This window comes from Photorhabdus sp. RM71S, from assembly GCF_042879355.1.
GTDB classification, from domain to species: Bacteria; Pseudomonadota; Gammaproteobacteria; order Enterobacterales; family Enterobacteriaceae; genus Photorhabdus; species Photorhabdus kayaii.
The window spans coordinates 1-57,671 of the sequence record NZ_JBHFKV010000005.1; the positions used below are offsets into that span (position 1 = coordinate 1).

The window sequence follows — 57,671 nt, forward strand, 5'->3', positions numbered from 1 at the left end:
ACACAGATTGTCTGATTAATTGTTAAAGAGCAGGCTGAATTAAAAAATGATATTCTCGTTCAGCCGGGCTGCGTATACTACGCTTTTCGCCCGCAGAGTCAAGCGCTTATTGCCGCTTTCTCTGCCCGACCTCACAATGTTTATCAGCGTTGTGTCGGTCAGTGGTGGCGCATTATAGGGCGTTCTTTGGCGCTGGCAAGCGTTTATTTGAAAAAAACTTTTATTCGCGGATTTTTTCAACAAAACACTGATAAAAAGAACAAATCAGTCATTTTTCACTCACTATTTTAAGGAAATCATTGGTAAAATGATCAACTTGCTGCCAGTCGGTATATTCAACTTCTTTAGTTGTATCAGTTTCCCCACCGGTCATTTTCATAATTATTTTAACCATTATCCGATCCAACCAATGATAACGAGGATAAAGTAATGCACCAGCAAAAACACCACACAAATCTGGCTTCCACGGGGTATTAAATAGAAACTTACGAACATACACATTCGTTTCTGGTGTACGTTTCTCTGGCTTCCTTGCTGTCAAATTTACGCCAAAAAATGCGGTTGGCATTTTATTAAGTTGTTGTTGATGACAGATTGCAAACTTTTTCAGTGCCGAATTGAAATGACCATACCTGATCGAAGCTCCAATCATAATCTTGTCATAAGATTCCAAATTGATCGTTTTCACTGTTGCTAAATCTCTGAGCTCGCATACCTTCCCTGATCTGCGTAGATTTTCAGCAATGCGGGTAATGATTTTCTTAGTCTGTCCATCCCGACTGGAATAAAGTAATAAACAATTCATAGCCATATCCCTCTCCCAATAGACTATTCACGCCAGAAGGTTGGTGTAAATAAAACTAATAAAGTGAATACTTCCAAGCGACCAAACAACATCGTTATAACTAATATCCATTTGGCTGCCGGATTCATTGCAGTGAAGTTATCCGCAACAACACCCAACCCTGGCCCTAGATTATTTAGTGTAGCGGCTATTGCAGAAAACGCAGAAAGTTCATCTACACCAGTTGCGATAAGTAATAATAAACTAATGATAAATACCAAAGCATAAGCAGAGAAAAATCCCCAAACAGCTTCAATAATTCTTTCAGGTAATGCTCTTCGCCCTAGCTTGAGGGTATAAACCGCATTTGGATGAACCAATCTCTTCAATTCACGGGAACCTTGCAGGAATAGCAGTAAGATACGAATCACCTTCAGTCCTCCTCCCGTCGAACCTGCACAACCCCCAATAAAAGCGGAACACAACAGCAGTATTGGCAAAAATGATGGCCAACGAGCAAAACTATCTGTGCTGAACCCTGCTGTTGTCGCCATTGAAACAACCTGGAAAAAAGCTTGGTTTAGTGTCTCTATCCCCGACTTATAAATAGCGTGATGCCATAAGATCAGAGTGCAAATAATAACAAGCACTAATTGAATGGAGATAAACATACGGAATTCAGGGTCCCGCCAATATACTGTCAGGCTACGTCCCGTTAATACCGCGAAGTGCAAACCAAAGTTACAACCAGAAATCAGTAGAAAAATCGCAATAATGGTATTTATCGCGGGGCTATTGAAATAACCAATACTCGCGTCATGTGTAGAAAATCCACCAATTGCGATAGTTGAAAAACTGTGAGAAATGGCATCAAAAACTGACATACCCGCAGCCCATAACGCTAAAGAGCAGGCGATTGTCAGTAACACATAAATCAACCATAAAGTTTTTGCCGTTTCAGCAATTCTCGGGCGCATTTTATTATCTTTCAAGGGGCCAGGCATTTCAGCCCGATAGAGCTGCATTCCCCCAACCCCAAGTAGAGGCAGTATTGCAACAGCCAGCACTATAATACCCATACCACCTAACCATTGCAGCATCTGCCGGTAGAAAAGAATCGCTTTAGGCAAGGAATCAAGCCCAATCAGTGTCGTAGCACCCGTTGTTGTTAAACCGGAAAAAGATTCAAAAAATGCATCTGTAATAGAAAGATTTGGCTGTTCAGAAAAAATGAAAGGTAAAGCCCCAACACTACCAAGTACTGTCCAAAACAAAGCAACGATAAGAAACCCTTCCCGGGGCTTTAATTCATGTTTTTGCTCCCGATTTGGTATCCAAAGCATCAAACCGATAATTAAGGCAAAAATAAATGTCTGACTAAATGCACGCCCAGCGCCATCACGATAGATAAGTGCTACCAACCCTGGAATTATCATGGTGACAGAGAAAAGAATGACAAGCAGCCCAACAATACGGGTTATGGCACGAAAATGCATTTAGCTGGTTCCTTAGAAATCCAGTTACAGAGAATATTTACAGATCAGGTGTTAAATACAGTACACCGCGACTTAGATCACGTAATTTATCACCGACTTCCCCCACTAAGGTAGCTGGAAGTGAAATTCGCAAAGTAACATTCTCTGCATACTCACTGGAAATAATTTGCCCTGATGATTTCTGTAATAACTGTTCAATCATAGAGATATGGGCATATTCACACTGCAAGGAACAGAGTTTCTGTGGAACCTTATTTTTTGTCTCCAGCAATTTCAGCGCCTGTTGGGCACCACTTCCATATGCCCTTACCAACCCACCGGTACCTAATTTTATTCCACCAAAATAGCGAACAACAACCGCGGTTATTTCACCGATATTATTTCCCATAAGTTGGGACAGTATCGGCCTACCTGCGGTTCCTGAAGGTTCCCCATCATCTGAAAAACCCAACTGTTGTGAATCATCCGGTGCACCAGCAACAAATGCCCAGCAGTGATGGCGGGCATCAGGGTACTGAGCTTTGATTTTCTGGATAAACGCTTTAGCCTCATCCACCCCGTCAGTATGCTCCAGCAAGGTAATAAAGCGACTTTTTTTAATCTCTTCAGTAAAACTCACTGAAGCTGCGGGTATCAAATAAGGCTTCATTATGGCAATTGAAGATCCCGAGTCATGTTTTCCACTTTATTTTCATGGATCACAATATTGTCTTCAATACGAATACCACCGAAAGGTTTAAGCGTCCCAATTTTATTCCAGTCAAAATGTTTGCTGAACTCACTTTCACGCCAAGATGCAAGCAGCGATTCGATGAAATAAAGGCCTGGCTCGATAGTCAGCACCATGCGAGGTTCTAGAATACGGGTACAACGCAGATAAGGATACATATCCGGAGCGGCTAAATGTGTACCTGTATCATCCTGCATAAACCCTGCCACATCATGGACCTGTAATCCAAGAGGGTGACCAATGCCATGTGGAAAGAATGGCGTTGTCAGCCCTTTTTCAACCATGACTTCTTCACTGACATCTTTCACGATACCATATTTTTTCAACAACTTAGCAATCCGATGATGCATCTGAATATGATATTCGGTATAGCGAGTTCCTGCTTTAATTGTACTAATTAACGCTTTTTGTTCAGCATCCATATCTTTAATTAGAGAAGCAAATTCATTATTACTTTTTGCTGAATAAGTGCGGGTGATATCTGCTGCATAGCCATTATATTCAGCACCGGCATCAATCAGGAAACTACGAATATCCGAAGGTGCATTGTGCTGCAATGCAGTGTAATGCAAAACAGCCGCATTCTCATTCATAGCAATAATATTGTTATAAGGCACATCTGTATCACGATGACCTGTTGCCATAAGATAAGAGATATTAATATCAAATTCACTCATCCCAGCCTGAAATGCTTCATAAGCTGCCAAGTGCCCGACAATAGCCGTTTTTTGCGCTTCACGCATACAGACTAGTTCATAATCTGTTTTGTATGAACGATGGAAATGCAAATAATCAAGAACAGACTTTGGATTAATATTGCGTTCAGAGAAACCAATCTCTTCTGCTCTTTGCGGTGAACAACCGATGTAAGCAACATTCTGTTTCACATAAGTGCTTAACGCTGAATTGATATCTCCAGCATTTGCCAGATGAATCATTTCAACTTCTTTAGTCCAGTAGCTAGTCGGCATCGGTTCTACGCTGTGCCAATAATCTACCGGCGAGTAAAACCATAATTTAGGTTTATTAATACCATCTACCCACAACCAGCAATTAGGCACTTTAGTTACTGGTACCCAAGCTTTGAAGTGAGCGTTAACTTTGAAAGGGTAGTCTCTGTCATCAAGAAAAATACGCTGTAACTCACCAGAGTGAATAAGCAAAGCACCAAATTGATTACGGGCCAATGCTTCACAGGTACGTTGCTGTAATGTAGAGATATGTTCGTGGTACAGAGATGCCAACTTTTCCATTTCAATTGACCTTTTTTATTTTATGGCTAAACCATTAGCTTATCACAGCCGTTGATATTTGCAGGTATCACCCAAAAATCCTCTCAATTTATCGACCCCCACTAACACCTTATTTATCAAGATATAAAAACAATTATTGCCAATGAGATACAAATCTCACTTGTGATCACCCTTGCAAAAAACTAATCACTCATTTGCATTTACTTAACATAATAACCACAATCAAACCCATCTGGTCATACCAGATGGTATGCGCTCATTTAGGAGAACGACATGCTCTATCAAAGTGAAACAATTCAAGTAAGCTGGCTGAAAGATGACATTGCTGAACTGGTTTTCAATGCCCCAGCCGCAATTAATAAACTAGATACTAAAACCGTTGCCTCTCTCGATAAGGCTGTTGCCAGCCTAGAGCAACAAACGGGACTGAAAGGCGTTTTATTACGCTCTGAAAAAGCCGCATTTATTGTTGGCGCAGATATTACTGAATTCCTCTCTTTATTCGATTCACCTGTAGAAAAGCTGCAAGAATGGCTTAACTTTTCAAATAGCATTTTTAACCGGATAGAAGATTTACCTGTACCAACCATTTCAGCAATAAACGGTTATGCTCTTGGTGGTGGATGTGAATGTGTTCTGTCTACAGATTTCCGTGTAGCTTCCCCGGATGTACGTATTGGACTGCCAGAAACCAAACTTGGTATTATGCCTGGTTTTGGTGGCTCAGTTCGCCTTCCACGCCTGATCGGGACTGATAATGCACTGGATATCATTGCCGCAGGTAAAGACATTGGGGCAGAAGAAGCATTGAAAAACGGTTTGATTGATGCTGTTGTTCCCAAAGAAAAACTGGTTGATTCCGCAGTATCAATGCTGGAACAAGCAATTGCAGGGAACCTTAACTGGAAAGCCGCACGCCAGCCAAAATTAGAGCCTTTGAAACTCAATGAAATTGAACGAGGCATGAGTTTTAGTGTGGCAAAAGGTATGGTGATGAAAGTCGCCGGCCCTCATTATCCAGCTCCTATCACCGCAGTTAAATCCATAGAAAAAGCCGCGACATTTGGTCGTGATGAAGCATTGAAACAGGAAACCGCCAGCTTCATTCCTTTAGCACAGACAAATGTTGCCCGTGCCTTAGTGGGTATTTTTCTTAATGACCAGTACGTAAAAGGACTGGCAAAAAAACATCTGAAAGAAGTCACAACACCTGAGTATGCCGCAGTTCTTGGTGCTGGAATTATGGGTGGTGGTATAGCCTATCAATCTGCCCGCAAAGGGATTACTGTCATGATGAAAGACATCAGCCAGCAAGCCCTTGAATTAGGTATGAATGAAGCCGCGAAACTTCTAAACAAGCAGTTTGAACGAGGCCGTCTAGATGCTATAAAAATGGCGAGAACCCTCTCTTCTATTCAACCTACCTTAAATTATGCCGGTATCGAACAGGCTCAAATCGTGGTTGAAGCTGTAGTAGAGAATCCTAAAATCAAAGCGGCTGTACTATCAGAAACTGAAACTCTGGTTAATGAAGATTGTGTCCTAGCTTCCAACACATCAACAATTCCAATTTCAGAATTAGCTAATTCCCTAAAACGCCCGGAAAATTTCTGTGGTATGCATTTCTTCAACCCGGTACACCGCATGCCGTTGGTTGAAGTCATTCGCGGTGAAAAAACTTCTGAAAAGACAATTTCAACCGTAGTCGCCTATGCCAGCAAAATGGGTAAAACTCCGATCGTCGTTAACGACTGTCCAGGGTTCTTTGTAAACCGGGTACTGCTTCCTTATCTCCTTGGCTTCGGTCTGCTATTGCGTGATGGTGGTGATTTCCGCCAAATAGACAAAATCATGGAGAAAGAATTTGGTTGGCCAATGGGTCCTGCTTATCTCATTGATGTTATTGGTCTTGACACTGCACATCATGCTCAATCAGTCATGGCCCAAGGGTTCCCAGATCGTATGCAGCGTGATTATAAAGATGCCATTGATGTTTTATATGACAATCAACGTTACGGGCAGAAAAACGGCCTTGGTTTCTACAAGTACACTCAAGATAAGAAAGGTAAGCCTAAAAAAGAGCAGGACGAGCAAACAGACCAACTGCTGGCAACTATCTGCCAACAGAAGAGTAATTTCTCCGGTGAAGAGATCATTGCTCGTACTATGATCCCGATGATCAACGAAGTTGTCCGTTGTCTGGAAGAAGGTGTCATTGCCAGCCCGGCAGAAGCCGATATGGCTCTGGTTTATGGCCTTGGTTTCCCTCCATTCCACGGTGGTGTTTTCCGTTATCTGGAAACAATGGGAACAGCGGCTTACGTAAAAATGGCTGAAAATTATGCTCACCTCGGTGCTCTTTATCAGGTACCACCTGGTCTGAAAGCCAAAGCTGAACGTAATGAAAGTTACTACTCTACAGCAGCAACGATTGCTGTCAGCACCGGAAAAACAGCGTGAGGTCTGGAAACATGGAAAATGTAGTCATTATTGATGGCATCCGCACCCCAATGGGGCGCTCAAAAGGTGGTGCATTCCGTCAGGTCCGGGCTGAAGATCTCTCCGCTCACCTGATGAAAGAGCTATTTAAACGTAATCCGGCAATACAGCAACACGAAATCGATGACATCTACTGGGGCTGTGTACAGCAAACTCTAGAGCAAGGTTTCAACATTGCCCGTAATGCAGCTTTACTGGCGGATATCCCTCACTCTGTACCAGCCGTGACTGTTAACCGGCTGTGCGGTTCATCAATGCAAGCGCTGCATGATGGCGCTCGTATGATCATGACCGGAGAAGCTAATGTCACACTGATTGGTGGTGTAGAGCACATGGGTCACGTTCCAATGACACATGGCGTGGATTTCCATCCTAAAATGAGTCTGAGTGTTGCCAAGGCCGCAGGAGTCATGGGCTTAACCGCTGAAATGTTGGCAAAGATTCACCATATCAGCCGTGAAATGCAAGATGAATTTGCGCTTCGTTCGCACCAACGTGCTACACAAGCAACGCAATCAGGCGCATTCTCCAATGAAATATCAGCAATTTATGGTCACGATGCCGATGGCATATTGAAATTGTTTGATTACGATGAGGTAATCCGTTCGGATGCTAATCTAAAAGATCTAGCCGCCCTGCGCCCTGTATTCGATCCAGTAACAGGCTCAGTCACAGCAGGCAGCTCTTCTGCTTTATCCGATGGTGCGTCTGCAATGTTGATAACCAGTGAAAGCTATGCCAAGAATCTGGGACTGAAACCTCGCGCCCGTATCCGTTCTATGGCAGCTGTTGGTTGCGATCCTTCCATTATGGGATATGGCCCGGTCCCTGCTACACAAATGGCGCTCAAAAAAGCAGGTTTAGAACTGGGTGATATTGGCGTGATTGAACTAAACGAAGCATTTGCTGCTCAGTCACTTGCCTGCCTGAAAGGCCTGAATTTGTTGGACAGTATGGATGACAAAGTTAACCTGAATGGTGGCGCAATTGCTCTTGGTCACCCACTAGGCTGCTCAGGTGCTCGCATCACAACAACATTGTTGAACTTAATGGAACGCCGCGATGTTCAGTTTGGCCTGGCAACCATGTGTATCGGTTTAGGCCAAGGTATCGCCACCATTATAGAAAGAATGGATTAAGAACTTATCTGTAAGAATTATTATAACTGAGTCGTTGTTGCCGTAATTCCCGCCTGTCAGGGGCGGGTTTTTTTATTATTATTTTAAATGAATTCGAAAGCATCACCATACATGTTGTCAGTAGAAGCATCACGCTCACCACAAAAGCGCTCGCGAGCAATTTTTGCCATTTCAAATCGCCCTGCAATGTAGATATCATAATTGGCCAAACTACCAAAATCCTCTAGTACCGCTTTAAGCACTGTTCCTGTACGTCCACACCAACCATTCTCTGACTGTTCAACAACCGGAACAACCTTCAAATTAGGGTAGCGCTCTGTAAATAGCTGTAATTCAGTAAGATCATATAAATGTTGTGATTCTCTGCCTCCCCAATACATAGAGATCTGGCGTTCAGGTTGTTCTTCCAACGCTGTCAGTAATATAGAACGGGTATAAGAAAACCCCGTACCGCCTGCAATTAATAACAGCGGATTAGTGCTGCTTTGACGAAACCAAGCTTTACCATGAGGGATATCAATATCGATCACTTTCTGATCCAGAATTCTATCCATCACCGCCATTGCATACAAATTCAATTCAGAAGCACCAATATGTAATTCAATAAACTCCTTTTCTGAAGGTGTTGATGCCATTGAAAACGGACGCTTATCTCTCTCACCCATTACCACCATCAGATATTGACCGGCACGGAATGAGAACGGAGAATCAGGAAGTAACCGTACCCGATAAACCGTATCAGTAATAGCCTCTACAGAGGTTACTTTGCAGCTCAGTGTTGTCATGCGTTCCCTCTTATGGTCCTAAAATATCTAATTCATCCCAGATTTTGTCGACGCGGGTACGCACTTCTTCACTCATCACAATAGGACGTCCCCATTCCCTCTGCGTCTCTCCCGGCCATTTGTTCGTTGCATCCATTCCCATTTTCGAACCCAATCCTGAAACGGGTGATGCAAAATCGAGATAATCTATCGGAGTATTCTCCATTAATACTGTATCTCTTGCCGGATCCATCCTCGTAGTGATTGCCCAAATGACATCGTTCCAGTCTCTGGCATTGATATCATCATCACAAACGATAACAAACTTTGTATACATAAATTGCCGTAGATATGACCAAACCCCCATCATGACTCGCTTGGCATGACCCGGATATTGTTTCTTCATAGTCACGACGGCAAGACGATAGGAACAACCTTCAGGAGGCAGATAAAAATCGACAATTTCAGGAAACTGTTTTTGTAAAATCGGTACCAGCACCTCATTCAATGCAACCCCCAACACAGCAGGTTCATCCGGCGGGCGGCCAGTATAAGTCGAGTGATAAATAGCATCATGGCGCTGAGTAATATGTGTCACAGTGAACACCGGGAACATATCGATTTCATTATAATAGCCCGTATGGTCACCATATGGCCCTTCTGGGGCTAACTCGCCAGGCTCAATATACCCCTCCAATACGATCTCAGCACTTGCTGGTACCTCCAAGTTATTTGAAAGACATTTCACAACTTCTGTTTTATATCCTCTTAATAACCCGGCAAATGCATATTCCGATAATGTATCAGGAACTGGCGTCACAGCCCCCAATATTGTCGCTGGATCAGCCCCCAAAGCAACAGCCACCGGGAAACGTTCTCCTGGATGTGCCTGACACCATTCCTGAAAATCAAGCGCACCACCACGATGAGATAACCAGCGCATAATGAGTTTATTTTTACCCAAGACTTGCTGACGATAGATACCAAGATTTTGCCGCTCTTTATTCGGGCCACGAGTGACTGTCAGCCCCCAAGTAATCAACGGCGCAGCATCCTCTGGCCAACAGTGCATAATCGGAATACGGGTTAAATCTACATCGTCACCAACCGAAACATGTTCCTGACAAGGCGCAGTATTAAGCCGTTTAGTTGGCATATTAAGGACTTGCTTAAATTTCGGTAGCTTATCCAGTAAATCACGAAAACCTTTCGGAGGATCGGGTTCTTTCAAAAAAGCTAGCAGCTTACCCACATCATGCAAAGCTTTAACATCTTTCTGCCCCATTCCCATAGCAACACGCTCAGCAGTACCGAACAAATTACACAATACAGGCATCGAATAACCTTTGGGATTTTCAAACAACAAGGCAGGCCCACCAGCGCGAAGGGTACGATCTGCAATCTCAGTCATCTCCAAATAAGGATCAACTTCAAAACTGATGCGTTTCAACTCACCTTTATGCTCCAATAAGGTTAGAAAATCTCTTAAGTCACGGTATTTCATACTATTCATTTATGCCGGTTTTTAAGGGGGAAAACATTATAAGCCATCCCACTCAGCTTTTTTGTGTTTTTTTCAGAAGACTACAAAGTAAACCAATAAGTTACTAAAAAGCAATGAGGTTAATTCAACCTTGCGACCTTAAAGTCAAATACAACGAAATGGAGGCTAATAAGTTAATATTTGAGCATTAAATTGCCTAGTAAGATGTTTAGTTGGAACATATACCCTATGGATTTCAAGATGCATCGCGACGGCAAGGGAGTGAATCCCCGGGAGCATAGAGAACTATGTGACCGGGGTGGGCGAGTGCAGCCAACAAAGAGGCAACTTGAAAGATGACGGGTATATTGCATTGGAACATCTCGATACCTTTACTCTTACCACAGAAATAATACTATCACTATCTCCTCTGGGTTCACTGCACAAGATGCAGCCAATCGATCACCACGGATTTCCCATATGACTACTCAATGACTATCAAATTTTGCAATTACTCAACAGAAATACTGATATTTTTCTTTTATTAATATTTGCTGAACAAATAACAACCAACTTTATATTAATTACTTTATCTGTTACTTACCAAAATATTACTCATCGCTTTTTTACTGAAAAACATAGGACCCACTCATAACAATAAATATGCATTATTAAACAATTATCACTAAGATAATGCCTGTAATGCCCTTTTCTATTTTGCTATGCTTAATAGTCATTGGATTAAGGTTAAATAAAGATGGAAAACTGGTACCTCATTTACTGTAAACGTGGGCAAATTTCACGAGCAATAGAAAATCTGGAACGACAGGATGTTGCTTGCCTGACTCCTACCGCGAGAATTGAAAAAATAACCCGTGGTAAACGTACTGTGAATATAGAACCACTTTTTCCTAATTATCTGTTTGTTCAGTTTGACCCTGAAATTATTCATACTACAACTATCAATTCAACACGCGGTGTTAGCCACTTTGTCCGTTTTGGCGTGCACCCTGCTATCGTACCGGAAACACTGATTAAAGAGATCGTATCAGCAACTGAGCAAGAATATGTATCACCAGATACACCTGTGGCTGGCGATACCGTATTAATCACCGAAGGTATTTTTGAAGGATTGCAAGCTATCTACAATGAGCCAGATGGAGAAACCCGTTCTATTCTGTTACTTAATATTCTGAATAAACAATTACCTAAGGCACTTAACAATAAGCAGTTTGTGAAAATTTAACCAAATAAAAAACGGGCAGAATTTGCATTCGCCCGTTTTTAATCAAGTATTAACGTTTCTGTTCATATAATTGTTGAGCAATCTGTTTCGCAAAATAGGTCAGTACACCATCTGCTCCAGCGCGCTTGAAGCATAACAGAGACTCCACAATTACCTGTTCTTGTAACCAACCATTCTGGATAGCAGCCATGTGCATGGCATATTCGCCAGATACTTGATAAGCAAAGGTTGGTACACCAAATGTCTCTTTTACCCTGCGAATAACATCCAGGTAGGGCATACCTGGTTTTACCATTACAGTGTCAGCGCCTTCCTGCAAATCCTGTGCAATCTCCTGCAATGCTTCATCACTATTCGCAGGGTCCATCTGATAGGTTTTTTTATTGCCCCCTTTCAAATTACGATTTGAACCGATTGCATCACGGAATGGGCCATAATAACTAGAAGCATACTTAGCGGAGTAAGCCATAATTTGAGTATTTACATGTCCTTCCGTTTCAAACAGTTCACGGATTGCACCAATACGCCCATCCATCATGTCGCTCGGCGCCACAATCTCAGCACCAGCTTCTGCATGTGACAATGCCTGTTTGACCAAGATCTCTTTGGTGACATCATTCATTACATAACCATCTTGGTCGATGATCCCATCCTGACCATGTGTAGTGAATGGATCTAATGCTACATCAGTTAGCAACCCTAGTTCAGGAACAGCATTTTTCAACGCACGAACCGTACGTTGAATCAACCCATCAGGGTTATAAGCTTCTTCCGCACCCAGAGATTTTTTATCTGCTTCAATAACGGGGAACAGAGACAATACAGGAATCCCCAATCGAGCAATCTCTTCAGCTTCTTTCAGCAAAAGATCCATCGTCAGACGATACACCCCTGGCATAGAAGGCACCTCTTGACGACGATTAGTGCCCTCCATCACAAATACAGGATAGATTAAATCATTAACAGTTAATTGGTTTTCAGCAACCAGACGGCGGGAAAAATCATGACAGCGCAACCGGCGCATACGTCGACCAGGGAAAGTTCCTGGAAATGCATAGCTCATATAGCTCTCCTAACTCAAACCCAGCACACTCGCGCTGGGTTAATTAATATGCTATCGCTTCGTACTAATTATCTTAGCACTACAGAACAACATGTTAAGATTACTATTATCACTTTTCCGTATTCACTTCTGGCGCTTCCTGCTCATCTTCCTCTGAACGATCCCCCAATTTCCGCTGTCCGGTATAAAAACGAGAGAGCAAAATCCCCAGCTCAAACAGCAGATACATAGGAATAGCCAGCAAGGTTTGCGAGAAAACATCCGGCGGCGTTAACAACATGCCAACAACAAAGGCCCCGACCAAAATATAGGGACGCTTTTTCTTTAAGGATTCCGGTGTAACTACCCCACTCCAACATAATAAAATAATGGCAACGGGTACTTCAAAAGAGACACCAAAGGCCATAAACAGTGCCATGACAAAGCTCAAGTAGTTACTGATATCCGTTGCAATCAGCACTCCTTCAGGCGCCGTTTTAGCAAAGAATCCAAAAGCTATCGGAAATACAACAAAATAAGCAAATGCCATCCCCAAATAAAACAACAGGCTGCTGGAAACAAGCAAAGGGATCATCAAGCGGCGTTCATGTTTATATAACGCAGGAGCAATAAATGCCCATACTTGATAGAGAACCATAGGTGCAGATACGAATATTGACACCATAATGGTTAGTTTTATTGGCGTAAAAAAGGGAGAAGCGACATCTGTTGCTATCATACTGGCACCTTGAGGCAACTGCTTAATCAAAGGCGCAGAAATCATTTGATAGATGTCGTTAGAAAAATAAACCAATGCTAAAAAAACCACTAATACAGTAAGTAAACTGTTTAGAATTCGCTTACGCAGTTCAATAAGGTGACTGATAAGTGGTTGGGTATCATCAACAGCCATGTTTTAGTGTTCACCATTAACTTAATTAGAAGTTTTTTTCTTTGTTGCAGAAGCCACAACCTGAGACGCTGCCGGCTTTTGTGCCACCTCATTTATTTCTGATGCGTTCATACTGCCCGCATCAGGTTCATTTTGGTATACTTTTTTCAAAGACTCAGCAGCTTCTTTTAGCTCATCCATCGAAGCTTTTAGTTCCGGGGATAAATTCTGCAACCCCGCTTCTTCTTGAACTTTTTTCAGGCTTTCTTGGAGCTCCTGCAATTTCAGCTCTTGGGCCAACTCATTTTGGACGTTAGCAGCTAAAGAGCGCAGTGCCCTGATCCAACCAGCAACCGTTTTTACTGCCACCGGTAGCCGTTCTGGCCCCAAAACCACCAAGCCAATGACCATAACCAGCAGCAACTCACCAAAACCAATGTCAAACACGGTTTATACCTGCTCTTTGTTTTTGCTCTCAGATGTTTCAGATTGAGCTACAGATTGTTTTTCAGTAATGTTTTTAGTCTCAAAATCGGCATCACTACTGGTTTTTTGAGCCTGTTGAGGCTGATTATCATCCCCTATCGCCTTTTTAAAACCTTTAATAGATGCCCCAAGATCAGAACCTAAAGTACGGAGTTTATTCGTGCCGAACAACAGCACCACAATGACCGCAATAATGAGTAACTGCCAAATGCTTATACCACCCATTCTGATTCACCTCTATTTAACAGGAATTATTTTAATAGCTCATTATATACCCGTTATCTTTCAAGTTGCCTCTTTGTTGGCTGCGCTCGCTCACCCCGGTCACATCGTTACCTATGCTCCCGGGGATTCACTCCCTTGCCGTCTCGATGCATCTTGAAATCCATAGGGTATACATACGACGAACTATAACCAACCTTCAAAAAAATCTGACCAAGACAAATTTTACTCAACTTTATTCAGACGACACCAGCCAAACAACCATGAAACGGTACCCGCGCCTATAAACAACCAAGGAATATTTGCTAAGCCAGATAACAAAAACAAGCTGCCACAGAGAAACAATGTCGCACCAACACCAAGCAAATACTGCGACTGCCGCTGTTTTATCTGTTGCCCTTTCAAATGACTTGATAGCTTCTCAATGCTCACCTGCAAATGTTTATGCTGCTGAAGACTGTCATACACTAATTCAGGTAGTTCTGGCAACTTTTCTGCCCAATAAGGTGCCTTTTCTTTCAACGCTCGGATAACTGCCGGCAATCCAACCTGGCTATGTAACCACTCCTCCAGAAACGGTTTTGCTGTTTTCCACAAATCAAGCTGTGGATAGAGCTGCCGTCCTAATCCTTCTACATACAAAAGCGTCTTCTGTAGAAGAACTAACTGAGGCTGCACTGCCATATTAAAACGACGTGCAGTATTAAATAGATTCAGAAGTACATGACCAAATGAAATTTCAGCAAGTGGCTTCTCAAATATTGGCTCACAAACCGTACGGATTGCAAATTCAAAATCTTCAACATTGGTATCACTAGGAACCCAGCCTGAATCCACATGAAGCTCAGCAACTTTCCGGTAATCACGATTAAAGAAAGCAATAAAATTCTCAGCCAGATAACGTTTATCATCTTTATTAAGAGAACCAACAATACCGTAATCAATACCAATATAAAACGGATCTTCAGGATGTTCATAGCTGACAAAAATATTTCCCGGATGCATATCGGCATGGAAGAAGCTATCGCGAAAAACCTGTGTAAAAAAGACCTGTACGCCCCGTTCAGCCAGCAATTTCATATTGGTATTCTGCGCTTCCAATGCTTCAATATCAGAAACAGGGATACCATAAACCCGTTCCATTACCAAAACATTTTCACGGCAATAATCAGCATAAATTTCCGGTACATAAAGCGTTGAACTATTTTCGAAATTACGGCGGAGTTGAATTGCATTAGCCGCTTCACGCAGCAAATTCAGTTCATCAATTAACGTCTTCTCGTATTCCCGCACAACTTCACGAGGACGTAAACGACGTCCATCGGGTAATAACATTGGTACCCAATTAGCCAGACGGTACATTAACCGGATATCCGCTTTGATAATCGGCAGAATATCAGGGCGGATGACTTTGATAACAATTTCCTGTCCATTCTCTTTTAACCGAGCAGTATGGACCTGAGCAATTGAAGCAGAGGCCAGAGCAATAGGTTCAAAATCATCAAACCAGGTTTCCAATGCCCCTCCTAAAGCGGTTTCAACATATTGACGCGCCAGAGCGCCATCAAAAGAGGCAACTCGGTCTTGCAACAATGCCAATTGATCTGCTATTGCGGGAGGAAACAGATCACGCCGCGTTGAAAGCATCTGTCCAAATTTAATCCAAACAGGCCCTAATTCCTGTAAGGCAAGCCGTAGTCTCTCCCCAAGTGATTTATCTTTATGTCTATTTGGGATCCAGAACAACAAATAACGACCAAAACGAAGAGGCCAGGTTAAGCGAATCCGAGGAATTAGTTCATCCAATCCGTAAGAAAGAAAAACCCGTATGATCAAATAAAGGCGCCTTAATTCACCTGGAGTCATATTTTCCCTCTAATACTGCCAATCGTTGTTCTATTTGCTCAATATCTTTGGCCAACATGCTAACCTCTTCACTGAAATAAGCCACTTCAAGCTGATTTGGGGCCAGTTTCCATTCTTCCGTTAACGCTTCCGCCAGATAATTTTTCTGGCATTCCAGTGAACCTGAAACAAACTGAAATCCTTTTTTAAGGATTTGATTAATACTTTCGGCAGCGATATCCCCGAAATAAGGAGAAAGATAATGGGCCAAATCCCATTCAACCATATCTAACAACGCAGCCCATTGCTGAACAACCTGCATATCCCCTTCAATAACCATTTCACCGCTATTAAGCAACTTGGAAAGTTGTTGGCGATCCCGTAGCTTAAGCAAAGCAGAAAAGTGAGTTTTAACCGTGCAATCGGCAGATTCGCCCCATTGGCTTAATACGTCCACCTGTTTTTCACTGAACACCAACGTGAGTGGTGTATTCATTTCTTTTAATTCTATCGACAAAACTTTGTCCACCAGCCGCATACGGGCTGGCCTTAACACGGGTTCACGGTACAACAGGTAATTCAACGATGTTTCCATCACTGCGGTTAAAACCGGCGTAAGTGTGGAATTAATAACTGTACTCAGTGATGGTCTTTCCATCTCAGAATTTAAAACCTCTGTGTAGTGCAACAATGCCGCCAGTCATATTGGTATAAGTCACCTGTTCAAAACTAGCCTCTTCCATCATCGTTTTAAGCGTTTCCTGATCAGGATGCATACGGATGGATTCCGCCAGATAACGATAACTATCAGCATCCTGCACAAAAACCTGACCAATCTTTGGCAGCACATGGAAAGAATAAGCATCATACGCTTTGCTTAACGGAGCGAACAAAGGCTTAGAAAATTCAAGTACCAATAAACGCCCACCCGGCTTCAACACCCGAAACATAGAACGCAGGGCCTTTTCTTTTTCAGTAACATTGCGCAAACCAAAAGAGATAGTGATGCAATTAAAATAGTTATCAGGGAAAGGCAACGCTTCCGCATTAGCCTGCACATAGCTGACATTACCAACAATACCAACATCACGTAATTTCTCACGCCCAACCTTCAGCATAGATTCATTGATATCAGCAAGAACAACTTCGCCTTTTTCACCAACTATACGAGAAAATTTGGCGGTCAGATCTCCGGTACCACCGGCTAAATCAAGTATCCTCTGACCTCTGCGCACCCCACTGGCATCAATAGCCACACGTTTCCAGATACGATGGATACCAAACGACATTAAATCATTCATTAAATCGTATTTCGCTGCAACAGAATGAAACACTTCGGCCACCATGCCTGCTTTTTCATCCTTTGCTACAGTACGGAAACCAAAATGCGTGGTTTGTTTCGTTTGGTCTACCATGTTATTTGCCCATTTTTTATTCAAAGCGTTATAAAAGTGTATCAGCCTTTCAGATAAAACCCTATCCTGGTATTAATCATTAGCGCAGAATGGTTGGCTGGCTTTATCAACCAATTCAGGATCAATCGGACGTTTCACCTCAACACCTAAATTACGAAAACTCTCCGCCTGACTTATCAGGTTGCCACGTCCCTCAGTCAACTTTTTCATTGCCAGTCGATAATTAAGTTGAGCCTTATCCAGGCTTTGCCCCAAACCTTGCATGTCATCGACAAACAAACGCATTTTATCGTACATACGGGCAGCCTTATCGGCGATTAAACGCGCATTTTGGCTTTGATACTCATAGCGCCACAAGTTATTAATCGTACGCACAGCAACCAACAATGTTGATGGACTAACTAGCATAATATTGTATTTAAATGCTTCATCAAGCAGCTCAGGCGCCTTGTTCAGCGCAACCAGATAAGCGGGTTCAACCGGAATAAACATCAATACATAGTCCAACGATTTCAGCCCGGGCAACTGCTGGTAATCTTTGCGGCTCAAACCACGAATATGACCTTTAATCGAGTCGATATGCTCTTGAAGGGCTAACTCCTGCTGATGTCGATCACCACTGTTAAAATAACGCTCATAAGCGACCAGTGACATTTTGGCATCAATCACCACATCTTTCCCTTGCGGCAAATGAACAATAACATCAGGTTGGAAACGGCGGTTACCCTCCACCTTGATATTCACCTGAGTACAAAACTCATGCCCTTCTCGTAAACCAGAAGCTTCCAAAATACGGGATAATACAACTTCTCCCCAATCTCCCTGAATTTTATTATTACCTTTAAGGGCATTTGTCAGATTGATAGCTTCCTGCGCCATCTGGACATTGAGTTGCTGTAAGTTACGGATTTCATGTGCAAGAGTATGTCGTTCACGGGCTTCCTGGCCAAAACTCTCCTGTACTTGCCGATGAAGGCCATCGAGCTGTTCACGAAATGGTGCTAAAAGCGTATTGAGACTTTGCCGATTTTGTTCATCAGTACGGCGCCCCGTTTGTTCAAAAATACGATTAGCCAAATTCTCAAATTGAGTATTCAAACGTAGTTCACTATTGATCAGCAACCGCTGTTTCTCTTCAGCCGCAAGGCGACTCTCTTCCAGACGTGTCGTCACTTCCCGCAGTTCAGATTCTTGCACGCTATTGATTTCTCTCTGAGCCCGCAATTCTTGGTTCAATTGTTCGCATTCAACCCGCCAATAAGCGGATTGTTCAATTTTCTCATTAGCAACGGCAAGCTGGCTGTCCAATTTCCTTAATTCCAGCTCTTGCTGTTGAATACGTTGATGAACGGAGAACCAAACGAGAATACCACCCCCCAAAAGACCGCCAAATGTCCCTATCAACGTATATAACAACTGGATACCCACCGGTACTTCCTCTATCTAATGCTTAGACCAGATAAACTAAATTGCCACTGTATAGATGTCCAGAATGATTTATACAGATGGTTCAGTCTGCGAAGCCGCTCCCAATTAACTCACCCATTTCACTAACCATTGCAAACCAAATGCTCCTGGCGCTAATACGCCAAAAGACCAGATAAGTGCGGAACAGATATTCGCTATCTGGAAATAACGCAATCGCATGGTACAAATACCCGCGACTAATGGCACAATTGCACGGAATGGCCCAAAAAACCGACCAAGGAAAATGCTCCAAATACCCCAGCGCTCAAAAAAATTATGCGCTCGTGTCAGCAGTTGTGGTTTACGGGAAATCGGCCAGATTTTACCAACATCACCTTTAAAATGCGCACCGGCGATATAGGATACCCAATCGCCCAAAAAGGCCCCTACCGCGGCTGCCAACCAAATTGACCAGAAATTAAGGCCACTTTCACCTATTAATGCACCTAACCCAAGCAATATGATCGTTGCAGGTAATAACAAGGAGAAAAAAGCCAGAGATTCACCAAAAGCAAGTAAGAAAACAATCGGCATGATCCAAGTATCGTGTGCTTTAACAAAAGCGATTACCAACTCAACTATTTCATGAAGACTCAAATTCATATTCCTATATTGATTAATATACCCTATGGATTTCAAGATGCATCGCGAGTGCAGCCAACAAAAAGGCAACTTGAAAGATAACGGGTATACCACATTCAATTTAACCACCGCTGCATTAACCAGAATTAAACCAACTTTTTATTCAAGGAAATAACCTTGTAATTTCTTACGAGCAGCAAAATCAAGGCCAAGATCTTTCTCCAGCCATATATCTACACTGCCATAATGCTGGTTAATACTGTTTAATGCCGTCATTAAAAACTCTTCTCTCACGGAATAAACATAAGCGAATTTATCAACCACATCGTCACTCATGGTTTTCGCATGCTCATTTAACAAATATTCACGGTAAGGAGCCAAAGTAGAGTGAGTCACTAAATAATCTTCCATTACCGTATCCAAATCAGCCCCCAATGCAAATAATACCAGCGCAGAACCTACACCGGTTCTGTCTTTACCTACCGCACAATGCTGGACTATCCCACCTTTTTCCGGTTGTTGCAGTAATTTAACTAATGTCTTGTAGGCTGAGTTTTTTAGAGGCAGTAATTCATAAAGACGGAACATAAATGCCTGAGGATTAAATTGTTCCAACATCTCTGACGCCAATTTTTCCAGATTTGCATTCACTTCATCATATAAGGGATTGGCCGGAGCATGATGATAATTAGCGCCATTCCATACCAAATCGGGTTTATCCGCTATTTCACTGACATCACGATAATCTATGATTTGAAAGAGATTTTTATTTGCCAGGAAAGATTGGTCTTGTTCTGTTAAGCGATCCAGAGAACCAGAACGGAAAAGCAAGCCTGATTTGATTTTTCCACCACTCGCGACTTTTTTACCGCCTAAATCACGAAAATTAATCCCTCCATTGAGGGGAAGCACTGAGGGATGCAATAAAGATGTTGTGATCATGATGATTTTTAATCAGTTGTTAGGTATTAAAACATTAACAGATTTCTATTCAAAATAAGAGTGAGCCGGAATACTCCGGCCCAAAAAGTATGATTTACAACAAACGGCGAGCAGCTTCTACTACAATCCCCAATGCGTTACTTTCTGTTTTCTCAAGTAATTCAACATTAGGAATCTCCTGCTGAGTACGGTTAACAATAACACCGGCAACCATACCCGCACGCAGCCCTTGGCTTGCACACATTGTTAATAAAGTTGCCGATTCCATTTCATAATTCATGACCCCCATCGCCTGCCATTCAGCCATTGAACCTTTGAAACGGCTCACAACTCGGCCAGAATAGGTATCATAACGCTCCTGACCGGGATAAAAAGTATCGGAAGAGGCCGTTACCCCGACATGTACCGTTGCACCCAAATCTTTTGCTGCCTCGTACAAAGCCGTCGTACATTCAAAATCGGCAACCGCCGGGAATTCCATCGGAGCAAAATGCAGGCTGGCGCCATCCAAACGAACAGCAGCGGTGGTAACCAACACATCACCAACATTGATATTTTCCTGAATTGCACCTGTTGTGCCGATACGTAAAAAAGTACGCACACCCAATTGGGCTAATTCTTCAACAGCGATAGAGGTTGACGGGCCGCCGATGCCCGTAGAGCACACAATGACAGCTTTACCATCAATTTCTGCCCGCCATGACGTAAATTCACGTAAAGAAGCAAGATGAACTGGGTTATCCATCAATCTTGCGATTTTTTCCACACGTTTCGGATCACCGGGAACAATAGCTAAAGTTGCGCCTTGCAGGTCGCTTTTGGTCAGACCTAAGTGAAATACATCAGACATATCAGACTCCTCAGTAAGAAGAATTTATAATGAAATTAGTTGAGATCTACTGTATTGATCATTTAGACATCTTTTAGTGATAAATGTCACCTTAAAGTAATATAAAAAAGAAAAACGTACATTATTTTGAGATATAAATCACAAAAAAACCACAAAACGGACAAAAACAGGGCGTTCTCTTCCATCCATAAACTAACTTGAATGAGTTCATATTATGGAAAAAATAATCTATTGTTTATTTATATTTACATTTCAAACATATCGAGAAAAATATATCGCGGATTATCTCATCGAAATATTTTCTCCCTGAGCGTTAATAGAGATTAATATCCATCCCATCACAAAGAAAAAATTATCGTTTCACAACCCGGTTATAAAACAAAATATTTACAATAAACTATCAACTTAATCAAATATAAATCACCGTCGTTATTAAGATACTCTCCTAACATTTATAAATCAACAACGCAATAATCTGGACTATTTTTAAAATAACTTTTTCTCATGATGAACATATTAAAAAATTAACTGTATTTTACTTCTATAACTAATAAACAATTTTTCTTGCTTATTCACCAATATATTACAATTATATTTTCAACAAAAATAAAACAATTACCAAATATAAATATCACAGTTATCTTTTCATAAGATGCATATTGTTTAGATATATTAGACTCTTTCCTCCATATAAGGGAACTATCCATGACGACACAAAAAACAGTTTTAATTACAGGTTTCGAACCTTTCGATAAAGAAACGATTAATCCATCCTGGGAAGCGGCTAAACAATTACAGGGACGAGAATTATGCGGGGCCCGCGTTGAAGCGCGTCAGCTTCCATGTGTGTTCGACGTCTCTCTGGCTTGTCTGTATGCTGCTATTGATGATGTACAGCCTGCTCTGGTCATTGGCGTAGGGCAGGCAGGCGGTAGACCGAATATTACCGTGGAACGCGTGGCAATTAATATCAATGATGCTAGCATTCCTGATAATCAAGGTAATCAGCCTATCAATACCCCCATAGTCGCAACAGGCCCTGCCGCCTACTTCACCACATTACCGATCAATGCGATAGTCAAGGGTTTGCGTGATGCTGGAGTCCCTGCCTCCATTTCACAAACCGCAGGCACTTTTGTCTGTAATCACGTCATGTACGGCTTGTTGCATCATTTGGCATGCACCAATCCTGAAATACGCGGTGGATTTATCCATATCCCTTATCTGCCTGAGCAAGCAGCTCGGTATTCAGGAACTCCAAGCATGGCCCTAGAAATAGTTATAACAACGCTGGAAATTGCTATCGATGAAGCATTAAAAAACAGTGAAGATATCGCCATTAATGGAGGTACAACTCATTAATTTGACATTCTGCTTGCGGGACTGAAAGTTTTTCTCTGAGAAAATGACAGGCACAGAAAATATGATCTACTGATAATATCAATCAAACAGTAAAGATAATCCTCTCTGTGCCTGCACAATATCCATATGTAAATATCAAGTACCTGATACTTTATTAAATTATTAATCAGCATACCATTTACATAGGTTACTTTATAATTTAGACTGTTATTACATTGAAATTTAGTTTATTCAACAAAACCGGTCATACCGTATGGGAATATAAGTCATCTTTAGTTATGAAATTAGATATATTTTCCAAGTCTATCGATAGAATTATTTCACCCAGTATCCCACGGTTAATATCAGATTCATCTATTTTTATTACTTTTATTTCTGAAAGATGACCATTCATATTTTTAAAATATTCATCTTCATGATTTTGGGTTCGGATGACCCTCCTTTTTGAATACAGATCATACTTATAAACCTCTGTATTGATCTCTTCTGGAAAATACATTTGACCAACAAAAGCAAAATGCTCTTTGTCAGTGATATCTGTACTCAATTTTCTGATTGCAATATGAATATGAGTCGCTCTACCAGCATAAAACCCAGGATAAATAGTCGTAAAATTAACTACCCCATTCTTATCCGAGGGTTGAGCTCCTCTTAGAAAATTTTGATCATCAGTTCTATTGCTAGAACCTACTCCATCAACATTAGGTACTATATCGGGGCTGATATAACTCCAACCAGAATATTTTCCCCGACTATTACAATGCCAGATATCAACAAATAAACTCTCAACCGGTTTACATGTTTTTTTATCCATAACAGTAATTTTCAATAAAAAAGGTATTCCTAACTCTGAATCGGTAATATCCCTTCTTACAATTTTGTCATTGCGGAAATACGGCCCTGATATCTGCTCTGGCGCAAGCGTACATACGCCTATTCCATATTGTGAGGATAACTTTGCTTCCGTACGAGCTAGAGCAATCGGAGCAAACGCCGCAGTCGCCGTAATAGCGGCACTACTTTTTAAAAAATTTCTTCGAGAGCTACTTTTCTTACCTTGCAACTTATTAACATCCATATAATCCCCTCTTTAATTATTAAGTTTCTATTACAATGCTTCCTTTTTGTTACTTCCATGGTTATTTTGTTAATAAAATGTGTTTTTTCAAATACCAATATGGCATATATAAGTTACTAAAAGTTTGGTAATAGAAAGGATTCTGGCTAAATCGCATCACTACGCGCTATTGCAAAAAGAAAGATTATTTTTTGAAAAATGCCCATCACCAACTAAAGGTGACAGGCAAATTGTTGGGTTATTGGATTAATTATTTCACTGATTCACGGAGACGTTTCGCCGCTTGCACCATATTTGCCAGTGACTGGCGAGTTTCAGTCCAACCACGGGTTTTCAAGCCACAATCCGGGTTAACCCACAGGCGTTCGATCGGAATACGATCAGCCGCTTTACGTAACAGAGCTTCAATCCATTCAACACTAGGTACGTTAGGTGAATGAATATCATAAACACCCGGCCCGATTTCATTCGGATAAGAGAAGTTTTCGAATGAATCCAACAGCTCCATATCCGAACGGGAAGTTTCAATAGTAATCACGTCCGCATCTAATGCTGCGATGGAAGGCATGATGTCATTGAACTCGCAATAACACATATGAGTGTGAATCTGTGTGTCATCTTTAGCAATTGCCGCATTCAATTTAAATGCTTCTACCGCCCAATCAAGATAGGACTGCCACTCTTCCCGGCGCAGTGGTAAACCTTCCCGCAATGCGGGCTCATCAATCTGGATGATACCAATACCCGCTTCTTGCAAATCGTCCACTTCATCACGCAGAGCCAATGCAATCTGCTTAGCAATCGTCTCACGACTGACATCTTCCCTTGGGAATGACCAACAGAGAATTGTCACCGGCCCAGTTAACATCCCTTTGACAGGTTTCTCCGTCAGCGATTGAGCATATTTAGCCCATTCTACCGTGATAGCTTCTGGACGACTGACGTCACCAATAATCACTGGTGGCTTCACGCAGCGGGACCCATAGCTCTGAACCCAACCATTCTGCGTAAAGACAAAACCATCGAGGTGTTCACCGAAGTACTCCACCATGTCGTTACGTTCAGCTTCGCCATGAACCAATACATCTAATCCTAAACGTTCTTGTTCGTTAATTGCCTGCTTAATATGTTCACAGATATTGGTACGATAGCTGGCACCATCTACCCGGCCTTTTTTGAAATCCAAACGTAAGCCACGAATTTCCGTCGTTTGCGGGAATGATCCAATGGTTGTTGTCGGCCACAATGGCAAGTTATAGCGCTGACGCTGTATTTCCGCACGCTGCGGGTATGGCTGATTACGCTCACTGTCCTGTGGCTTAATTGCCGCCAGGCGCTCAGTAACTGCCTGATTATTTACTCGTTTAGATTCACGACGTGCACGGATTGGCACACTGTAAGCATCCAATTCTGCTTGTTTACTGCCATCTGGCTGATTCAATGCCGCAGCCAGCAAAGCTAACTCCTCACATTTCTGCAATGCGAACGCAAACCAGCTTTTCACCTCTGCATCAAGCGCAGTCTCATCACTCAGATCAATAGGGCTATGCAGAAGAGAACAGGAAGAACCGATCCACAGTGTACGGCTACCTACCAATGGCTTAATTAGCTGATGCTTAGCGGTTAAATCAGCACGCCATACATTACGACCATTAATCACACCAAGGGAAAGCACCCACTCTTTCGGCAATGACTCATTCAGTTGCGCGATATCATCCTGACCAGCAACCAGATCCACATGTAACCCTTGTACCGGCAAAGATTTAATCGTTTCTAGATTGTGACCAACGCTATCGAAATAGGTAGTCAGCAATAGTTTAACCTGTCCTTGAAGTGCCTGATAAACAACCGGATAAGCTGCCAACCACTCTGCTGGCAGTTCCAGTACCAGCGCAGGTTCATCAATCTGAACCCATTCGATACCTCGTCTAGCTAACTCAGCTAATACTTGCTGATAAACAGGAAGAATATCTTTCAATAAAGAGAGACGATCAAATCCCTGACCTTTCACTTTACCCAACCACAGGTAAGTTATCGGCCCCAGTAAAACGGGTTTCACTTGATGGCCCAGAGATAAGGCTTCATCCACTTCTTCTAGTAACTGAGTCCAACTCAGCTTAAATTCCTGCCCTTGCTGAAATTCCGGCACAATATAATGGTAGTTAGTATTAAACCATTTAGTCATTTCTGCGGCGGCGGCAGGTTCACCCGTCGGCGCACGACCGCGAGCAATACGGAACAGTGTATCTAGATCAATCGTGCCATCTGGATTCTGGTGACGCGGGGGCACATTACCGAGTAGTAAACTGGTGGTTAGAACATGATCATACCAAGCGAAATCACCAACCGGCACTAAATCAACACCAGCCTGCTTTTGTTGTTCCCAGTGACGGGCACGTAACTCACGGCCAGTTTCCGATAATTCTTGCTGAGAAATTTTCCCTGCCCAATAGTTTTCCTGAGCCTTTTTAAGTTCTCTTTTCAAACCGATACGTGGAAAGCCAAGTGTGTGATTAATAGTCGTCATTTCATTATCCCGTCATTTTTAGCCGTCTAGATGTTTACACATCCATAATCAACAGGTAAGGTATAAACCACAAGCGCAATTTATTCATTATCATCCTGAAGGTTTCTCATGATCGAAATAAAACATCTAAAAACATTACAATCATTGAGTCATTGTGGTTCATTAGCGGCAGCAGCCAATCATCTGCATCAAACACAATCCGCTTTGTCTCATCAGTTCAGCGATCTTGAACATCGTCTTGGCTTCCGGTTGTTCATTCGTAAAAGTCAACCGCTTCGTTTCACGCCACAGGGTGAAGTTTTATTACGACTAGCAGAACAAGTGCTCCCTCTGGTTCAAAATGCACTGCGCGAATGTAAAGAGCCGGGCCAAACAAATCTGCGTATCGCTATTGAATGTCATAGTTGTATTCAATGGCTGACACCTGCACTCAAGCATTTCCGAGAAACCTGGCCACAAGTCAATGTGGATTTCAAATCCGGCGTCACTTTTGATCCACAACCTGCATTACTGCAACGAGAATTGGATGTCGTTTTGACATCAGATATTCTTCCTGAGAGTCATTTGCACTACACACCGCTATTTGATTATGAGGTCAAACTGGTTGTTGCTCCGGATCATCCTCTGGCCAATAAACTGCACATCCAGCCAAAAGATTTAATTGATGAGACATTGATGATCTATCCCGTTCAACGTCAGCGATTCGATATCTGGCGGCGTTTCTTGCAACCGGCGGGTGTTGTCCCTACGTTGAAAAATGTGGATAACACCCTGTTACTGATCCAAATGGTCGCGGCCCGCATGGGAATCGCGGCTCTGCCACATTGGGTTGTTGAGACATTTGAAAGGCAAGAGTTAGTGGTAACTAAAACACTGGGAGAAGGTTTATGGAGCAGGCTGTACGCTGCCGTTCGTGAAGGCGAACAGTATCAGCCTGAGATTGACGCGTTTATCCATTCCGCACGCCAGCACGCGATGGATAATCTGCCATTCGTAAAAGGAATTGCAAAATTAAACGTTGATGCCCCCAGAACAACGCAACAACCACCAATGGTAAATTGATCAGCCATTCCACCGGAACCAACATATTATTCATCATTGCCGAGAGGTTCCGGTATCTACGGCGGGAAAACCAATACCACCAGCCAGATACGAGTAAACATATAAAATCAGTTATCAACCTGACAGGCGAAATATCCACCGATCAGGCTGAACACGGCGACTCACAAGATTATCGTGACAACTCACAAATTATAGGATATCAATGCTCTTTCTGTACCAATAGAGCTTCCAGTAAATCCAAATCATGTAGCAAGGTTTGAAGTGTCTCATTACTTATTTTTCTGGTCGCACGCAGATGATACAACTCACCACGCTCTGCCCTTAATGCGGTCAGACGAAAACGACGTTCCAAATCTTCCACTAGCAGGCTATGTTCTATCTCATCCTGCCCTACAGTACGGCGACGCAAATAACCAATTACTCTGGAAGCAACTTCAGTAATCACCTCAGCATCCAGTTGCTCTTCGGGACTAGCAGAAAGACGCTCTTCCATCTTATTCATACTGACAATCGCCACTTCCGCCATAGCTGCCCGCGCCATTCGGACCTCACTGATATCTGCCTCCTTATCGGAAGTTTGCATTCCCCGTAACAGGAATGGCAAAGAGAGAACGCCAATTAACAACGAGAACAGAATGACTCCCGCAGCAATAAAGATAAGCTGATAACGGGCCGGGAATGGCGTACCATCCGCCAGAAACAGAGGAACAGACAGTGCGCCAGCAAGTGTGATTGCTCCACGAACGCCGGCAAAAGATGCCAGCCATAATTCACGAGTGGTATAAGTCGCAAAATTCAGTGGATTTTTTTTCATAAAAAATTTGCTGATATTCTTCATCAGCCATAACCAGCAGAAACGCAGTAATAAAAGGGCTCCATAAATCACTGCAACTGCGGCGAACAGCATCCAAGTTTCAACGGTTGGATCAATTTCTGCCTGTATAACGGAAGTTTGCCAGATCCCCGGTAATTGCAGGCCCAACATGACAAACACCAAGCCGTTAAATACGAACGCCAGCATTGACCAGACACTATCAGCACGCAAACGCATTGCCAACGGAGCATTACGGATGACCCCAGATTTACTGATCGTCATACCCGCGGCAACCGCAGCAAGGATACCGGAAACGCCAATATGTTCTGCAATCAGATAAGAAGCAAACGGCAACAGCAACATGAAAACAATTTGGGTTGCCGGATCGCCACCGCTCCAACGGTTCATTAAGCGCAGGGATTTACTGTACAACCAAGTTATTGCAATACCGGATAACAAACCGCCAATAGCAACCTTGAAGAATTCTATGGTCATGCCAGTAACAGAAAATGCCATCGTTCCCATTGCTATCGCTACAGCGAACTTTAAGGCTACCAGGCCTGAAGCATCGTTCATTAACGCTTCCCCTTCCATCACATTCATCATGCGCTTAGGCATACGCCTTTTTCCAACAATGGATGATAAAGCCACCGCATCTGTTGGCGATAACACAGCAGCAAGGGCAAAAGCAGCAATTAACGGAATACCTGGCATCAGCCAGTAAATCAGATAACCAATACCGACAACAGTAACCAGCACCAATACCAGCATCAGTATGAAAATTTCCCGTCCATACTGGAAAAACTCTCTGGTCGGCATTTTCCAGCCATCAACGAATAACAAAGGAGGAATTAGCAGAACGAGAAATAGCTCAGGATTAAAAGTAACATGTAAGCCAAAGTGCGGCCAAGCCAGCAATGCTCCCATAGCAATTTGCATTAACGGCAGAGGTATGCGGAACGGAATCACTTTAGTCAGAACGCCAGAAACTGAAACCACCAAAATCAAGATCAGAATAGTAAAGAATATTTCCATGTTGCCCTTACAATTTGCCTAAGAACCGTTGGTATACAGATTGAAACTCTTTTTCTTCCCGTTAACACAAAACAGTGAGAATAAATCTTAATACTAAAATAACTGAATCAATCGAAAAAGGTAGATACACGCGGAGCCGTATCCGAAAGAATTACAGGAATATTGTAAACTAATCAGATAAATACAGGGGAAATAATTGAGAATTTAAAAGTAATCGCAAGAATTGGCAAAGTGCGCAGGGGTGAACACCCATTACGCACTTTTTAATCAATCAAATAGCCCAATCACCAGCATAAAATGCTACTAAAGCGATCGTAATTACCACGGTACCGATATTCAATTGGCGCCATTCACCGGAACAGATACGACCAACAACCAGCGAACTGAAACCCAACATAATACCGGTTACAATATTGCAGGTCAGAACAATAAAGACCGCGCAAAGCATACCGGACATCGCCCCAACAAAATCATCGAAATCCAGCTTTCTGACATTACTCAGCATCAACAAACCAACATACATCAACGCCGGCGCGGTGGCATACGCCGGTACAAGATAGGAAAGTGGAGAAAAGAACAAAATTAACAGGAACAGGATACCGACAACTGTTGCGGTTAAACCTGTTTTACCGCCGGCTGCGGTACCCGCGGCTGATTCGATATATACCGCAGCCGGAGAAGCACCGATAGCGCCGGCAAAAATACTACTAACAGAATCGGCAGTCAGCGCTTTACTGCCATTAATAATCTGTCCGCCTTTATCCAACAGGTTCCCTTGCCCTGCTACCGCACGGATGGTACCGGTCGCATCAAACACCGCAGTCATGACTAACGCCAACACACTGGGTAACACAATCGGCTGCAAAGCCCCCATAATATCCATACTAAAAATCAAGGACAGGCCATCATCTCCCAGACTCGGTATCTTAAAGAACCCTTGATATTTCACCGCCGGATCAAAAATCAGCCCAATAACTGAAATCACCACGATCACTAACAGCACACCACCGGGAACTTTCAATTTTTCCAGACCAAAAATAACAGCCAGCCCAAGCAGAGTCATCATAACCGGAAAAGAGGTGAACGCCCCCAAAGCAACAGGCAAACCTTCCAGAGGGTTCTTAATGACCAAACCAACACCGTTTGACGCAATCAGTAACAAAAACAGCCCAATACCAATCCCTGCACCATGCGCAATACCCATTGGTATATTGCGTAAAATCCAAGAACGAATACCGGTAACAGAAATCACCGTAAACAAGCATCCCATCAAAAATACCGCACCGAGTGCAACCGGAATAGTGATTTGCTGTCCTAAAACCAAACTAAAAGCGGTAAATGCAGTCAACGAAATTGCACAACCAATTGCCATTGGCAAGTTAACCCACAGCCCCATTAACAAAGAACCAAAACCGGCAACTAAACAAGTCGCAATAAAGACAGCAGTATGGGGAAACCCTGCCTGCCCTAACATTCCCGGTACAACGATGACTGAATAAACCATCGCCAAGAAAGTTGTGATCCCTGCCAGAATTTCACGGCGTACCGTTGTGCCACGTTCAGTCAATTTAAAATACTTGTCCAGTTTGCATTTAACTGGTGCCTGAGTGCCAAACATGTCGTTCCCCTGCATTATGTTCATGGTACTTCTTCCACTTCCTCATCAAACGAAAACGATCACCTTGCTTAATAACACAACAACATTGCCCCAATCGGTTCAATAAATCACAAAAGCAATCGTTTGGCTTTTAGAATAGAAAGCAGTGAGAAAATTTGAGGCGAAAGATTATCCAGTGATCATCGTGTCGAAATCAATAGCTAACAGTATTATTTAGCTAAGTATCACAAGAATGACTTCTGGAGATTAAACCTTTTACGATAATTAATCGCAATGTTTCAATCTTAGGATTCCACTTACTAACGACTTGATAATAAATAAGATTCACTCAATGCTGACTGCTATTCACAGCCAGCTTTTACGCCTGTACAACTACCAACTGAATACTTCAGCTTTTATCACCTTGCGGGTTAAACCGATCCATGGTTGAAACCAGAAACAGTGCTGCAATGATGACAAGCAGAACAGGTAAACCTGATGGCGTCACTGAACTCGCTATACCGGCAAGCAGTGGTCCAAACAAACTCCCAATTCCCCACAACATAGCCGCCGCGGCATTAGCCACTATCAGATCATTTCCTGAAAAATACTGACCGATTTGGACCAATGCAATGGTGTAGATAGCCCCCGCAGTTGCCCCTAAAACAATCAACAAAGGCCAGATAAGATACTGATATGTCATAACAAACGGCAATAATGCACTTGCTCCGAGCGTTGCTACACCACAAATCTGGTATAGGCGCATACGATTCATATGATCCGCCAGCCAACCAAACGGAAGCTGCATCACTGCATCACCAGCAAGAATGACACTTATCATCAGTGCAGCTACCGCTTCGATATACCCATAACTCATCCCGTAGATGGGAAACATAGAAAGAATGGTCCCGTCGAAAAAGGAAAAAAATAGCACACCACCACAGATCGCCGGTGCAATCTTCACAAATTGAACAATAGAGAAATTGGATTGCTTACTGTGTTGCGGCAACTTATCGCCTTTCTTCTGATCTACCATGACAAAGAGCACCAGTGAAAAGATATGGATCAGAGTACAAATCAGTATCGGCGTTTTATCTGCGATACCATAAAAAGCAATGATAGAAGGGCCAAGCAACTGACTGACAGTAAAAACTGTTGTATAAACAGCCAGTACCCTGCCTCGTTTATTCTCTTCAGAGAGTTCATTAATCCAGGTTTCACCTAGACAGATCATTAACCCGTTAGCAACACCAGTAACTAGCCGCAGAGGAAAAAGCAACTCCATCGGCAACGACCCCAAAAGTGGGAGCAAACTGCCAGCAGAAACCCCTGTTGCAATCATCATGACGTGTTTCTTACCTACCAGAGCTACAATTTTCTGGACGACCGGAGCACTCAAAAGAACCCCCAATGCCGGAGCCGCAGAAATTAAACCAATGTACAACTCATCAATACCTTGGCTATTCAAGCGTAACGCTATCATTGGGATAGTCAAACCAATGACAATGCCAATAACAGCGACACTCGTGGTAATAGTAAAAATGGCAAAAAAATTATTATTTCTATAATCACGACTGTTCATTTTATTTATATCTATCCAGCAAAAACAAAGAGAATAAATATGAAATGAACTGAAAACAACAAATTAATAATATTATATTGAATGCGTTAATTCCTATTGGTTATTATTTCAAACAGTAAATATATAACGATATATCAGCATTAACCCCGAAGCCAGTACAATAATATTGATAAACTTCAAAAATGTTCCTCTGGAGATTTTCAGTGTCACTTGGCGACCAACATAGATTCCCAACAACATGGCTGGAATAAATACCAGTATCAATAACAAAAATGAGGTGTCCAGATAAATACCCATGACAACAAAAATAATCACTCTCGTCAGGGTACTGAAACCAATTAAAGTCGTCTGAGTAATCCTGAAAATTTCCTTATCTGATATCCGCCCAGTTAGATAAATTGCATATAGAAAACCGCCACTACCAAATAGCGCACTGAAAATACCTCCACTCAGACCAAATGGAATAGCGGCTTTAGCGGGGAATTGACGGTAAGTTTTACTGAAAAATAGCGAATAAATTGAATAGAAAACAACAAATAACCCCAACACCAGAACTAAAACATCAGGTCGGGCCATCAATAAAACGGCGGCGCCAATCAAGCTACCGATAACCATTAATGGAATCATTAATTTGAGCTCACTAAACTCTGATTTTTTACCCTCTCTGGTAATATTAATCACTGCGGCGGTTAAATCTACCAACGCGAGCATAGGAACAATTTTCGCTACAGGAATATAAAATGCCAGAACTGGGCTAGCAACAAGAGCAGAACCAAACCCGGCCATACCAAAAACCAGATAAGCAAAGAAAACGACAAAAATGCAAATAAACAGATCAGGCCACGCAAGTACATGTAACATTTCTACTTCCCTGAAAATAGTTCTCAAACTAAAGTGATCGTTTTCCCGATACTAATAGTTTTTACTATCATTTGTCAGGTCTGTCTGCAAAAAATAGGACACATCAGTTAAAGATGTACTTAATGCACATATGGCGATGGTATGGTCCTGTGGAAAAATAATATGTTTAAATTACAATCAATTTAAAATATTTCCTAACAATAAATAATTGGGGCTGCCCTAGATAAGTAATTTGATCTAGGATATCCAAATGAGAAAAAGTCGGATTAGCCAATACAAGCAAAAACATCTTCAGGAACTCTTTGTGGCGGGGGCTACAGCCCGCACTGCGGCAGAGTTAGTGGGTGTCAACAAAACGACTTCAGCTCTTTGGTATCTTGCTCTATTTAATTGATTTTTAATCACTTTATTATAACTTGTGACCACGGCACATGTCGTTGTAATCTAATGGCATATATGGATAGAAAAGATGTTAGATGAAAAATGATAGAGCGCCAAATTTTTGAGACCTTATTAACTAAGGCAACAGAAAAACTCACTCAAGACTTGAGATCATCAAACGAGCATCATAACTCAAAAAAATTTGAGCAAAGAGTCAGAGAGGTTTTAGGAGAGATATTAACGGACATGGGGTTATTTGTAGATATGAATCCGCCTGCACAAGCGTTTCCAGACATAATTATTGGAAACTTTGGTGTAGAAGTAAAATATTCAGATAATAATACATGGAGATCAATAGCAAATAGCATTTTCGAAGGGAGTCGTAAGCAAGGAGTAGATTATGTATATCTACTTTTGGGAAAAATTGGCGGAGAACCAGAAGCTAAATGGGGGCATTATGAAGAATGTATCATGCATGTAAGAACGTCTCATGTTCCAAGATTTGAAGTGGAAATTAATGCCAAAGAACCATTATTCGATAAGCTCAATATAAGCTATAACGACTTCAGGATTTTAAGTCCGGAAGAAAAAATGCCCTTCATTAGAAAGTATGCAAAAAATAGGTTAAAGCCCGGTGAAAGGCTTTGGTGGATTGATGATCAACCTGATGAAAGAACTCTACCATTGGAAGTAAGGCTATATACAAAACTTTCTCAGCCGGAGAAACGAAAGTATCGAGCAGAATCAGCAGTACTTTGTCCACAGATTGTTAAATCTAGCCGAGTATCGGGAAAATACGATGATGTGACAATGTTTCTTCTAACATATTATGGCATATTGTGTAATCAAGCTAGAGATTTATTTTCTGCTGGAAGTGTCGCAATGAGATCGTCGCCAGAAAGAGGTGGCAATTATATAGAAAGGGCATTAAAAGATATAGAGGTCGAAATGCTTCGAGCATTTTATGAATTAGAAGATGCCTTATTTGAAGAGTATTGGGGAGTAATTCTTCCCAAAGAAGAAAGAATTAAGTACTGGTTAAAACTGGCAGATACCTATGCTGTAGGATGGAGACCATCAGAAACTCTATTTATAACTGCTAAATATTGAGTCTTTACAACAATACCATGACTGATAACAAATAACAGTCATGGTATTCTAAATATACCCGTCATCTTTCAAGTTGCCTCTTTGTTGGCTGCACTCACTCACCCCGGTCACATAGTTCTCTATGCTCCCGGGGATTCGCTCCCTTGCCGTCGCGATGCATCTTGAAATCCATTGGGTATATATTGTTTATAATTTATCGAGATATTCTTCAACAGCTTGCGCTAAATGCCAAGCTAAAACCGGTGGAACAGCGTTTCCAACCTGTCTTTCGGTTTCCCTCAAGTTCGATTCGAAAACAAAATTATCAGGAAATGACTGGAGACGTGCAGCCTCTCGCATCGAAATACGACGATCTAATTTATAATGGAACTGAATATTACCATGACATTCCGCTCTTATAGTCTGAGATGGCTTATCTTCCTTTAAACGTCTACTTCCTTGGTCTGGGCTTTTTTTAGCCTTACTCCAAATATGATTAAGATTGCGATCTTCATCAACGGTTTCTAAATCATGAATCGCATCATAACAAGTCAACCATTCGTTTTTATGGAGAATATCAACAGGTTCTTTGAATAAAGGGTTTCCATGTAATGTTCCAACAATAAAAACTCGCTCTCTCGTTTGGGGTACACCAAAATTGGCTGAATTATATAGTTTATAACTAACATTATAACCCAATTCACTGAAATCCTTTATAACACGGGCTAAAGATTCTTCGTTATACTTCATGAGTAGCCCTTTGACATTTTCAGCAATAAAAATCTTTGGTCGTGAGCGTTTAACAGCATCGACCATAGCAAGATATAAACCGCTGCGCTTTCCGTCTACGCCAGCTCTTTTACCATTGATAGATATATCTTGGCAGGGGAAACCTCCTATCAGTACATCACATTCTGTAGGGGTTGAATCGATAAGTTCCCATATGTCGCCTTCAACGATATCATGAGAAAAGTTTTTCTTATATGTTTTTACTGCATTGGGGTTGAATTCATTAGCCCAAATAATTTCAAATTTTGTTTTTTTATATTCTTTATTCAAGACAGAAAAACCGCCACAGAAGCCTAAATCCATTCCGCCACAACCAGCAAAAAGCGAAACCAATTTATATTTTTCTTTTTGAAAGATATCACTATTCGATGCTAATGCCATCGATATTTTATTTTCAATCCATGCTGCTAAACTTACACCTTGCGCCTCAGCTAAAGCTTTCCATATTTCCTTTTGAGATGGAGTAATCCGTAAATGGATTTTCTCACTTTTAATTTCTGGTGTAATGCTTGTTGTCATTTCTTCACTCTCGTTCTCATCGGCCTTAACCTGATCTTTTATACATGATAAACAAAACCTGATGTGTGCACAACATAAGTTGGAAATAATTTTTTTATTTTCATCTTATTGTTTTTATGGTTTTTTTGTTTATTTAAGTGTGCGCAAAACCGTATAAAAAACGCCATAATGAAGGGTGAAATGAGAGCTTAATGAGTCAAAGAAAGGAGAGAGGGATGATTTCTCGATCTTCACTGTTTAGGTTTGCTAGCATAACGACTGCATAAGTTTAATCCCTTGATAGTCTATCTCGCAATTTCTAATACCTGTAAAAATCCACTCTTCAATACAATCCTGCAAAATAATGCTGTCCAGTTTTTTCTTCCCTAACAATGCACACTCCCATACAACCAGAACCCTATAACCAAGATTGTTTAAATTAGATATAACACGCATATCCCTTTCTATATTATTTTTGAGCTTTTTGGTCCAATATTCACTTGTAGATTTTGGCGGCCTAAACATGTGGCACGAATGACGGTGCCAAAAACAGCCATTAACAAGTATGGCGGCCTTATGCTCGACACACACAAAATCTGGTTTGCCATATATTTTTTCACATTGGGAGATGTGATTAATCTCAAGATTGTTTAGGATTTTTCCGACAATGATTTCTGGCTTTGTACTTTTTGAGTGTATAGACCTCATGATATGCGAGCGTTTAATTTTTGATATCGCTTTCATTCCATTTTCCTCCTTAACAAAAACAAATAGAATTATAACATGTTTCACAAACTAAATTTACCTCCCCTTTATACTATCTAAAAATATCTGACCTCTTTTTTAAGACTGTAATTTAAATTGTGTAATTGCCTGTTTTTGATATATTCCTTCCGACAACGGAGACAGGCAAATTATGGACGAAAAGAAACTTAAAGCTCTCGCTGCCGAATTGACTAAAAGCCTCAAAACTGAAGCCGATCTTAATCAGTTTTCCCGCATGCTCACTAAGCTGACCATCGAAACGGCCTGAATGCTGAACTGACTGACCATCCTAGCTATGAGAAAAATGCGCCAAAATCCCGCTCTAATCAATGGCACCGTTATCAACAAAGCGGTTTTCCTCGCACTGGGTATCAATAGGACTTCAAGACATCCTCATTGCGTGTGTGGACGGCCACTTATAATCAGGTGGCAATTACACAGAATAATGTACAGACTCTTCAACGATTAAAGCAGGATAAAGCAAGTTTAAACTGACGTATTTAAGGTATCACAGAGTTGTATAACAAATGCAATATAATAACGCTGCAAGTAACCCAATTTATATTCGATTAAATCATTTATCTGGGGATTTTGTTATGCTTATTTTTTATCATCGATTATTTAACTGGTTTATGAAGAAATTTATTCTCCGATTGAAAACGTTATTAAAACGCTTCATCTTGAAAAACAGATTAACGAATTCATATTTTCATTTATCCTTTTCCCCCGAAAACATAAATATAACCAAACCAATTTTTATTTCTCCGTTTCCACTGATAGCTTTAAAATGGGCAGGTTTTAAACTATTATTAAAAGTCATGTTTTCAACCACTGATTTTAATTAGCATAAAACTTTAATAGTTTTTTTACCACTTTTGACGCCCGATTTTTATTAAGATTAATTATCATGGAATATCGTACTTTACGTTTACCTAATGTAAATTATACCCGCTTTTATCTTTAACTGACACTATTTTATCGGTAATTTAAAGCTGTTTTTATAGAGCACAATCCTTTATTTTTTCACATAAATTAACCAGTAAATAATCTGATGATATAAAGATCCCCCTTTGTGTTTTTTCGGATAATCACTTCTTTTTCAAAGTTTAAACCCTGCCAAACTAACCGTTTTATCCCTTTTTTATCGCATCATTTTTTACGGCTTTTTTTATAAAATAATGGCGAAAAATACTTTAATATAATACTGTTACGACAATATTATTTTACGCATTGGTTTCTTTTTAACTCTTTGTTGATGGATTTAGATTAAATACAATCAACCATTACCACGAATGAATATTTATTTATAAAAATCAACCAATTAAATAAATCATCACTATGTTTACATTTTTAAATAGCCATAGTCGGTTAGTTAAATATAAAATAATAGAAAAGTAGCATCGCCGATAAATACATTAAACATAGTGGCAAATAGGCCGTTTTTAATTACCCTGTACCTTTTAAAAACTTCGCACTAATGGAGCATCTGTTTTTATAACTCTTATCTAATTAATCACCGAAAAAAATGAGCGAGTAATCACAAAAATTTAATATGCAGGTAAAAAGAGACAATTAACCATGTTAATAAAGATGATAAACATGTGAATCAATTCTCAGAGCCTGTAATTAGAAATTCGTTTAATAAATGGTTTTCATAGTTTATGCAAATATAATAGTTTTTTTCCATCTCCCACCCCTCATTTAAACCTTCCCATTTTCATTAAGTTAATACTTGTTTTTTCTTTTTCCTGTATTTTATTTTTTTAGGTTTAAAACCAGAGAGGGCAGCAAGTATGCTAATGGTATTAAAATCAACACTTAATACGGTTAATGCGGTTAATGCGGTTAATGCGGTTAATGCGGTTAATGCGGTTAATGCGGTTAATGCGGTTAATGCGGTTAATGCGGTTAATGCGGTTAATGCGGTTAATGCGGTTAAATGTTTTGATATAACTTCATATTCTTGTCATTGGGTTAACACTGTTATTTTACCACTTTGGTTAATCAATTTAAAACCCGTTTTCTCTAATATTTTCTCCTGCAATGCCAATATAGCATCAAATTTTTCACCCACTTTAAAAAATTCTTAATCACTTCTTTTTACCTTTGATGATTTAAGTTTTTACCTATTTACTCATAGTACGCTTGACTCTTTTCCCAGATTCTAAAACCACACTGATAGATAAAAACGGCTTTTCTTAATACCTGTTTTATCACGTTCAGGATAAGGTATATTTACTTTTACTTGAATAAGTGAAAGTTTCTGTAACCCTTTGCTTTCAGATAGCACGAAAAACGATAAACCACATGGTCTAACCTGAGTAAATCGGGATCTACGGAGTAAGTAAAAAGCGCTCTTTAGGTTAATTGGCTCGGTGCATCAATCCGCTTTCTCGTACCGATTTTCGCCTTTCTCTACCGCTTTTTTATGACTGACTTCAAGTTTTTTCCGGCCGTAGCTCAGTCTTCATTAACCGCTTTCTCCAACATTATTAACGAAACAGAGACAGCTCTCCCGACTACACCGACTTAAATCACATCAACATGAAATAAAAAACCTTCGGAATGATTGTAATGATAACTATTCTCACATTAAGATGATACCGTGATTATTTACTTTTGATGTTATAGGGTATGTCTGACCGCATTGTTGTTTCCGCTGAGCTAACACTTGAATCGCTTTACGGCGCGCATCATGGCTGGCTGAAAAACTGGCTCACGCGCAAACTGCAATCGTCCTTTGATGCCGACGACGTAGCACAAGATACCTTCCTGCGTGTGATGGCCGGCGACTCGCTACAAGCTATTCGCGACCAAAAATCCTTCCTCTGCACGATCGCCAAAAGGGTGATGATCGATCTGTTTCGCCGCAACGCGCTGGAGAAAGCATATCTGGAGCTACTGGCGCAACGGCCCGAGGCGCTTATGCTCTCGCCGGAAATCCGTCAGTGTCAACTTGAAACACTCCAGCAAATCGACCAGATGATCGATGGTCTGAGCAACAAAACGCGCCAAGCGTTTTTATTGTCTCAGCTTGAAAATCTGACCTACAGCGATATCGCTTCACGCCTCAATGTGTCCGTCAGTTCCGTGAAAAAATATATGGCTAAAGCCACCGAACACTGCCTGCTGTTTCGTCTGGAAAATGGGCTCTGATATGGACACTATGTTAACCCATTCTCGCCGTCAGGCATTAAAATCAGCATCGCACTGGTATGCGATACTGAATAGCGATCAGGTCAGCCCGCTGCAAACTGAAAAATGGCAGCGCTGGTACGAGCAGCATCAGGATCATCAGTGGGCATGGCAGCAAGTGGAAAATCTTCGTGACCAGATGCTTGTAGTGCCAGGTAATGCGGCAAGCCACGTACTTCAGGAAACTTATCTGTCACGACGCAGGGTGATGAAAGGCATACTATTGTTACTGGGGGTTGGCGGTAGCTGGCAACTGTGGTACTCGGAAGTGGGAGAAGGTCTGCGAGCCGATTACCATACTGCTAAAGGGGATATTCAGCATCATCGACTGAGCGATGGCACACTGCTTACACTCAATGCCGACAGTGCCGTAGATGTCCATTTTACTCCTCAACAACGTCTGGTACATCTCTGGTATGGCGAAATTGCCATCACTACCGGACATGATACCGGAGCAAAGCTGTTGCGTGTACAAACCCGTCATGCACAACTGACTGCGCTAGGTACCCAATTTACGGTTCGTCAGGAAGCCAACACCACACTACTTAGCGTGCAGCAACATGCCGTAGAGGTGATACTGACCGGTGCCGACCGCAAATGTATTGTGCATCAGGGCGAAAGCCTAAGATTCAGCGCCACCAATTTTGATGAACTGACCGCGGCAGCCGCCGAAGACAACGCGTGGACGCAGGGTATACTAAGCTTCAGCGATAAACCATTGAGTGAAGTGATAGCAACCCTCGCCCGCTATCGAAGCGGTATATTACGCTGCGACCCGGCCGTCGCCTCGCTACGGTTAAGTGGTACTTTCCCGATGAAAAATACCGATACCATATTAACCGTCATAGAGAAAACGCTTCCCGTTAAGATTCAATACATTACCCGTTTTTGGGTGAATGTTCTGCCCGCAGAACAATCGTTAACGTAAAAAATAATCATTTTCGATTGTCCTTTTTTGTTTCCTCGTTCGACTTCATAAGTGAATACAGCAATAAAATGATTATGGAGACGTTATGATGCCTTTACGTGCACAGCCACTGCGCGCGCTTCACAAAGCAACACCGCTGGTAATGGCGATTCGTTTGAGCCTGTTACCGGTGGCCTGCCTAACCTCAGGGATAACGTATGCTGCTGTAGAGCCAGCTAGCGTACACTATGACATTAATGCAGGCGAACTGGATAAAGTGCTTAATCAGTACTCCATCCACGCCGGTATTACCCTTTCAATAGATGCCAGCTTAACCCGCGGCAAACAGAGTAGCGGTCTACACGGTAATTACTCCATCACCGATGGACTGAGCACCTTGCTGGTCGGCACTGATTTGCAGGTGAAAACATTAGGCAATAACACGTTCACACTCGAACCCGCTCCTGTTGCGCAGAAAGACGTGCTGACCGTGGTAGGCGACTGGCTAGGTAGTGCGCGTGAAGCTGACGTGTTTGAACATGCAGGCGCGCGTGATGTCATCCGCAGGGAAAATTTTGTTAAAACAGGCGCAACCACAATGCGTGAAGTGCTGAACCGCATTCCCGGCGTCAACGCGCCAGAAAACAATGGTACCGGCAGCCACGACCTGGCAATGAACTTTGGCATTCGTGGCCTGAACCCACGTCTCGCCAGCCGCTCTACGGTTCTGATGGACGGCGTTCCGGTACCCTTCGCGCCTTATGGACAGCCACAGCTATCATTAGCGCCAGTATCTCTCGGCAATATGGACGCAATAGACGTGGTACGCGGCGGCGGCGCTGTGCGCTACGGGCCACAAAGCGTAGGTGGTGTGGTGAATTTCGTGACCCGCGCTATCCCGCAGGATTTTGGTATTGAGACCAGTGTGGAAGGACAACTTAGCCCCACATCCTCACAAAATAATCCAAAAGAGACCCATAATCTGATGATTGGCGGTACGGCAGATAACGGTTTCGGCACAGCGCTTCTCTACTCCGGCACACGCGGCAGCGACTGGCGCGAGCACAGCGCCACACACATTGATGACGTGATGCTCAAAAGCCGCTATGCACCCAATGAAGCGCACACCTTCAACAGCCTACTGCAATATTACGATGGCAGTGCGGATATGCCCGGTGGCCTTTCACGCGCCGATTACGATGCCAATCGCTGGCAATCCACTCGCCCATATGACCGCTTCTGGGGCCGCCGTCAGCTCGCAAGTCTCAGCTATCAGTATCAACCCGACCAGCACCACAAATTCAATATTCAGGGCTTATACACTCATACCTTGCGCAGCGGTTATCTTGAGCAGGGCAAGCGCATTACCCTTTCCCCGCGAGAATATTGGGTGCGTAGCATCGAACCACGCTATAGCCAGCTCTTCAATTTAGGTCCTTCAGCCCATGAAGTAGGGATTGGCTACCGTTATGTGAATGAAGCCAGTCACGAAATGCGTTACTACACCGCCACCCGCAGCGGCGAATTACCCAGCACATCAAGCCCTTATGACCGTAATACTCGTTCCGGCACCGAGGCTCATGCTTGGTATATTGACGACCGCATTGATATCGGCAACTGGACCATCACGCCTGGAATACGATTCGAACATATCAAATCCTTCCAAAACAACAATGTGAAAGGCACCCGCCAAGAAGTAAGTTACGATGCGCCGCTGCCCGCACTCAATGTTCTTTATCATATTACTGATAGCTGGAATCTTTACGCCAATACGGAAGGCTCATTCGGTACCGTACAATACAGCCAAATTGGTAAGGCTGTGAAAAGCGGCAATGTAGAACCTGAAAAGGCGCGAACTTGGGAAGTCGGAACTCGCTACGATGACGGCGCATTGGCAGCGGAAATGGGGCTGTTCCTGATTAACTTCAACAATCAGTACGACTCCAACCAGACTAATGATACTGTTACGGCACGTGGGAAAACCCGACACACAGGGCTGGAAACTCAGGCACGTTACGATCTTTCGGAACTTACGCCCAAGCTGAAGAACGTTTCGGTTTACGCCAGTTACACGTATGTCAACGCAGAAATTCGTGAAGAAGGCAACACCTACGGGAATCAAGTGCCGTTCTCACCGAAACATAAAGGTGCATTTGGCATAGATTACAAACCGGGTAACTGGACCTTCAACCTCAACAGCACATCCCAATCCAGTCAGTTTGCTGATAACGCTAATACCGTGCAGGAAAGCGCCAATGGAAGCACCGGCCGCATTCCGGGCTTTATGCTGTGGGATACGCGCGTGGCGTATGACTTCGGTCCACAAATGGCCAATCTGAGTCTAGCCTTTGGGGTGAAAAACATTTTCGACCACGAGTATTACACCCGCTCCTATGATGACAATAACAAAGGCCTCTACGCCGGGCAGCCACGTACGTTCTATATGCAAGGTTCTGTAAAATTCTGACGTTACATTAATCCGTTCGCCGGGCCATTGCCCGGCTTTGCTATTTCTGGAGCTAAGTTATGCTTGCACCGATTCACGTAATGTTTATCGTTTTGCTCTTCTTCGCCAGCCTGCCCCATGCCATTGCGGTCACGGTACAGGATGAGCAGGGCAGTTTTACCCTCAATACCGTTCCCCAGCGCGTAGTTGTGCTGGAATTATCGTTTGTTGATGCGTTGGCCGCCATCAATATCAGCCCGGTAGGTATTGCCGATGATAATGATCCGCAGCGCATCCTCACGGATGTTCGCCAGCGTATTAAACCCTGGCAATCAACGGGTACTCGCGCTCAGCCAAGCCTTGAAGCCATCAGCGCGCTAAAACCTGATCTCATCATTGCAGACAGTCAACGCCACGCGGGGATCTATCGGGCACTCAAGGGCATCGCTCCCGTCCTACTGCTAAAGTCCCGCAACGAAACCTACGAAGAAAACCTGCAATCTGCCGCGATCATCGGCAAAGTGATGGGGAAAGAGAGTGAAATGCAACAACGGCTGGCAGAACACCGTGAACGCATGAAAGGCTATGCCAGTCAGTTGCCACAAGGCGTCAGTGTGGTTTTTGGCACCTCGCGCGAACAACAATTTAACCTGCATTCCAGCGACACCTATACCGGCAGCGTCTTAACGGCATTAGGGCTAAAGGTTCCCACGCCAGTTAATCATGCGGCAATGGCTTCTCTCAACTTAGAGCAGTTACTGGCACTCAATCCTGACTGGCTTATCGTCGCCCACTATCGCCAGGAAAGCATCGTGAAGCGCTGGCAGCAAGATACGCTGTGGCAGATGATGACAGCACAGCACAAGCATCAGATAGCAGCGGTAGATAGCAATACTTGGGCTCGTATGCGCGGGATATTTGCCGCTGAACGCATCGGCAGTGATGCGGTAAAAATCTTCCATCATCAACCAGTTAATGAAACACCATGAGACGCCATCACCATGCGGTCTGGCGCTGGGGATTGCCGCTGGTTGCCCTGTTGAGTGCGTTCTGGCTAAGCCTGTTTTGCTACTCCGCTATTCCCATTCCCGCCATTAGCGCACTTAAGGCGCTGGTGCCAGGTCATACACCGACATTGCCTGAGGCGCTGGTTATCAATCTGCGGCTACCACGCAGTCTGGTTGCTATTCTGCTCGGCGCAGCTCTGGCATTGGCCGGCGCACTACTCCAGACGCTCACCCATAATCCGCTGGCCTCCCCCTCCTTATTGGGCATTAACAGTGGCGCAGCACTGGCAATGGCGCTGGTCAGCGCTTTCAGTCCGGCAGCGCTGGCCGGATATTCTATTTCTTTGGTGGCAGCTTGTGGCGGTGGAATTAGCTGGATGATAGTGATGGCCGCAAGTGGTAGCTGGCAGCAAAAATACGATCGCAACCAGCTAATTCTGGCGGGCATTGCCTTATCGGCCTTATGTATGGCACTAACACGTATTACGCTACTGCTTGCCGAAGATCATGCTTACGGCATTTTCTATTGGCTGGCGGGAGGGGTCTCCCATGTCCGCTGGCCTGAATTCTGGCAACTATTCCCTTTCGTGGTGGTCACTGTACCTGTAGTTTTGTTGCTGGCGAAATCACTTAATCTGCTCAACGCTGGCGATGTCAGTGCCCATACACTTGGCGTGAATCTAACGCGCCTACGTATCTTCATCAGTCTAGCGGTGCTGATTCTGGTGGGGGCTTGCGTCAGTGTGGCGGGGCCGATCGTGTTTATTGGCCTGCTAATGCCCCATCTGGCGCGTTTCTGGGTTGGCTATGATCTACGCCGCACACTGCCAATGTGCATGTTGCTGGGAGCAGTATTTATGCTACTTGCCGATTTACTGGCCCGTGCACTGGCCTGGCCTGGGGAACTCCCGGCAGGCGCGATACTGGCGCTGATTGGCGCACCCTGCTTTGTCTGGCTGGCAAGGAGGCGAACATGAATCGTCAGGTTATCTCACTGTTGGTCATGTTGCTGGCAATTACGCTGGTGCTAGCGCTACGCATGGGGGCGCAACCACTTCCCTGGGACGCGTTAATAAGCGGCTGGCAACCCAGTGACAAACACCACTTTATGCTAACGCAGTACCGCCTACCGCGTATTTTACTAGCCATCACTGTAGGCGCTGCACTGGCGCTTTCCGGCGTTTTGGTCCAAGGGATTGTTCGTAATCCACTGGCCTCCCCCGATGTACTGGGGGTAAATCATGCAGCAAGCCTGGCGTCGGTAAGCACGCTGCTCCTTTTCCCTTCTCTGTCGGTACAGTGGCTTCCGTTACTCGCTTTTTGCGGTGGAATGGCCGCGCTAATCCTACTGCGGGCGATTGCCGGTCCCTCTTCGCCACTGCGCCTTGCACTGGTTGGCGTGGCACTTTCAGCTACCTGGACAAGCATCACCGATTACCTCATGCTCTCACGCCCACAAGATATCAACAATGCGCTTTTGTGGCTGACGGGCAGTCTGTGGGGACGCGACTGGCAGTTTGTGGCTATAGCCCTGCCGGTATTGATGATACTGATACCGCTCAGCCTACGCTTTTGTCGCGATTTAGATTTGCTGGCACTCGGTGATGACAGCGCCAGCACACTGGGCGTCTCGCTCCTACACGTACAATCCTGGGGATTAATGCTGGCAGTAGCGCTTGCCGCAACAGGCGTCGCCGTTTGCGGGCCGATTGGTTTTATTAGCCTCGTGGTACCCCATCTCGTTCGCAGACTTGTGGGAGGACGGCATCGCTGGCTTATACCCGCATCCATGCTTATGGGGGCACAGGTTCTGCTGCTAGCCGACTTGCTAGCAAGGACCATAGCTCCACCAATGGAATTGCCTGCTGGCGTACTGACCGCCATCATTGGCGCCCCTTATTTCTTCTGGCTTTTAGTGAGGACACGTTAAATGGAACTGGCTACGGAAAAGTTATCTGCGGGCTACGAGGAGAAACGCATTCTGAATGACCTGTCGCTCACCCTCCCGACCGGGAAAATCACGGCGTTGCTCGGCCCTAACGGCTGTGGGAAATCAACATTACTGAAATGCTTTTCGCGGCTATTAACACCATTATCTGGAAAGATAACAATAGATAGTGAACCTTTAGCGCACTTTTCCTCACGCAAGCTCGCCAGACATCTGGCGCTTTTACCGCAACACCCTCTCACACCAGAAGGGATCGCCGTCCATGAACTGGTTGCATACGGACGCAGCCCCTGGCTTACGTTCTGGGGGCGTTTAACATCTCATGATCGTCGTCTTGTACAACAAGCAATGGAAAAAACGCAGATTAGCCATCTTGCCGATAAACGCGTTGCCGACCTTTCAGGCGGGCAGCGCCAGCGTGCTTTTCTGGCGATGGTTTTGGCCCAAGATACGCCGTTGGTGCTACTCGACGAACCTACTACGTATCTTGACATCAACCATCAGGTGGAATTGATGAAGCTGCTACGTGAGCTGAACAACGAAGGAAAAACGGTCGTGACCGTACTTCATGACCTCAATCAGGCTAGCCGGTACTGTGACCACCTGGTACTACTTTCTCAGGGGCAGGTTGTCGCCCAAGGCTCACCCGAAGAGGTTATGACACCGAAATTATTACAGCGGGTATTCAGCATTGAAGCAGAAATTCACCCCGAACCAGTTTCAGGTAAACCAATGTGTGTGGTGTGTTAAGCGGGAATCTAATGTAACGTGTTGGTTCTCTTCTCCAGTACGGCTTAATATGTTCTGCTTTTTATTAGAGGTTGTGTCGGGATTCATTGCTTATACCGCCCAACCCAAAAAGCCGAGCTTGAATTTATGTGATTCTAATAATTGCTGTTCTTAAGCAAAGCTGAGGTTAAATTACATTAAAAAAACTTATGAACTTATATTTACTTGTGCTCAGCCCAAACCCGATTCACTTGACTTAATTAGAGAAGTCACCAAGCTAATTAGGCTTGATAATTTATATCATCTACTTAAGAAAGTGACATGGCATACAAAACATAATTGCTTTTATATAAACACTACTAATGAGTCTAATGATCGCTACTTTAATGCTGAAGGTAACAACTACCAATCTGTTTTAAGTTCAATTATTGATAATATAACACGACCTGAGATTGATGCTTTTGAAGAATTTAAAATTCGGTGCAATATTCAGTTAATATGTGATTTAATATACGGTTATGTTCAATATGAGTTCATACAACCTTTATTGAAACGAACTGAATCATCATTAAACGCTTTACGTAAGGTTATTACTATTACTGAGAATCAAATAATTACGAAACCGGTAACGGTAATTTCCCTGAGAAAATGCAATCCGGAAATCAAGAAAACCCTGCCACTTCTGATTGCCAAACATTACTATCATCCTCATAGAGATAAAGTTGCTAACCCTCCAGACAGAACAATTCATCTAATTATTGATGAGGCCCATAACATCCTTTCTCAGCAATCAAGTCGCGAAAGTGAAAGCTGGAAAGATTATCGCCTTGAGATGTTTGAGGAAATCATTAAGGAAGGTCGTAAATTCAGAGTATTTTTGACTTTATCCAGTCAGCGACCAGCAGATATTTCACCAACAATTGTATCACAGATACATAATTTCTTTATTCATCGACTGGTCAACGATCGTGACCTCCTGCTGATTGATAATACAATAAGCACACTTGACAATATGTCAAAGAGCATGATCCCTAACTTGGCTAAAGGTTGCTGTGTCGCAACTGGTACATCGTTTAACCTGCCAATAGTGTTGCAAGTTGACGTCTTAGAAAGATCAAAGCAACCGGATAGTGAAGATGTAGACTTGGAAAAGATATGGAAGTAATAAACTTTCTTCGGTGTTACTAGTGCCGTAAGAAAATTGAGAGTCTAATCATATTTTACACATCTATTTCTCTCAACTATAACCATGTGGTAGCTGAGTGACCACAATAAAACTTACTATTTATTTAACTGGAAGGATATGCAAGATGGGCAGCAACGACATAGGTAATGAAGTAATAAATTTAGTCAAACGAGTTATTACACCTACAGTCATCATGGGGTTCATTGCGTTGTTTGTTATTTGGTTTTACCTTAACCGGTTAGGCCGGTTAGATATATTTATTAGCTCCGTAACATTTAAAGATATTTTCATAGTCATTGCATCAACTTTTTTATTCAGCATAATACTTATTTCAATTTTGATGTTTATACCATCAATTTTACTCATCTCTATTATTAAGAAAGAAAGTAATCACTTTCATAACTATAAAAAAATAAGAGAAAATTTCGTTACAATTGCATTTATTATATCTTTACTTGCGGTTGGTATTTTAATTTTCTCAGCATGGCTGGCCGATAAATTTGAATATATGGAAGCAACTATTATTATAATTTCAGTATTCTTTGTTTTGAGTTCCAGCATGCTAGTTTCTTATTTAATTAATAGAAACCTAATTTCAGACGTACTGCAATATAAAAACAAACGCACAAGAATTAAACTTTCATGTTTATTTCACATTATTATACCTGCTTCCATTTTTCTTATGACCCTCTTCTACTCATATCCATTATCTCTTATTATAAATAAAATACCTAATAAAGGAGAAGTAAGCGATAATGTGCTGATGTTATATGTTGTAGCAACATCTCTAATCACTGTTATTTTTTCTCTTATACCTGGTTCCGTTTATCTAAGTCGCGATAAATCCGAAGGAATTGTAAAAAATGTATACATAACAGGATATGCAGTTATTTTTTCTTTATTTTCATTGTCATGGATAATAACCTCCATTCCCGTTTTCATTGTAAATGCAACCATGAAAATTTCCGGCATTAGTGATTATAACGAACATTCATATCTCATTAATGAAGACGACTATCCATTAGAAGTTTTTAATAATAAACAATGGAACATAAGGGCCCTAGAGAAAAATGGCTTCTTCCTGATTGATGGAGTAACTTTGTACGCATTCGGAGATATAAAATTAGTATGCCCAGTTGATGTATTGGAAGCTTATAAAAATAGTCTGCAATTCATCCCTGCTGATAGAAGTTATGATGAGAAACTAAATTCAGAGTTGAGAAAAAAAGCAAAAATTTGTCATCCGTTCTTAAAAGAAGAGTTGAAAGAATTTAATATCATACCGTCTAAAATATCTTAATGTAATTATTTGCGAGGATTTTAAATCCTCGCTATTGACAAAAAATATAATTTAAATCAGTTCGTCAAGCGAGAGCGTTTCTAGTGGGAAAGTTTGAGGAGGCAATGTTCTCAACATGGCGGCAAGCTCCGTCTGGTGAACGGAGCTTCGTTAAAACAAAATGCCAGATAAAAAACCAGCACTTTGTCAATAATCTGAGATTACGGTTAAAAACCGCAATCTTTTTCAGCGGGAATCATATCCTTAAGGGTGAATATAGAAATACCTAACCTACTAATGGATCGCTATCCCAGTTATGGCATGATATTTAGTGAGTGATACGGTTATTCTTGATTCTAAGAAAAATGCATCAGAGACAATTTTATTTCGTATCGGATTATCTAGAGTATCATCGCGGACACAATATTTTTCTCCGTTGTCAGTTTGTAATGTATAATTTGTTGTTATCCAGCCATCTTTACTTATTAACTTAACTAATTTCCCTGTAAGGGTTCCGCTATCTACAGACACTTTACCACATTCTAGATCGTCCGAAGCAAAAGATTTTGAACATAGTAAAAGTGATATAGCAGAAACAATAACAAGTAGATTTATTGGTTTCATTTTTATCCCATTAAGCACTAGCTTTTTGATAGTTGTAAAATTTGGTTAACTCTTAGGTTGTATCTATGAAGCTCTCTTTAAATCCCTTCCTTAATTTACATTTAACATTCCTAATTATGGACTGCTATCCCCGTTATAGTATGCTCCTTAGTAAGTGATATAGTTACTCTTAATCCCAATAAGTATGCGCTAGAAATAATTGTATTTCGTATTATATCTTTTCTATCTTCAACTCGGACACAATATCTCTGACCGCTATCAGTTTGTATTATATAATTTGTGGTTGTCCAATCCTTCTTATCTATCAACTTAACAAGTTTTCCTGTAAGGGTTCCGCTATTTAAATAGTTACTAGGATATCTACCACATTCTAGATCTTCCGCAGCAAAAGATTTTGCACATAGTAAAAATGATATAATAGAAGTAATAACAAGTAGATTTATCGGTTTCATTTTTTATCCTATTAGACATTAGACTTTTTATAGTTGCAAAATTTAGCTAATTCTTATATTTAATTATCTATTACAATCGCATACCTTCCTTTAATTTTATCGAGTGTGGGACGTAAATCATTGCACGTTGATTCCAGATAATCATCATAACTATTGTCTACACCTATGAAACCTTCTCTCCCCCCTCTCCTTAATCTATATTGACCATTCACATATTCCCAATCTTGTGGCCGTAATGAATAAACTCCCCTTATTTGAGCTAGCCTTGATAAATCTGCTGCAATTCCATTTAATAAACTTTCATCATTTGTTGACATATAATTCATCATATTTCTGTACAACCTGGAAACTAAGTCAAAGTTAGCCTCGCCAATAACAACCGCTGCGTTACTCTCAAATCCTGGACCTGGATCATCGGAGCGATTATTTGGCCCAATGAAAAGGTTGCCCGGTAACCACGCATAAAATTGCTCGAATGTACTAAAACCTGGAGTAAATCTATTACTACCACCTCTTATCCATCCACTACCTTGGGCCAAACCTAAATTTGATGCATTAATAATATCGCTACCTAATTGATTACAATCAACACCGCCACGACTAGCATAAAACCGTAAATTATTTGAGTATACTGTGAGAAAGCTACTTATATTACGTAGCCGGTTATTTTCAACAACACGGTTATAAAAGCCTCTTAATAGATTGAATGGGATTATGTGATGACGAGACACAGGAACAGTAAATTCACGCCCAGTACCTTGCCGTGTTAAGTCTTGATTATAATTCTGAATCGGTGAATAAGGCATCGAAGGTCTTGCTCCAATAATTAACTCATATGAGCCTGGAGATAATTTATCAGGCTGTGAAAAGCATACGGCTGGAGATAAACACAGTATAAATATAGCTAATTTATGTGTTATCATAATTAAGAACTCCTTAACTAAGGGATTTTTCTACGAATGCATTAGCAATGAAATTTCAGTTTTTCTATTACTCCAGATACCGTATAAAAACACTTAACCACTAAGCAAACAATCGGAGTAAATTCTTACTTCCCTTTCTTAATTAAATATTTTATAAATAGTGATAAATTACATTCATAATACATATTTCTAAGTTCCACTATCTAATGAATATTTTGAACAACCATATAGAATATAATTCACATATTGATATTTGATGTTAGAAAAAATATCGAAATCATACTTTATATGCTGAAAAACAGAAAAGCGTATCCAGTTCTGCGTACCATGATTATAACAAGCTGAATATAGGCATTAGACTTTGTCATCAAGGACTTCGATTTATATGCTGTTCTAAAACAGCCGTAGGATTTGATAATTTATTTTTCAAAACGAGTCAAACATCAGGTGAAATAGTCGCTTATCATCTATACTTAATTATTAGTACATATCAACATCCTAGAAAATTAAATCTTAATAAACCCAGATTGAAATAGTGAAGGAGTTGTAATATATACCCAATGGATTTCAAGATGCATCGCGACGGCAAGGGAGTGAATCCCCGGGAGCATAGCAAACTATGTAACCGGGGTGAGCGAGTGCAGCCAACAAAGAGGCAACTTGAAAGATAACGGGTATAGGTATTATTCACGTTACCAACAATATACCCGTGATTATTGAACATGCTTGATTTTCTCCAAAATAAGGCTCATGGTATCCGTCATGAAAATATTCATTACCGATGAACAGAAAGCCGAACTCGAACACCTTCATCACACCTGCCGTGATAAGAGGGAGTGTGATCGCATTAAAGCAGTTCTGCTGGCTTCTGAGGGTTGGAGTTCTGTCATGATCGCTCAGGCCCTGCGCCTGCATGAAACGACGGTTAATCGTCATATCAGCGATTACCTTAATCACCGCAAACTGAAGCCCGAAAATGGCGGCTTTCAGAGCCACCTCCGCGAAACACAGACTCAGGAATTTATCGCTTATCTGACCGCGAATCTTCTACCTACCACACAGGCGGTTATCCGCCTTGTCGAAGAATAGTGGGATATCAGTTACACCGTTCCCGGCATAAATAAATGGCTGCACCACAATGGGTTCAGTGATAAAAAACCGACCGGCGTGCCACACAAGTTCAACGCGGAACAGCAACGGGCCTTTATGGAAACCTACGGGAAACTGAAACAGGAAGCCGGAGACAATGAGCCCATCCTGTTCATTGATGGCATTCATCCCATGTAGGGGACGAAACTCGCTTATGGCTGGTGCGCCAGGGCCAGAAAACCGCGGTGAAAACAACGGGAAGCCAGTACCCGTCTGAACCTGATGGATGCCCTGAATCTGGCTGATATCAGCAAAACAGTTGTACGCGAATATGATCGTATCGACAGTTATCACATCGCAGAATTTTTCATTGCCCTCCGTGAAACCTATCCGGTCAGCCAGAAGGTGCATATTATCCTAGACGGCGCCGGTTATCACCGGAGTGAGTTGGTGAAAGACTGGGCTTATGTGATAAATATTGAGCTTCATTACTTACCGCCCTACAGCCCGAATCTAAACCCGATAGAAAGGCTGTGGAAAGTGATGAATGAAAAAGTCAGAAATAATCGTTATTTCGCCTCGATGGCCTTGTTCAGGCAGGCGATACATCACTTTTTTACGGAAATATTACCGGAACTGGCCGGGAGGCTATCGTGCCGTATTAATGACAACTTCCAGATTCTGAACCCTGCATCTTGAAGTTTTTAGCACCTGAAAATGGTCGTTAATTCTAGACATCAGCGATGTCCGCTATATCAGGTAGCGTTGTGGTGAAAAATTTGAAGACTTTGTCTCGAAATTCATGTTTATCAGCGAAAGAACGGTTATTTCGAACATGTTCATTCATGACCTTCCATAATCGCTCTATAGGGTTTAAATTTGGGCTGTATGGAGGAAGGTAATGTCACTCAATATTGTTAACATAAGCCCAATCCTTCACAAGATGAGCTTTGTTGTAACCCGCCCCATCCACAATAAGATGAATTTTTTGATGGTAGTCAGGATAAGACTTTCTTATTTCATTGAAAAAACAGCAAATGTTGTAGTCATTGAGGGTTTGATATTCCTGGAACACCGTACGACCAATGGCATTCAGGTTGAGTGCGCCCAATAGATTCAGGCGAGTTCGGCTTCCTGTTGTTTTGACTGTTTTTTTCTCGCCTTTTCGCATCCAGCCATAACCGAGTTTAGTACCTTGAGCCGGGTGAACCGCGTCAAGAAAGAGGATGGGGTCGTCTTTCGCTGTAACTTTAAGATTTTCATCATATTCAATAAATTGTCTCTGTTTTTCTGCATCGAATTTATGAGGGACGCCACACGGTTTTTTATAAGAAAAACCCTGACGATGTAGCCATTTATTCATGCCTGGAATGCTAAAGGTCATATTCCAGAGCTGAACGACATAGGCCACGATTTCACGGGTGTGATGGAAAAGATGTTGAGGTAAGTGGTTGATTAAAAAATCAGTTTGCTTTCGAGAAAGCAAACTATCAGCCCCCCATTATCAGATTTAAGTTTACCTTGATTAAGGTAATCACTGATATGGCGGTCAACCGTGGTCTGATGGAGTCGCAATGCCTGGGCTATCATCACAGAACTCCACCCTTCAGAAGCCAGAAGGATAGCTTTTATTCTGTCTCGTACCTGACCATCACGAGTGGTGTCGTGAAGATGCTCAAGTTTGATTTTTTGTTCTGATGTAATAAATATTTTCATAGCGAGGATAATGATCTCCATTTCGGATAAAATCAAGCATCCTCAATGATTACGGGTATATATGGACACCGACTTAATTCAAGTAGGTGAGTAAATTTTTTTTGACAATGTAGTCTCAAACATATATTCAGCTTCAATGAGCCCTATCGCATTGCTCTCTAGCTTTCCCCAGCGTTGACTTGAAGATATGCACCTAAAGCAATCCGGCTTTCTTTACCCGCAAACCGATATTTCAGATACCAGCGTTTTGAGCCATTGGGTTTGATGAGAAGATACAAACCTTGTACATCGGTAAGTTCACGGGGCTTTGCCGCACGAGCTTCCATGTCTGTTAAAGGCATAATTTGGGGGTCAACTCATTATCGAAAAGAAATGCCCCCCAATTTGACCCCCAAATTTCATGGATGTCAACGGATACGAATGGACGATTATAGACTCAAAAACTAAGTAATCTGTTGCTTTTTCAGGTGATTATGGAAGATTATGGAAGATTATGGACGTCTCTGGAAGGTCAAATGGTGCCGAAGGCCGGACTCGAACCGGCACACCCGAAGGCGGTTGATTTTGAATCAACTGCGTCTACCGATTTCGCCACTTCGGCACTGAAGTAGTATGCGGAAAACGAGGGTCATTATACCTGTCAGCGATCTGTTAGCAACTGTTATCCTTATAACTTTGGTTTAAGTGTCGAAAAAAAGATCAAACCCATCGATTCAACACAAATGCGCGTTCAATTACTGAGCATAAAAGCTCTAAACAAATACACCCAACAATATCTTTTCTACCTGACGTCGATAGACAACCTATAATCACCTTATATAATCTCAGCATGATAATTCGCTATGAGGTAAATGGTTATGACGATTATTAGCTGGATTGGCGCCGGAATCTTTTTGGGCATTGTCATTGGCGCGTTGATGGCATTGTTTAAAAAGAATAAATAGTCACTTTCGCTATCTTTATCCTGTTTGTGAATTCACTGGAAATATGCCTGATTGGTCAATTCAAAATGAATAAACAGTTTTTTAAGCTCTTCTCTGTTTCTGCCATCGTGTTGGCTCTTACAGCCTGCTCTTCTTCAAATAAAACATTTTCGGCAAAGTTTCTGCAACCGAAGAAACAACCATTGAAATGGGAAGTGTTCGAAGGCAATGCGAGAACTAAAAAGCTAGCTTCTCAGTTGGTTGATCAGTATGCACAGGATATTTTCAACGGCAGCAATGCGCAAGGCATGGCGATGGTGGTGATTGATAATAATCAGACGGTTTACCGCAGTTTCGGTGAAACCCGTCCGGGAAATGGCATCCGTCCGAAACCCGATTCTATCATCCGTATTGCCTCGCTAACTAAGTTGATGACCAGTGAAATTATGATCAAGCTCGAAGAGGATAAAATTCTGCGCTCCACCGATCCGTTGCAGGACTATAGCTATTATGGTGTGAAAGTGCCCCAATACAGCCCTCTTCAACCTATCCGGTTGTTCCACCTGGCAAGCCATACCAGTGGCTTACCTCGTGAGCAGCCGGGAGGTAGATGGGGGCGCCCTGTTTTTGTCTGGCCTACACAAGCCAATCGCTGGGTCTGGTTAAAAACAGCTCAATTAGACTCAGCGCCAGGCACAACAGCATCTTATTCCAATCTGGCTTACGATTTATTGGCAGATGCGCTCTCCAAGGCTACGGGTAAGCCATATACCCGTTTGTTACACGATAAGATCACCGGCCCTTATTACATGAAAGACACTACACTGACGCCAAACCGTTCTCAGTGTGCTCGTTTGATGGAAAGTTATAAGCCGAGTCCGTGTCTTAATACTGTTGCGGCAGCTGGCAGTGGTGGAATCTATTCAACGCCAAAAGATATGCAGCACTGGATGCAGCAATTTTTATCATCAGACAGTCAGTTACGTAAACAGACCGCAAGCCGTGAACAAGGTATTTATTTTAAGCGTTCCGCTCTGGCTTCAATTAAAGGGATGGATGTTGCCGGTCAGGCAGATGGCGTTGGCCTTGGTTGGGTTTACATGAACGCCCGTCGCGATATACCGGGTATTTATCAGAAAACCGGCGGCGGCGGCGGGTTTAATACGTATATGGCAATGATCCCCGAACAAAATATTGGGGTGTTTGTGGTGATCACTCGTAAACAACACAGCCATTTCAGTAGCGTAACAACCGGGGTTAATCAACTGGTAACGGCATTGTCGAGGAATCATCATCAGGCTTGATCCTTATTACATCTTAAAATCGAGATGCTCAGGATAGGGTTCTTAGCCAAAAACCCTATCCCTATATACCCGTCATCTTTCAAGTTGCCTCTTTGTTGGCTGCACTCGCTCACCCCGGTCACATCGTTACCTATGCGGGGATTCACTCCCTTGCCGTCGCGATGCATCTTGAAATCCATAGGGTATAGTTCCTCGATTTCTAAAAACTACTGTCTCTTAAGGAGTAAATAAATACTCACAGTAAGGAACAATAGGCTTGGTAACAGTGCCGCCAAAACCGCTGGCACGCTGTACACCAAGCTCAGTGGACCAAAGATCTCATTAAGTACATAAAATAGGAAGCCAAAGCTGATCCCTGTTACCATCCTTACTCCCATCGGCACACTGCGCAGTGGTCCGAAGATAAAAGAGAGTGCCATTAACATCATCACTGCAACTGAAAGCGGCGCAAATATTTTTTTCCACATATTCAGTTGATAACGACCTGATTCCTGTTCACTCTGCTTAAGGTACTTGATGTACTGATATAAGCCACTGATGGAAAGCGCTTCAGGCTCAAGTGCTACCACATTCAACTGTTCTGGCGTTAGGAGAATTTTCCAGTCAGCAGAAATACGTTGTGATCCGGTGATTTTTTTGCTGTCTGTCAGATCAGATTCTTCCACCTGAGAAAGCTTCCACAAGTCGTTATCCTTATCATAAACCGCACTGGCTGCATACTTTACAGAGAGTAGTTTTTTATCATCACTAAAATGATAGATATTGACGCCTTTAATCTCCGTATCACTCACAATCCGCTGGATGTAGATAAAATCGGCCCCATCTATCGTCCACATACCTTTATTTGTTGAAACCAGAGAACTACCAAGCATCTTCTGAGCCCGGTAATTACGCGCCATTTGCTCACCTTGTGGCGCGCCCCACTCTCCGATAACCATAGTCAGGATCACCAACGGAATAGCCGTTTTCATCACTGAGCCAGCAATCTGCATACGGGTAAATCCAGAAGCTTGCATAACCACCAACTCACTACGGGTTGCCAGCGTACCAAGCCCCAGTAAGGCGCCAAGCAAAGCTGCCATCGGGAAGAATATCTGAATATCTTTCGGCACACTTAACAAAACATAAAGACCAGCAGAAATAGTAGTATATTCCCCCTGCCCCACTTTTCTTAACTGCTCAACAAACTTAATAATACCGGAGAGTGATACCAGCATAAACAGCGTCATCAGAATAGTCTGTAGAATAGTCCGACCGATATAACGATCCAATACACCAAACATCAGGCTACTCCTCTGCCGTTGAAACGAGCCCGGATCCTACGCACCGGCAACGTATCCCAAATATTGAGAACCAGCGCCAACAT

At 42.4% G+C, this 57,671-nt stretch carries 46 protein-coding genes, 1 tRNA gene and 6 pseudogenes (1 of these 53 running past the window's edge); 20 read left to right on the top strand and 33 right to left on the bottom strand.

From position 1 onward, the window contains the following. Positions 1-268 precede the first annotated feature (268 nt). From hemG to pepQ, 4 genes are read right to left on the bottom strand one after another with little or no spacing between them, the layout of a single operon-like run. Positions 269-805, bottom strand: a complete 537-nt coding sequence (gene hemG, locus ACGF5R_RS04130) for a menaquinone-dependent protoporphyrinogen IX dehydrogenase (RefSeq protein ID WP_112878807.1) — start codon at positions 803-805, stop codon at positions 269-271. Between the two features lie 23 nt (positions 806-828). Continuing rightward, positions 829-2,280, bottom strand: coding sequence for a Trk system potassium transporter TrkH (gene trkH / locus ACGF5R_RS04135; protein WP_112878806.1), 1,452 nt, complete (start codon positions 2,278-2,280; stop codon positions 829-831). 37 nt (positions 2,281-2,317) lie between these two features. Further along, positions 2,318-2,929, bottom strand: coding sequence for an IMPACT family protein (locus tag ACGF5R_RS04140; protein ID WP_112878805.1), 612 nt, complete (start codon positions 2,927-2,929; stop codon positions 2,318-2,320). Next, on the bottom strand, positions 2,929-4,263 hold the full coding sequence (gene pepQ / locus ACGF5R_RS04145; protein WP_112878804.1) for a Xaa-Pro dipeptidase: 1,335 nt from the start codon (positions 4,261-4,263) through the stop codon (positions 2,929-2,931). Before pepQ ends, ACGF5R_RS04140 begins: the two co-directional genes overlap by 1 nt. Before the next feature lie 273 nt (positions 4,264-4,536). Here pepQ and fadB point away from each other — a divergent pair, with 273 nt between their 5' ends. Together fadB and fadA are read left to right on the top strand one after the other, a co-directional pair. Further along, entirely contained in the window at positions 4,537-6,723 is a 2,187-nt protein-coding gene (gene fadB, locus ACGF5R_RS04150) for a fatty acid oxidation complex subunit alpha FadB (protein WP_112878803.1), read from the top strand. Between the two features lie 11 nt (positions 6,724-6,734). Continuing rightward, positions 6,735-7,901: an acetyl-CoA C-acyltransferase FadA gene (gene fadA, locus ACGF5R_RS04155; protein WP_112878802.1), complete on the top strand. Its 1,167-nt coding sequence runs from the start codon at positions 6,735-6,737 to the stop codon at positions 7,899-7,901. An 83-nt stretch (positions 7,902-7,984) separates the two neighbouring features. Here the strand turns inward: fadA and fre are convergent, their stop codons facing one another. Both fre and ubiD read right to left on the bottom strand, forming a co-directional pair. Continuing rightward, positions 7,985-8,686, bottom strand: coding sequence for an NAD(P)H-flavin reductase (gene fre, locus ACGF5R_RS04160; protein ID WP_112878801.1), 702 nt, complete (start codon positions 8,684-8,686; stop codon positions 7,985-7,987). A 10-nt stretch (positions 8,687-8,696) separates the two neighbouring features. Further along, a complete protein-coding gene (ubiD, locus tag ACGF5R_RS04165; RefSeq protein WP_112878800.1) occupies positions 8,697-10,169 on the bottom strand; it encodes a 4-hydroxy-3-polyprenylbenzoate decarboxylase in 1,473 nt (490 codons plus the stop codon). Between the two features lie 736 nt (positions 10,170-10,905). Between ubiD and rfaH the strand changes: the two genes are divergently transcribed. Then, complete coding sequence (gene rfaH / locus ACGF5R_RS04170; RefSeq protein WP_112878799.1) at positions 10,906-11,394, top strand: transcription/translation regulatory transformer protein RfaH; 489 nt, start codon at positions 10,906-10,908, stop codon at positions 11,392-11,394. Positions 11,395-11,443: 49 nt separating this feature from the next. Here rfaH and hemB read toward each other — a convergent pair whose 3' ends face one another. From hemB to udp, 11 genes and pseudogenes are all read right to left on the bottom strand, one after another. Further along, positions 11,444-12,457: a porphobilinogen synthase gene (hemB, locus tag ACGF5R_RS04175; protein ID WP_112878798.1), complete on the bottom strand. Its 1,014-nt coding sequence runs from the start codon at positions 12,455-12,457 to the stop codon at positions 11,444-11,446. A 109-nt stretch (positions 12,458-12,566) separates the two neighbouring features. Next, the gene (tatC, locus tag ACGF5R_RS04180) at positions 12,567-13,349 is read right to left on the bottom strand and encodes a Sec-independent protein translocase subunit TatC (protein ID WP_011148498.1); all 783 of its coding nucleotides are present in this window, start codon (positions 13,347-13,349) and stop codon (positions 12,567-12,569) included. A gap of 134 nt (positions 13,350-13,483) precedes the next feature. Beyond that, positions 13,484-13,775, bottom strand: a pseudogene (tatB, locus tag ACGF5R_RS04185) (Sec-independent protein translocase protein TatB); the annotation flags it as partial. 3 nt (positions 13,776-13,778) lie between these two features. Next, positions 13,779-14,039 (bottom strand): Sec-independent protein translocase subunit TatA, encoded by a 261-nt coding sequence (gene tatA, locus ACGF5R_RS04190; RefSeq protein WP_011148500.1) that lies wholly within the window; start codon positions 14,037-14,039, stop codon positions 13,779-13,781. 222 nt (positions 14,040-14,261) lie between these two features. Next, positions 14,262-15,902 (bottom strand): ubiquinone biosynthesis regulatory protein kinase UbiB, encoded by a 1,641-nt coding sequence (gene ubiB, locus ACGF5R_RS04195; RefSeq protein WP_262981248.1) that lies wholly within the window; start codon positions 15,900-15,902, stop codon positions 14,262-14,264. Continuing rightward, on the bottom strand, positions 15,889-16,539 hold the full coding sequence (locus ACGF5R_RS04200) for an SCP2 domain-containing protein (protein ID WP_112878795.1): 651 nt from the start codon (positions 16,537-16,539) through the stop codon (positions 15,889-15,891). Before ACGF5R_RS04200 ends, ubiB begins: the two co-directional genes overlap by 14 nt. Before the next feature lies 1 nt (position 16,540). After that, the gene (gene ubiE, locus ACGF5R_RS04205; RefSeq protein WP_112878794.1) at positions 16,541-17,296 is read right to left on the bottom strand and encodes a bifunctional demethylmenaquinone methyltransferase/2-methoxy-6-polyprenyl-1,4-benzoquinol methylase UbiE; all 756 of its coding nucleotides are present in this window, start codon (positions 17,294-17,296) and stop codon (positions 16,541-16,543) included. 72 nt (positions 17,297-17,368) lie between these two features. Then, positions 17,369-18,700 (bottom strand): DNA recombination protein RmuC, encoded by a 1,332-nt coding sequence (gene rmuC, locus ACGF5R_RS04210; protein ID WP_262981253.1) that lies wholly within the window; start codon positions 18,698-18,700, stop codon positions 17,369-17,371. A 129-nt stretch (positions 18,701-18,829) separates the two neighbouring features. Continuing rightward, entirely contained in the window at positions 18,830-19,366 is a 537-nt protein-coding gene (locus ACGF5R_RS04215; protein ID WP_370446070.1) for a DedA family protein, read from the bottom strand. A gap of 138 nt (positions 19,367-19,504) precedes the next feature. Continuing rightward, positions 19,505-20,287: a tyrosine-protein phosphatase gene (locus ACGF5R_RS04220; RefSeq protein ID WP_112878792.1), complete on the bottom strand. Its 783-nt coding sequence runs from the start codon at positions 20,285-20,287 to the stop codon at positions 19,505-19,507. 94 nt (positions 20,288-20,381) lie between these two features. Beyond that, positions 20,382-21,137, bottom strand: coding sequence for a uridine phosphorylase (gene udp, locus ACGF5R_RS04225; RefSeq protein ID WP_088371272.1), 756 nt, complete (start codon positions 21,135-21,137; stop codon positions 20,382-20,384). 705 nt (positions 21,138-21,842) lie between these two features. Here udp and pcp point away from each other — a divergent pair. Further along, the gene (pcp, locus tag ACGF5R_RS04230; protein WP_387689883.1) at positions 21,843-22,499 is read left to right on the top strand and encodes a pyroglutamyl-peptidase I; all 657 of its coding nucleotides are present in this window, start codon (positions 21,843-21,845) and stop codon (positions 22,497-22,499) included. Between the two features lie 244 nt (positions 22,500-22,743). On the opposite strand, the gene ACGF5R_RS04235 is transcribed toward pcp, so the two are convergent. Together ACGF5R_RS04235 and metE are read right to left on the bottom strand one after the other, a co-directional pair. After that, positions 22,744-23,577, bottom strand: coding sequence for an intradiol ring-cleavage dioxygenase (locus tag ACGF5R_RS04235; RefSeq protein WP_112878790.1), 834 nt, complete (start codon positions 23,575-23,577; stop codon positions 22,744-22,746). Between the two features lie 250 nt (positions 23,578-23,827). Further along, the gene (metE, locus tag ACGF5R_RS04240; RefSeq protein WP_387689885.1) at positions 23,828-26,104 is read right to left on the bottom strand and encodes a 5-methyltetrahydropteroyltriglutamate--homocysteine S-methyltransferase; all 2,277 of its coding nucleotides are present in this window, start codon (positions 26,102-26,104) and stop codon (positions 23,828-23,830) included. Positions 26,105-26,212: 108 nt separating this feature from the next. Here metE and metR point away from each other — a divergent pair, with 108 nt between their 5' ends. Beyond that, entirely contained in the window at positions 26,213-27,166 is a 954-nt protein-coding gene (gene metR, locus ACGF5R_RS04245; RefSeq protein WP_112878788.1) for an HTH-type transcriptional regulator MetR, read from the top strand. A 199-nt stretch (positions 27,167-27,365) separates the two neighbouring features. On the opposite strand, the gene ACGF5R_RS04250 is transcribed toward metR, so the two are convergent. The 4 genes from ACGF5R_RS04250 to ACGF5R_RS04265 all read right to left on the bottom strand — a co-directional run bounded on the left by ACGF5R_RS04250 (position 27,366) and on the right by ACGF5R_RS04265 (position 33,055). After that, on the bottom strand, positions 27,366-29,015 hold the full coding sequence (locus ACGF5R_RS04250) for a Na+/H+ antiporter (RefSeq protein ID WP_387689887.1): 1,650 nt from the start codon (positions 29,013-29,015) through the stop codon (positions 27,366-27,368). A 271-nt stretch (positions 29,016-29,286) separates the two neighbouring features. Then, complete coding sequence (locus tag ACGF5R_RS04255) at positions 29,287-30,633, bottom strand: NCS2 family permease (protein WP_112878786.1); 1,347 nt, start codon at positions 30,631-30,633, stop codon at positions 29,287-29,289. 388 nt (positions 30,634-31,021) lie between these two features. Beyond that, positions 31,022-32,194, bottom strand: coding sequence for an MFS transporter (locus ACGF5R_RS04260; RefSeq protein WP_387689889.1), 1,173 nt, complete (start codon positions 32,192-32,194; stop codon positions 31,022-31,024). Positions 32,195-32,302: 108 nt separating this feature from the next. Beyond that, on the bottom strand, positions 32,303-33,055 hold the full coding sequence (locus ACGF5R_RS04265; RefSeq protein WP_387689891.1) for a sulfite exporter TauE/SafE family protein: 753 nt from the start codon (positions 33,053-33,055) through the stop codon (positions 32,303-32,305). 250 nt (positions 33,056-33,305) lie between these two features. Here ACGF5R_RS04265 and ACGF5R_RS04270 point away from each other — a divergent pair. Both ACGF5R_RS04270 and ACGF5R_RS04275 read left to right on the top strand, forming a co-directional pair. Then, positions 33,306-33,431 (top strand): annotated as a pseudogene (locus tag ACGF5R_RS04270) (IS1595 family transposase); the annotation flags it as partial. Between the two features lie 107 nt (positions 33,432-33,538). After that, positions 33,539-34,546 carry a restriction endonuclease gene (locus ACGF5R_RS04275; RefSeq protein WP_112878783.1) on the top strand — a complete coding sequence of 336 codons (1,008 nt, stop codon included), beginning with the start codon at positions 33,539-33,541 and terminating at the stop codon, positions 34,544-34,546. A 186-nt stretch (positions 34,547-34,732) separates the two neighbouring features. On the opposite strand, the gene dcm is transcribed toward ACGF5R_RS04275, so the two are convergent. Both dcm and ACGF5R_RS04285 read right to left on the bottom strand, forming a co-directional pair. Then, a complete protein-coding gene (gene dcm / locus ACGF5R_RS04280; protein ID WP_074524953.1) occupies positions 34,733-35,833 on the bottom strand; it encodes a DNA (cytosine-5-)-methyltransferase in 1,101 nt (366 codons plus the stop codon). A gap of 246 nt (positions 35,834-36,079) precedes the next feature. Continuing rightward, the gene (locus ACGF5R_RS04285) at positions 36,080-36,556 is read right to left on the bottom strand and encodes a very short patch repair endonuclease (RefSeq protein WP_049585191.1); all 477 of its coding nucleotides are present in this window, start codon (positions 36,554-36,556) and stop codon (positions 36,080-36,082) included. Positions 36,557-36,728: 172 nt separating this feature from the next. On the opposite strand from ACGF5R_RS04285, the pseudogene ACGF5R_RS04290 reads away from it, so the two are divergent. From ACGF5R_RS04290 to ACGF5R_RS04340, 11 genes and pseudogenes are all read left to right on the top strand, one after another. Beyond that, positions 36,729-36,919 (top strand): annotated as a pseudogene (locus tag ACGF5R_RS04290) (IS256 family transposase); the annotation flags it as partial. 1,451 nt (positions 36,920-38,370) lie between these two features. Continuing rightward, complete coding sequence (locus tag ACGF5R_RS04295; protein WP_387689893.1) at positions 38,371-38,667, top strand: hypothetical protein; 297 nt, start codon at positions 38,371-38,373, stop codon at positions 38,665-38,667. Between the two features lie 544 nt (positions 38,668-39,211). Then, entirely contained in the window at positions 39,212-39,733 is a 522-nt protein-coding gene (gene fecI / locus ACGF5R_RS04300) for a ferric citrate uptake sigma factor FecI (protein WP_112878780.1), read from the top strand. Between the two features lies 1 nt (position 39,734). After that, positions 39,735-40,700, top strand: a complete 966-nt coding sequence (fecR, locus tag ACGF5R_RS04305) for a ferric citrate uptake sigma factor regulator FecR (protein WP_387689895.1) — start codon at positions 39,735-39,737, stop codon at positions 40,698-40,700. An 85-nt stretch (positions 40,701-40,785) separates the two neighbouring features. Continuing rightward, positions 40,786-43,146: a TonB-dependent Fe(3+) dicitrate receptor FecA gene (fecA, locus tag ACGF5R_RS04310; protein WP_262981456.1), complete on the top strand. Its 2,361-nt coding sequence runs from the start codon at positions 40,786-40,788 to the stop codon at positions 43,144-43,146. A 59-nt stretch (positions 43,147-43,205) separates the two neighbouring features. Further along, complete coding sequence (locus ACGF5R_RS04315) at positions 43,206-44,114, top strand: Fe(3+) dicitrate ABC transporter substrate-binding protein FecB (protein ID WP_387689898.1); 909 nt, start codon at positions 43,206-43,208, stop codon at positions 44,112-44,114. Next, a complete protein-coding gene (gene fecC / locus ACGF5R_RS04320; RefSeq protein ID WP_112878776.1) occupies positions 44,111-45,109 on the top strand; it encodes an iron-dicitrate ABC transporter permease FecC in 999 nt (332 codons plus the stop codon). The genes ACGF5R_RS04315 and fecC overlap by 4 nt, the downstream gene beginning before the upstream one ends. Then, positions 45,106-46,062: a Fe(3+) dicitrate ABC transporter permease subunit FecD gene (gene fecD, locus ACGF5R_RS04325; protein WP_112878775.1), complete on the top strand. Its 957-nt coding sequence runs from the start codon at positions 45,106-45,108 to the stop codon at positions 46,060-46,062. Before fecC ends, fecD begins: the two co-directional genes overlap by 4 nt. Then, positions 46,063-46,830, top strand: coding sequence for a Fe(3+) dicitrate ABC transporter ATP-binding protein FecE (gene fecE, locus ACGF5R_RS04330; RefSeq protein ID WP_262981458.1), 768 nt, complete (start codon positions 46,063-46,065; stop codon positions 46,828-46,830). 295 nt (positions 46,831-47,125) lie between these two features. Next, complete coding sequence (locus ACGF5R_RS04335; protein WP_387689900.1) at positions 47,126-47,974, top strand: ATP-binding protein; 849 nt, start codon at positions 47,126-47,128, stop codon at positions 47,972-47,974. A 145-nt stretch (positions 47,975-48,119) separates the two neighbouring features. Next, positions 48,120-49,295, top strand: coding sequence for a hypothetical protein (locus ACGF5R_RS04340; RefSeq protein ID WP_112878773.1), 1,176 nt, complete (start codon positions 48,120-48,122; stop codon positions 49,293-49,295). A 273-nt stretch (positions 49,296-49,568) separates the two neighbouring features. Here ACGF5R_RS04340 and ACGF5R_RS04345 read toward each other — a convergent pair whose 3' ends face one another. The 3 genes from ACGF5R_RS04345 to ACGF5R_RS04355 all read right to left on the bottom strand — a co-directional run bounded on the left by ACGF5R_RS04345 (position 49,569) and on the right by ACGF5R_RS04355 (position 51,273). Then, positions 49,569-49,898, bottom strand: a complete 330-nt coding sequence (locus ACGF5R_RS04345) for a hypothetical protein (protein WP_112878772.1) — start codon at positions 49,896-49,898, stop codon at positions 49,569-49,571. Positions 49,899-50,008: 110 nt separating this feature from the next. Further along, positions 50,009-50,350: a hypothetical protein gene (locus tag ACGF5R_RS04350; protein ID WP_112878771.1), complete on the bottom strand. Its 342-nt coding sequence runs from the start codon at positions 50,348-50,350 to the stop codon at positions 50,009-50,011. A 59-nt stretch (positions 50,351-50,409) separates the two neighbouring features. After that, a complete protein-coding gene (locus ACGF5R_RS04355; protein ID WP_112878770.1) occupies positions 50,410-51,273 on the bottom strand; it encodes a hypothetical protein in 864 nt (287 codons plus the stop codon). 762 nt (positions 51,274-52,035) lie between these two features. On the opposite strand from ACGF5R_RS04355, the pseudogene ACGF5R_RS04360 reads away from it, so the two are divergent. Continuing rightward, positions 52,036-53,061, top strand: a pseudogene (locus ACGF5R_RS04360) (IS630 family transposase). Here ACGF5R_RS04360 and ACGF5R_RS04365 read toward each other — a convergent pair. The 3 genes and pseudogenes from ACGF5R_RS04365 to ACGF5R_RS04375 form a co-directional block, all read right to left on the bottom strand. Then, a pseudogene (locus ACGF5R_RS04365) lies at positions 53,011-54,078 on the bottom strand (IS630 family transposase). The pseudogenes ACGF5R_RS04360 and ACGF5R_RS04365 overlap by 51 nt on opposite strands. A gap of 145 nt (positions 54,079-54,223) precedes the next feature. Continuing rightward, positions 54,224-54,419, bottom strand: a pseudogene (locus tag ACGF5R_RS04370) (Arm DNA-binding domain-containing protein); the annotation flags it as partial. Between the two features lie 175 nt (positions 54,420-54,594). Continuing rightward, positions 54,595-54,679, bottom strand: a tRNA-Leu gene (locus ACGF5R_RS04375). 408 nt (positions 54,680-55,087) lie between these two features. Here ACGF5R_RS04375 and ampH point away from each other — a divergent pair. Continuing rightward, the gene (gene ampH / locus ACGF5R_RS04380) at positions 55,088-56,305 is read left to right on the top strand and encodes a D-alanyl-D-alanine-carboxypeptidase/endopeptidase AmpH (protein WP_112877229.1); all 1,218 of its coding nucleotides are present in this window, start codon (positions 55,088-55,090) and stop codon (positions 56,303-56,305) included. A 206-nt stretch (positions 56,306-56,511) separates the two neighbouring features. On the opposite strand, the gene lptG is transcribed toward ampH, so the two are convergent. Both lptG and lptF read right to left on the bottom strand, forming a co-directional pair. Beyond that, positions 56,512-57,588, bottom strand: a complete 1,077-nt coding sequence (lptG, locus tag ACGF5R_RS04385) for an LPS export ABC transporter permease LptG (RefSeq protein WP_262980380.1) — start codon at positions 57,586-57,588, stop codon at positions 56,512-56,514. Further along, positions 57,588-57,671 carry the 3' end of an LPS export ABC transporter permease LptF gene (gene lptF / locus ACGF5R_RS04390; protein ID WP_011148561.1) on the bottom strand. Its footprint extends 1,017 nt past the window's final position, so 84 of the gene's 1,101 nt are visible here — the last part of the coding sequence; the start codon falls outside the window, past its right edge — the gene reads right to left on this strand; the stop codon is at positions 57,588-57,590. Before lptF ends, lptG begins: the two co-directional genes overlap by 1 nt.

Coding starts and splice junctions, on each gene's coding strand:
- fecC (WP_112878776.1), top strand. CDS start 44,111: ATGAGACGCCATCACCATGCGGTCTGGCGCTGGGGATTGCCGCTGGTT.
- tatC (WP_011148498.1), bottom strand. CDS start 13,349: ATGGCTGTTGATGATACCCAACCACTTATCAGTCACCTTATTGAACTG.
- ACGF5R_RS04140 (WP_112878805.1), bottom strand. CDS start 2,929: ATGAAGCCTTATTTGATACCCGCAGCTTCAGTGAGTTTTACTGAAGAG.
- tatA (WP_011148500.1), bottom strand. CDS start 14,039: ATGGGTGGTATAAGCATTTGGCAGTTACTCATTATTGCGGTCATTGTG.
- hemB (WP_112878798.1), bottom strand. CDS start 12,457: ATGAGCTATGCATTTCCAGGAACTTTCCCTGGTCGACGTATGCGCCGG.
- ACGF5R_RS04260 (WP_387689889.1), bottom strand. CDS start 32,194: ATGAACAGTCGTGATTATAGAAATAATAATTTTTTTGCCATTTTTACT.
- ACGF5R_RS04215 (WP_370446070.1), bottom strand. CDS start 19,366: ATGAATTTGAGTCTTCATGAAATAGTTGAGTTGGTAATCGCTTTTGTT.
- ACGF5R_RS04275 (WP_112878783.1), top strand. CDS start 33,539: ATGATAGAGCGCCAAATTTTTGAGACCTTATTAACTAAGGCAACAGAA.
- ACGF5R_RS04340 (WP_112878773.1), top strand. CDS start 48,120: ATGGGCAGCAACGACATAGGTAATGAAGTAATAAATTTAGTCAAACGA.
- fecE (WP_262981458.1), top strand. CDS start 46,063: ATGGAACTGGCTACGGAAAAGTTATCTGCGGGCTACGAGGAGAAACGC.
- fecR (WP_387689895.1), top strand. CDS start 39,735: ATGGACACTATGTTAACCCATTCTCGCCGTCAGGCATTAAAATCAGCA.
- metR (WP_112878788.1), top strand. CDS start 26,213: ATGATCGAAATAAAACATCTAAAAACATTACAATCATTGAGTCATTGT.
- ACGF5R_RS04265 (WP_387689891.1), bottom strand. CDS start 33,055: ATGTTACATGTACTTGCGTGGCCTGATCTGTTTATTTGCATTTTTGTC.
- dcm (WP_074524953.1), bottom strand. CDS start 35,833: ATGACAACAAGCATTACACCAGAAATTAAAAGTGAGAAAATCCATTTA.
- pcp (WP_387689883.1), top strand. CDS start 21,843: ATGACGACACAAAAAACAGTTTTAATTACAGGTTTCGAACCTTTCGAT.
- pepQ (WP_112878804.1), bottom strand. CDS start 4,263: ATGGAAAAGTTGGCATCTCTGTACCACGAACATATCTCTACATTACAG.
- ACGF5R_RS04295 (WP_387689893.1), top strand. CDS start 38,371: ATGCTAATGGTATTAAAATCAACACTTAATACGGTTAATGCGGTTAAT.
- ACGF5R_RS04345 (WP_112878772.1), bottom strand. CDS start 49,898: ATGAAACCAATAAATCTACTTGTTATTGTTTCTGCTATATCACTTTTA.
- fadA (WP_112878802.1), top strand. CDS start 6,735: ATGGAAAATGTAGTCATTATTGATGGCATCCGCACCCCAATGGGGCGC.
- ampH (WP_112877229.1), top strand. CDS start 55,088: ATGAATAAACAGTTTTTTAAGCTCTTCTCTGTTTCTGCCATCGTGTTG.
- ubiB (WP_262981248.1), bottom strand. CDS start 15,902: ATGACTCCAGGTGAATTAAGGCGCCTTTATTTGATCATACGGGTTTTT.
- ACGF5R_RS04200 (WP_112878795.1), bottom strand. CDS start 16,539: ATGGAAAGACCATCACTGAGTACAGTTATTAATTCCACACTTACGCCG.
- ACGF5R_RS04350 (WP_112878771.1), bottom strand. CDS start 50,350: ATGAAACCGATAAATCTACTTGTTATTACTTCTATTATATCATTTTTA.
- ACGF5R_RS04315 (WP_387689898.1), top strand. CDS start 43,206: ATGCTTGCACCGATTCACGTAATGTTTATCGTTTTGCTCTTCTTCGCC.
- udp (WP_088371272.1), bottom strand. CDS start 21,137: ATGTCTGATGTATTTCACTTAGGTCTGACCAAAAGCGACCTGCAAGGC.
- ACGF5R_RS04255 (WP_112878786.1), bottom strand. CDS start 30,633: ATGTTTGGCACTCAGGCACCAGTTAAATGCAAACTGGACAAGTATTTT.
- fre (WP_112878801.1), bottom strand. CDS start 8,686: ATGACAACACTGAGCTGCAAAGTAACCTCTGTAGAGGCTATTACTGAT.
- trkH (WP_112878806.1), bottom strand. CDS start 2,280: ATGCATTTTCGTGCCATAACCCGTATTGTTGGGCTGCTTGTCATTCTT.
- ACGF5R_RS04355 (WP_112878770.1), bottom strand. CDS start 51,273: ATGATAACACATAAATTAGCTATATTTATACTGTGTTTATCTCCAGCC.
- ubiD (WP_112878800.1), bottom strand. CDS start 10,169: ATGAAATACCGTGACTTAAGAGATTTTCTAACCTTATTGGAGCATAAA.
- ACGF5R_RS04220 (WP_112878792.1), bottom strand. CDS start 20,287: ATGATCACAACATCTTTATTGCATCCCTCAGTGCTTCCCCTCAATGGA.
- fadB (WP_112878803.1), top strand. CDS start 4,537: ATGCTCTATCAAAGTGAAACAATTCAAGTAAGCTGGCTGAAAGATGAC.
- fecI (WP_112878780.1), top strand. CDS start 39,212: ATGTCTGACCGCATTGTTGTTTCCGCTGAGCTAACACTTGAATCGCTT.
- ACGF5R_RS04250 (WP_387689887.1), bottom strand. CDS start 29,015: ATGGAAATATTCTTTACTATTCTGATCTTGATTTTGGTGGTTTCAGTT.
- hemG (WP_112878807.1), bottom strand. CDS start 805: ATGAATTGTTTATTACTTTATTCCAGTCGGGATGGACAGACTAAGAAA.
- ACGF5R_RS04285 (WP_049585191.1), bottom strand. CDS start 36,556: ATGAAAGCGATATCAAAAATTAAACGCTCGCATATCATGAGGTCTATA.
- lptG (WP_262980380.1), bottom strand. CDS start 57,588: ATGTTTGGTGTATTGGATCGTTATATCGGTCGGACTATTCTACAGACT.
- rfaH (WP_112878799.1), top strand. CDS start 10,906: ATGGAAAACTGGTACCTCATTTACTGTAAACGTGGGCAAATTTCACGA.
- metE (WP_387689885.1), bottom strand. CDS start 26,104: ATGACGACTATTAATCACACACTTGGCTTTCCACGTATCGGTTTGAAA.
- fecA (WP_262981456.1), top strand. CDS start 40,786: ATGATGCCTTTACGTGCACAGCCACTGCGCGCGCTTCACAAAGCAACA.
- ACGF5R_RS04235 (WP_112878790.1), bottom strand. CDS start 23,577: ATGGATGTTAATAAGTTGCAAGGTAAGAAAAGTAGCTCTCGAAGAAAT.
- ubiE (WP_112878794.1), bottom strand. CDS start 17,296: ATGGTAGACCAAACGAAACAAACCACGCATTTTGGTTTCCGTACTGTA.
- fecD (WP_112878775.1), top strand. CDS start 45,106: ATGAATCGTCAGGTTATCTCACTGTTGGTCATGTTGCTGGCAATTACG.